Below are 53897 nucleotides of genomic sequence, written 5' to 3'. Positions count from 1 at the left end.
GACAGATGGCCGGTCGCTTCCCTCAGAGCGCTGTATTCACAGGGGTTCATGGGCGATCCCCCTGGTCGTAGGGAGCCCAGAATGCATCTTTCTGTTGTGGAACAGTGCAGCAGAAAGCAGCCGCAGCAATCGCCGGATATGCCATAATCGATCGACCGAAACAACAGGGCCGCGGCGAACTTCGCTGCGGTCTTTTTATTTGACCTCCTGCACGGCCTGCATGGATGCCCCTGAACCGTGCAAACCGTGCAGATATCCAGGGCTTACACGGTTTGCACGGTTCAACAGCGCTCAATCGCTGATCTCAGGGACTCAAATGGTGTTGCGAGAATCCAACTGCCATGAGCCCATCTCTGACAGCTGCGGATGATATCAAGCAGCAACTCAATCTCATCTGCGCCCAGCTGAATGTGATCCAGGCGAGGCTGGAGCTCAAGCCCACCCTCAGCAGCAGCCCCTGGCTGCCCCTGTCGGAAGCCGCCAGGGCCCTTCACTTCCCCAGCGCCCGTGCCTTGCGGGTCGCCATCGATCGCGGTCGGATCCCGCCTCAGTTCGTCAGCGCCACCACCGGCGAGACCGGCAGGCGCCGGACGCTTTACGTGGACGTGGAAGGCTTCGCCTCACATCTGCGCAACAAGTGACGCCATCGAGGCGCTGTCGAACCAGCGCTGATACAGCGACGTGTGGACCATCAGCGAGTGCCCGAGGCTCTTGGCTGCCAGCGACGGGCTGATCTGCGGGTTGTGAATCGCCCGCACCGCCCAGGCATGGCGCAGGTCATAGGGCTGAAAGGGTGCCCCGAACCGCCGCAGCGCCACACCCAGCTGTGCTCCCACCGTGCGGTGGTCCCGATCGAGGTTGATGCCGGGCAGGCGCCTGCGTTCAAGCGACCAGCGATCGATCCAGGCTTTCGGGAGTGGCAGCCCCTGGCGGGCTCCGGTTTTTCCTCCCTCAATCGCCACGAGGCCATTGGGCTGGACATGAGCCTTCATCAGTGCCTCATGGGGGCGAGTGCCATAGGTGGCGCACACACCGGCAACCCACTGCCAATCGGCGGGCAACGCATCAATCACCTCAAGAATCACCGCATCCGTGGGCAGCTCACGCGGGGCCGCATCCTTCTGTGGGGTGTACCCCTTGCCGAGATCCTTGAGCTTTTGGACGGCTTCCGGGCCCAGATCGATCGCACGGGCCACTGCCACGGTGGCGATCGAAGCCCGACGCCGGTTGCGGCTACCCACCTCCTTGCTCTCGACCAAAGCGGTCAGCACCTTCAGATCGATCTTCTCCAGAGACAGCAGTGGCTTGAGGGGCGAGGCGTAGTCGGTGGCCCAGGAGACCGGGGCACTCACCCCACGCCTGCGCTGCTGGATCCACCATTGCTCGGTGCGGCGGATCGCCTGAACGCCGCTGATCCCGTCTTCGGCCTCCCCACCCTTCTTCCCGCCTCCACTTTTCTGGGAGTCATCGAACCACCGCTCAAAGGGGAAGGGGTCCAGCCCCATACGGTGGAGCTCGATATCCCGGCCGAGCTCCTCGGCCAGCTTGCGGGCTTGCTCCAACCCCGCGGGGTAGGTAATCGGGGTGCTGATGCGCTGCTGCTTCCAGGAGCCGTCGGGCAGCGGCATCGTGCTTCTGAGCCGCAGGCGCTTGCCGGAGGGAGCGACCTCAATCGCCACCGCGCAGCCCAGGTCCCTGAGGGCCCGGTTGACACGGGTCAGATACGGGTCCTTGGAGGGCATGGCGACCGTGCCTAAAACCGTGCCTAGTTTGGCCCCTTTTGGGCTTTTTCGTGCCTAAATCGTGCCTAGCCCCAAAACCGCCTCGACCATCAGCGCCTTGCCAGAATCCAGTTTCGACAAGCTTTTTCAACGATGGGGGCAGGGGGACTTGAACCCCCACAGTGTCGCCACCTGCGGATTTTAAGTCCGCTGCTCATTGCTCAAAAGCATTGCCGGAGAACGCTTCTGGGAAGAAGGCTGTACGTGGTGTTGCCTCTGTTGTTTCCTGATGACAGCCGTTCTGAAGCGCCACCTAGGGAGCGGGCGCTGGTGGCTAGGCCCTCATTGTGCTCATGCTGCTGCCCAGCCCCCAGAGAGGGTCTCCGCCTGCTCGATCACCTGGGCCGTCTCGGGCGCCCGGTTCCGGTAACGCTGCAGGGCCTTCTCCCAGGGCCACGGCCGGCAGGCAGGCCGGGGTTCAGGCGGTCCAGGGCGGAGCGGACCCGCCCCTTCAGCAGTACGTCGCGGCCGAGCTGAGGGCAATCACCGGCTAGGGAGTGCCCTCTGCCACCAGCCCGCTCACGGCCCATGGCTGCTCACCAAGGTGATCCATGGGCTGAGGCCAGGAGTGACAACGCGAGCTGGCAGTGCCGTGCGGGAGGGGGCAACTCCTGTCGTGGTCAAGAGGAGGGGAGGGTTCTGTGGTCCGAACAGGGGCGTGGCTTACAGCCGTCGCTTCGCACACGTCACAGCACCTGCCAGTGGCCTGTCCGGGTCGATCCCACGCGCTGTAAGCGACCTGCGCTCTGCAGGGAAGCCAGTTGTTTTTCCACGGCGCGGGAGCTGAGACCCAGCCGTTCGGCCAGCAGGCGGGCAGAGAGGCGAGGCTCAGCGGATAGCAACTCCAGGATTCGCTCGGGAGTGGGGGCAGGCGCTCCGGTGATCTCCGAACCAATCTCCGAACTGATCTCCGAACCTGGCGGGGCGCTGCTGGCCTGCTGCTGGATCGCCTGATCCAGGGCCGAGCCAATCGCCTCGAGCATGAAGGACACGAAGGGAGTGAGGTCGCCTGACTGATCGGCGGCGCCGAGGCTGGCGTAGTAGTTCTCCTGGCGATCGCGCACCACCTCCTCGATCGGCAGCCAGGCAAGCAGCGGTTGCCAGCGGCTGAGGATCAGGGTCTGCCAGAGACGTCCGAGGCGGCCGTTGCCGTCGCTGAAGGGATGGATGAACTCCAGCTCGTAGTGCACCACGCTGCTGGTGAGCAGCGGATGCCAGTCGGTAACGGCTAGCCAGGCCAGCAGATCATCGACCAGGCCTGGTACGCGAGCGGCTGGGGGCGCCATGTGCACCAACTCGGAGCCTCGGTAGATGCCGACGCCGCCGGCGCGAAACCGACCGACCCGCTCGATCAACCCGGCCATCAACAGGCCGTGAGCCTCCAGCAGGTGGAGGCGGTTGGCAGGATCCCAGCGCGGCAGGGCCTCGTAGGCGGCGATGGCGTTGCGCACCTCCTGGATGTCGCGCGTCGGCCCGATCACGGGCTTGCCCGCGACGATGGCGCTCACCTGCTCCAGCGTGAGGCTGTTGCGCTCGATGGCGAGCGAGGCCTGGATCGTGTGGATGCGGTTCTCCCGGCGCAGGCGCGGCGATGGCGCCGCTTCCTCCCGCGCACTCCAGCGGCCGAGGGCATTGCAGATGGCCGCCACCTGGTGCAGTAGCGCCTGGCTGAGAGCCAGCGGCGGTGCGTAGGGAGGGTCCGTCATCGGTACGCCGGCACAAGCCTCACGCCACCGCAGCCGCCGCAGCCGCCCGCTCCTGGTGCTCCTTGAGGGTGATGCCCATGGGGTCCTTCAACTCAGTACCGATGCTGGTGGCCTTGGCCTTCCGACCACTGCCGGCAGACGCCGCTATAGCCATAGGCGCCTCTGCCCCAACATCATTGCGGAGTCGCTCCTGCCTCGACCACGCACTGCGAAGTGCCTGGCCTCCGGCTCAGCCCATACCTCCCCACACGGAGGATCGGCTTGGTTCAAGAAAAGACAACCCCACCGCGCAGATCGGCAGGAGATAGGCCAGGCTGCGCTTGACCACGGCAGCGGGGAACGCCCTCGTAGCGTCTGGCCTCGCCCTCGAGCGACATCCGAAATCTAGGAAGCCAGGCCTGAGCGACCTCCAACGCGCGCGCTTGAGAAGGCTTCGAGGCGCTCCCCCTACCCCACGCGAATGCAACGGGATCTATCGATCGGCAGGTTTCCAGATCACTGGCGAGTAGGTGTTGAAGGGGTACCACGGATCGACGCAGACACCGGCGCTACCGAACGGCCATGCCAAGCCAACAGCAGCTTCTGGAGGTGATCCGGATCCAGGGCGAGATCGCCAAGCAGGGTTTCAACCTGGCGGCGGTGATGCAGTTGGTGGTGGAGGAGATCCCTGCCCTGCTCGATGCTGATGGCGCCGTGATCGAACTGGCGGAAGGGGACGCCATGGTCTACCGCGCGGTCTCCGGCATGGCCGCCCATGAACTGGGCCTGCGCCTGTCCATCGAGCACAGCCTCTCGGGGCTGTGCGTGCGCACAGGTGAAACGCTGATCTGCACCGACACCCACGACGACCCACGGGTGGACCGGGCGGCGTGCGAGCTGCTGGGGCTGCGCTCGATGGTGGTGGTGCCCCTGATGCACCACGACGCCTGCGTCGGCGTGCTCAAGGCGATGGCCCGCCAGCCCGATGGCTTTGGTGGACCTGCCATCTATCTGCTGGGGTTGCTCTCGCAGGCGATTGCCGCCGCGATGTTCTTTGCCACCACCTACAGCCAGAACGATCTCTACCACCTGGCGACCCATGACCCGATGACCGACCTGGCCAATCGCGCCCTGTTCATGGAGCGGCTGCGCACGTTGATCGAGGCCCATCAGCAGCGCCGTCATTCGGTGGCGGTGCTCATGATCGATATGGATGGCCTCAAGGGCGTGAACGACACCCATGGCCACCGCGCCGGGGACTGCATCATCCAGGCCTGCGCCCAGCGCCTGGCCTCCGCCGTGGGTGAGCGCGGTCTCGTGGCGCGGCTCGGGGGCGATGAATTCGCTGCCGTACTCCCGCAGTTCTCCACCATCGCAGACCTTGAATGCATCACGGCTGTGATCCACGAGGCGATGGAGCCCCCGGTGGTGTTCGAGCAGCTCGCCCTGCCCCTGGCCGTGAGTATTGGTGGCGCCCTGCTACCCTACGACTCCACCGAACTCGACCAACTCCTGGCCCTGGCGGATGAGCGCATGTATGCCTGCAAGCGGGAGCGGCAGCGGTTTCGTACGCGGATGTGATCAGGTCTTCGCCCTTCGAGCCGACAGTGTGGACGAGCAGCCTTGAGCAGGCATCCAGCAGGTGTCATTCCTGGGAGCCCTGGCTTCAGCTCAGCCTTGCTCCACGTCCTCCTCGAGTAGCTCCATGAGCTCATCGATCCCGAGGGCTCGAGATTGAAGATCGCTGGTCAGGGTCGTCAAAGCCGCAGCAGCGTTGACCACGGAAGGCAGCAGCCTGGCGTCCAGGTCTTCGCCTCGGTCGAGCATCGTCTGAACCGAGCGGGTCGCCAGGGCGATCAGCCGATCCGCGACGTCGCCCAGCCGGGCTGCACGGCAGGTCAACTGATCGGCAAACGCCCGGATCTGCGCCCGGTGCTCGGCCTCCCGCTCCTCGGTCGACTGGGTGACCACTCGACCCAGGAGCTCACGGTCATGCGCCTCAGCCCGGTGTTTCCAGTTGAAGCGGGTGGCGTAGCGCCGCAGATTGGAGTCGCTGTGGCCGGTGATCCGGGCCATCTCGGCGATGGAGCGGGAGGGACCTGCCTCGAGGTAGACAGCGAAGAGCTCGTAGGCCCGGCTGGGCTCGTCGGGTTGCTGATCCCAGGGATTGGCGGGGTTCATGGTGATGATCCAGACCCCTCAGGATTCCGCTCACGAATCGCCGTCCATCGCCAGCTCGCCAACGGGCTCCCCCTCCGGGCAGCAGGGCCAGGCGGGGCCGCTGAGCCACCAGGCCAGCGGGGGATCGAACCCCTCCAAAAACCGCCGCCGATGGGCCGCTCGGCGCTCGGCGATGGTGGGGCGGGTGGCCTTGTATCCGGGGTCGATCTGGCGGCGGAACGTGGACACAGGGGAGCGATTCGCTGCCCTGGGGTTCCGGGGCCATGCCTCCCTGCGGAGCATGGGCAGCAGCCAGCGGAGCGATCTCCTCCGGGGGCCAGCCCCTTTGCCTCGGGGAGGGTCGCACTTCGTCGCGGCGTTATATAGAGACGCCATGCTGAACTGCGACCCTCGGCCGCGCCATCAGCGGCGATTCACCTGGGAACAGGTGCTTAGGGCATCAGCATCCACTCCATTCAACCGGCTGCGGGCCTGCCAGCAACGCAATCAGCACCTGCTCAACGGCGTCAGGCGCCTGCGGCTGAGCGACATCCCCACCTGTTTCGACTACATCCTCTGGGATCAGGCTGCTGAGCGGTTGACCACCGTGCCCGCCCCTGCCCTGTGAAGCCACGGAGCAGGCGCGTTTTTGTGACAGCCCGAGGCAGACCTCGATCCGCACCCACGATGCGTCCTCAGCGGTAGCAGAATGACCCCATAGACAATCCTCTCGGTTCCCACCGGGTGCCATGGGGCAAGAGCGTTCGGAACCAGCGTTACCAGCGACACGCAACCGCCGCCGGCTCTGGATCCTGGCGCTGGCCATGGCGGCCATCTTCCCGCTGGATCTGCTCCTGCCGCGCACCTTCCCGCTGCTGCCCTACTACTTCGTGGTGGTGGTGCTCTCGGCCAGTTTCGCCACGCCGCGCCAGATGGCACCCCTGATCGCGGAGGCCTACGTGCTGGCAATCGCCTCGGGCACCTTCAGGGGCTTCTTCCCCTCGATCGATTTCGTCATCCGGCTGCTGGGTCTCTCGGGCGTGGCCCTGATGGCGGTGAGGCTCTCGGCCCAGCGCTGCCAGACGTTGGCCAAGCTGCATCGCAGCGAGGAGACCCTGCGCCTCACCCTCGACAACGCGACCGTCGGCATCGCCCTGGCCAATGCCGACGGACGGCTGACCCGGGTGAATCCCGCGCTGTGCCAGATCTTCGGCCGGGATGCCGACACCCTGCAAAACCACAACTGGAAAGAGCTCACCCATCCAGACGACATCAAGCTGGAGCTCCCCCTGTTTGAGGAGCTGGTCACCAATCGGCGCAGCAGCTATCGACTCAGGAAGCGGTTTGTGCGGGGCGACGGCACGGCCGCCTGGATCGATCTGAGCGTGTCCTGCGTCCGCCGGAGCGAGGGAGACGTGGACTTCTTCATCGGCGAGGTGATCGACATCAACAAGCAGGTCGAAGCTGAGCAGGCCCAGGCTCGCTCCGAAGAACAGATGCGCCTCAGCATCGAGGCGGCCAGGGTGGGGGTGGCGATCTGCAGCCCTGGCACCGGCCAGTTCCTGATGCTGAGTCCACCGCTCTGCAGCCTGCTGGGCCAGGACGAGGCCGCCTTGAAGTCCAAAGGCCTGCTCAACGCCCTTCGGATTGTTGATCCCACCGCCGCAGCCGAACAGGAGCCTGAGGCGGCGGCGGCTCAGGAGACGGATCCCATGGCACAGGTGGCCGCTGTGGTGGCCGGGGAACGGAGCCTCTGCCAGATGCGCCTGCGCCTGACACGACCCGACCGCTCGGTGATCTGGGGAGATCTGCAGGTGAGCAACCTGCGGGACTCGGAGGGAAGGGTGCAGCAGGTGATGGTGGAGCTGATCGATATCTCCGAGATCGTGGCCAAGACCGACTACCTCCAGGCCGCTGCAGCGGCAGGGGTGGTGGGGATCTGGGACTGGGACGTTCCCAGAAACATCGTCCATTGGGACCCGGTGATGTTCCGGATCTATGGCCGCAACCCCAGCCATTTTTCCAACACCTACGAAGCCTGGGTCGATGCGATTCATCCGCAGGACAAGGCCGCCACAGAGACAGCGATTCGATCAGCCCTGCGGGCTGAATCTGTCTATGCAGCCCGCTTTCGGGTGGTGTGGCCCGATGGCTCCGTCCACCACCTCCAGGCGGTGTCCCACACCAGCTTCGACGGCAGGGGGCGGCCGCTGCGGATGCTGGGCGTGAACTACGAGGTGACGGAGCTGGTGCAGGCGCAGGAGAGGCTGAGTGCCGAGCGGCAGCGCCTCCGCACCACCCTCGATTCCCTGCTCGACCCCCATTTCATGCTCGGGCCGGTGCGCGACGCAGATGGCCAGATCACCGATTTCCGCATCCTGCGGGCCAACCCTGCCGCTGCGGCCTACAACCAGATGCCGTTGGACAGGTTCGCGGGCGCCACGATCATGGAATTCTGGCCCGGGCATGTCACGAGCGGACTCTTCGATCTCTTCCTCAAGGTGCTGGCCAGCGGCCAGCCTCTGCTGCTGGACGATTTTGTTCTGTACCACGACATCAAAGCCCAATCGCGCCATTTCGACATCCGTGCCGTGAAGGTGGATGGCGACCTCAGCATCACCTGGCGCGATGTGAGCGAGAAGGCCCATGCCATCGAGCAGTTGGCCGCCTCCGAGCAGCAGTTCCGCCTGCTGGCCGAGAACTCCACAGACGTGGTGGTGCATCTGGCCGCCGATGACACGGTGCGCTGGGTCTCGCCGTCGCTGCAGACGGTGCTGGGCTGGCAGCCCGCCGCCTGGATCGGCCACCCGATCGGGGAGCTCGTCGAGGCCTTTGGCGACCGCCCCTGCCGCCAGCAGGCCAACCAGGGCAAGCTGAGTCAGTGCCTGGTCAGGCGGGATCAGCTCCGCAGCCGGGATGGCAACCCCCACTGGATCGAAAGCCACTGGAGCCCCTTCCTCAACGCCGCCGGAGAACCTGACGGCCAAGTGTGCACCTTCCGGATGATCGATCTGGAGGTCTCCGCCGAGCGGGAGCTGGAACGCCGCGCCGCCACCGACAGTCTCACCGCCCTGCTCAACCGCGAGGAGGTGTTCAGCCAGATCCAGCGCCTCACCGCCCAGCAGCAGCGCCGGGGCCAGGAACTGGCGGTGCTGTTCTGCGATCTCGATCACTTCAAGACCGTGAACGACACCTACGGGCACAACGCCGGCGATGCCGTGCTGCAGGCGATGGCGGCACGGGTGCGCTCCTGCCTGCGCTCCTCGGATCTGGCGGCCCGCATCGGCGGCGACGAGCTGCTGGTGGTGCTGCCGGGGGTGCAGGGGATCGACGATGCGATCTCCATCGCCGAGAAACTGCGGCGGCTGGCCAGCGCACCGGTGCCGCTCATCGACGGCGAGGTGAGCATCACCATCAGCGTGGGCGTGGCCCTGGCCCGCGCCAATGAATCGCTCGATGCCCTGATCGCCCGCGCCGATACCGCCATGTACGACGCCAAGCAGAACGGCCGCGATCAGGTGGTGGCGATCACCGCCAAGGCCTGAGCCAGCGCGCCCCTCGGGATGGGTGCCACCTTGGCGCTGCACCGCGAATTCTTGCGATGGCCCCCTCCCCCTCCGACCCTGGAGCGCCGCAGAGAATCCGTCGCCGCGATCTATTGCTCGGCCCCCTCAGCCCAGGGTCCCCGCCGGATCAGGGCTCACCGCGCCGTCGCGGATCAGGGCCTCCGGGTCTGGGCCACGGGCAACAGGAGACCTGCCGGCAACGGCAGGGGCCGATTCCCCGGTGTATCCAGCGGGGAGTTCCCCAGGCAATCTCGCCACAACGCCCACAGCGGTACTGCTGGGACGTGACGTCATCGACGTAGGGCTTCAGCGGCCAGAGGTCGATCTGCGCTAGTTGCAGGCGGTGGCGATCGTCGGGAGTGAGCTGGCCCAGAGAGAGACGGATCGATTCATCGATCTCCAGCTTGGCGGTGCAGCGAGTGAGTAAGGACAAAACCAATACCTTGTAGTGCTGCCTTTGTGCCCGAACGGGGGTTATCCCATGGATCCTGCTGATCTCTCGATGCGTCTCCCACTCCAGACGGTCGGGGAGCTGGCAGGCCTCCATGGCATCGACTCAACGCTATTTGCGCCGACTGCACTACATCTCGGAGTCAGTCCGGAGTACGAGCGGGGTCTGCTGCAGTGGGAGCACGCGCAGGTGGCTCACACGACCCATGGGAAGACGGGAGCCAGGGCCGGCATCTCCAACCGCATTCGTGAGTCACGCCGCCTCGCCGAAGGGGGATGGTCGATTTATTCCGTGAAGGTCAATGGCCAGGGTTTCCCTGGTCCCGGAGCGGCATTCCTGTTGCATCGAGTCCACCCTTCCAGGAGGGGATCTGGCCTCCTGCGGGTCGACACCCGGGGATGGGATCCGGTGAACCGTGGTGTATGCCTTCCGCTCCTCAGCTACATGGGTGCCGTGACCCTCCTGGAACACCACGGCTTTGACATTACCGAGGCTGGCTTCCAGCCCTGGAAGGTCTGGGAGTTCATCCTGCGCCACCCCGAGGTTGAAATCTGGATCGAGGAAAGTGCCTTGAAAGCCATGGCGGCCTGCTCTATTGGCCAGATCGCCATCGGGCTGAACGGGATCAACGGGTGGGGGCAGCAGGGCCGCAGCGACAGGCTCCACCCCTTCCTGAAGCGGCTCGCGAAGGGTCGCCAGGGGGTCACTGTGCGCTTCGATCGGGCTGGCTCCAAGACCAGCCAGTCGCAGATCCAGGCGCAGAAGCTCGCGCGAGCCATGGAGCGCCACGGGGCCCAGGGGAGCGGATGGTGGACCTGGCTGCACGACATGCCCGGCAAGACCGACGATGTCATTGCAGCGGTCGCTCGGCGGGAGCTCTCGGCCGAGCAGAAGCAGTTGCTCTGGTGGAGGGTCTCCACGGCCTGCACCCGCAGCACCTATCGCCGGCTGCAGCGGAGCTGGCCTGGGGTGTCGATCAACCGGGAGTTCAGCGCAGATGACGTCCTCCAGGCGGCCCTCGCCCACAGGGTTCTGGTCCTGAAAGGCGCGACGGGGACCGCGAAGTCCAAAGCCATGGTGGCTGGTCTGGCCCTGCTGGAAGCCCATACGAACCAGAAGCACGTCGTCCTGGGGGCCTACCACCGCTCCTCGCTGGTCCACAAGGGCGCTGCCGAGTACGGCGTGGCGGACATCAGCGCCCTCCCTGGCACACCCGAGCGCGAGGGGCTCCACGAGGGGCCTGCGCTACGGGACGGCCTGTTCTGCTGCGGGGAAAGCGCCTACAAGGGGACTGGGGAGAAGTCGCTCTGGCACTGGTATCAGGAGCTCCGCGAACACCCCAGGCCGACCGTGCTGATACTCGACGAGATCAGCCAGGTGCTGGCGAACTGGGTAATGGGCGGTACCGACATGCTGCGGCCGATCCGGGGGAAGGCGCTCGATGCCCTCGAGGGGCTGGTGCAGCTCGAGTGCGTGCGGGTCTGGGCAGCGGATGCCCTGGTCGGCGATCTGGAGCTCGAGTGGTTGCAGCAGCTCACGGGCGTGGCCCCCTACCTGCTGAGCAGCATCTACACCCGCAGCCGGGAGCTCTTCCTGGGTCTGCCCAACCAGAGAAACGAGCGGACGCTCCTGCTCCAGCTCGGGGATGTGAGCGCAGCAGGGGATCGGTTCTGGCTGGGCCACGGCACCGTGGCCGGGCTCGATCGTCTGCTGGGAGCCCTGCCAGCAGCAGCCAAGGGCACGGAGCTGAAGATCACGGGCGAGGAGAAGTGCCGTGAAAACCCACGGGTGGAGCGCTTCCTGGCGGACGCCGAGGCCGAGGGCCCCCAGTACCTCCGGGTGGGCTTCAGCCCGGCGGTGTCGTGCGGGATCTCGATGGCCAAGACGCCGGTGGCGCTGAGCGCGGTCGTGCAGGACTACTGCTGGCAAGCCGAGGACGTGGTGCAGGCCCTGAACCGCTGCCGAAACAGCGCGCGCCGCATCCTGCTGGCCCCGAAGGTGGTCCCCGATGCCCTCGGCATCACCAAGGAAACCGATGCCAGGCGTGCCTCCAAGGCCTTCCAGGAGCACATGCTGGAAGGCTCCCACCTCGACTACACCGTCCTGCTGCAGGCGCGTCACCCTGCCAGCCGTGCTGCTGTGGCCAAGCTGGAGGCCCGGCGGAACTTCGAGGCGTTCCAGAACGACTGGTGCCTGCGCGGGCTGCTCGAGGAGGAGGGGTACATCCTCCGGGCTGTGGAGGAACTCGAGCAGGAGGGGGCTCAAACCGTGCTCCCTGAAGGGGGCCAACGCCGAGAGGTGCTGCGCACTCCGGAAGCGCTCCAGCAGTTCCGCCTCGAGGCCCTGCAGCGCCTGGTCGAAGGCACCTCCACCCTTGAGGACGTGCAGCACGAGGCCAGGAGGCGGATCCAGGGTGGAACCCACGTTGACCTCGCTGAGTGCGACGTGAGCGAGACCTGGAAGGTCGCGCAGGAGCTCCATCTCGATGCCCTGATCCGGGCTGGGATGGTCCATGGCTCCAGCCCGGAGATGGAGGCCGTCTGGGCTGTATTGACCAGCCTGGACAAGGCTGGTGCCCGGCGTGTCGCCCGCGCCATGGGAGGCCGTGCGGACCGAATACCAGGCCCGATGGATGCCCTGGATGTGCGCAGGGTGTGGCCGCTGGTCAAAGCACTGGGGTTCCAGGTCGTGAAGGCTGGCGAGACCAAGCGGGAGGGGAATCGGTGGCGCATCGAGCCCATGGACCTCCGGCCGCCGGGGGATGCCCCGTCCTCGATCTGACATGACGCTCTATACCCCTGTCATGCCAGATCAAGGACCGCAGTGGGGCTGGCGCTGCCCGCTCTCCAGAGGCATGGGAGCACACAAAACATCGGTAGCCTGTCAGCACCCAGCGGGGCACGGCAATTAGTCGCCAGGCCCTGGCACTACCCCACCCCAGACCTGACAACCCACTGATCACATGACCTCGACCACCTCCACCACTCTCACGCCCTGGGGCACGACTCAGGATGTGGCCAACTACCTCTCTGTATCTTGCCGGCAGTTATATCGACTGCGGCGCGCATGGATTCAACAGGGACGAATGAAGGAGGGGCGCCATTTCCAACGCTTCGGCCCTCGCACCGTACGCTACGACATGGCAGAGATGGCTAAACTTGCACATTCTCGAGGAAGAGTTATTCCCTCTCAGCCTTGGGCAGTCTGATGCCGCGAGGCCTTTTTCTTCTTCCTGTATTCGCGTAGCTCCCTGGTATACGTCTTCTCGAGCATGGCCATGCTGGTGAGCATGGCCGCAGCGATCTCGTAGGCGTCCTCGTCGATGCGGGGGTCCGTCAGGCAGGCGGCCCCCCATCGGTGGCGAAGGTCGGTCGCGGTGCAGCCCAGTCGCCGGGGGATCAGCCTGGAGATCTTTGAGGCCTCGATCCGGATCTGGTCCGCTTTCGTTTGATCCGGGACCGCGTCAATACTCGCGAGCTCGTCCCAGCGCGGTGGACGGAATCCCTGCAAGTCGATCTGCTCATCTCCGAACGGCATCGGCCACGAGGTAGCACGCTTCTTGTTCTTGGCAGCGAAAACGGCCAGGTCTCCGTCGTCGGCCAGGTTCGGCCAATCCGCGTAGTAGATCTCGGCGACGCGCCGGCCGTAGACGACTACGCTGTAGATCAACCTGGCCTCGTCGGGGTCCGTGACGGCCTTGAGCTCGCAGCAGATCTCCTCGTCCGAGGGAGTGTCGGTACGCGGCTGTGGCTCATACCGGTACCGGGGCACGAAGTCGTCAGGCACGACGCTGGGAAGTCCCAGTCGTTCACAGATCTTCTTCAGGATCCCGCAGGCCTGCTTGTACGGAGCTCCGCTGATCCCGCCGTAATGCTCGCGTAGGGCCTCGAGGCAGAGCCGGATGGAAAGCTCGCGGCCGAGGGTCTGGGCTCTGGCTTCGCAGATCGCGAGCCATCGGAGCTGCGTTTCCAGTTGTCTGGGACGGCACCGGCCGAGGTGGTCGCTCCTATGGATGAGGAACTGCTTGGCGTCCTTGACCTGCCTGGCCAGAATCCCGTGGGAAGGCTTCATGCGGCCTGTCCAGCCTCGAGGGGCATGGGTGTCGTCACCCTCCAAGGCACGGGAGACGAGGGCTTCTGCTGCTGCTCTCGCCTCTGGGAGGCGAATCTCGAAGTTCCCAGGCGTGATGGCCACCCCAGTGGCTCGTGAGGTGACCCGCTCCAGTTGGTCGAAGTGGCCGAAGACATCGACGGGTCTGCTTCCGTCCTCCAGCGGTCTGCTCCGGACCTTGAGCCTGATGGGGCGGGCCCGCAGAAAGGGGCCCTGGTGACCAAGGGCGTGGTTGAGCCGGGTCAGCTCATTCGTCCATGCCGTTTTCGCAGGCATCGTTGCGCCCTCCAGATCCGAAGACATTCTCTGGCAAACGACAGAGAAAAGCAATCCGCTGTGTCTGCCGACATGTTTGCCAAGGCGACATCTCTGGACACATTCCCGTCCTATCCGTGTCCCTCCTGGGCACGAGCTGATCCTTGGGATCGCTTGCAGCAGAGGGGAAGTGCTTGATGGGGGCAGGGGGACTTGAACCCCCACAGTGTCGCCACCTGCGGATTTTAAGTCCGCTGCGTCTACCGATTCCGCCATGCCCCCGGCGCAGCCATCCTAAATTCGTCGGAGTGGTGCTCCGATTGGTCATGCCCGGCTTCCTCACGGCAGACAACCTGCTCGGGCTTGGAGCGTTTGTTGCCCTCGCGGGTGCCTACCTGGTGGTGGTGCCCCTGGCCCTGTACTGGTGGATGGTGAAGCGCTGGTATGTCATGGGCAAGATTGAGCGCTTCGGCGTCTACGGCCTGGTGTTTCTCTTTTTCCCCGGCCTGATCCTGTTCTCTCCCTTCATCAACCTGCGCATGGCAGGCCAGGGAGACGCGGGCTCATGAGCCGCGCTCAGGCGATCCTGCTGGGTCTGCTGGTCTTCGGGCTTGGCGGGATTGGCTATGGCATTTTCACCGCCACTGGTTACGAGGGCTTCAGTGCCGGCATCGCCTCTTCGGTGCTGCTGGTGCTGGTGGTGGTGGGCTGGACAGCCACCTACCTGCTGCGGGTGGTGACTGGAAAAATGACCTATATGGAGCAGCGTCGCACCTACCGCGAGGCCTACGACGCTCACACGATCGAGCAGCTGCAGGCCAAATTCGATTCCCTCAGCCCCGAGGAGCAAGAGAAGCTCCTGGCTGAGGTGGGCCAGCTCCAGGCCGACGCCGACATGTGACCCCATAGGCTCGCTTCCGACGCCCCTTCGGATCGGCTGATGAGCCCCTCTGCCGCGACACCTTCCGCCTGCAGCGCTGCTACGGCCATCGACCAGCGGTTCGCCTCCCTCGCTGAGCAGGGACGCTGCGCCCTGATGCCGTTCCTGATGGCCGGCGATCCCGATCTGGCCACCACCGCTGCGACGCTGCTGGCGCTGCAGCAGAACGGCGCCGATCTGATCGAGCTGGGCATCCCCTACAGCGATCCCCTGGCCGATGGCCCGGTGATTCAGGCCGCCGCCAGCCGCGCCCTGCGGGCCGGAACCACGCCGGCATCAGTGCTGGAGCTGCTGGATGGTCTGCGCGGTGCGCTCAGCACGCCGGTGGTGTTGTTCACCTACAGCAATCCCCTGCTCAACCGGGGCATGGAGACCTTCTGCAAGGATGCCGCCTGCGCCGGTGCCGCCGGCCTGGTGGTTCCCGATCTGCCTCTGGAGGAAGCCGAAAAGCTCTCGCCGATCGCCGCCGCCGAAGGGCTCGACCTGGTGCTGCTGGTGGCCCCCACCACTCCAGCCGACAGGATGGCCCGCATCCATGCCGCCAGCCGAGGATTCACCTATCTGGTCAGTGTCACCGGCGTGACGGGGGTGCGGACCAGCCTGCAGAGCCGCGTCGGCGGCCTGGTGCAGCAGCTCAAGACCAGCGACGGCACCCCCGTGGCCGTGGGCTTCGGCATCTCCGGACCTGAGCAGGCCCGCCAGGTGCGTGACTGGGGCGCCAACGGAGCCATCGTGGGCAGCGCTCTGGTGAAGGTGATGGCCGAAGCCCATGCCGCCGGAGAGGATGTAGCGGCGGCGGCCGGGCGGTTCTGCTCGACTCTGCGGCTCGGTCTGGACGCCTGAGTCTTGCTGGGGAGGGGCTCAGGCGAGGCCCCGGGGGTTGGCCATGTCGACGGCTGCAACCCCGGCTGCACCGATTGGCTGAGGGGAAGGGACGTCCGGCTGGTCGTTGGCTTGAACCTGCAGGGCGGGACCGCAACCTGCCGGAAGCAAAGCCAACAACCCAGCAACCACCAGGAGGAATGGGGTTGCAACGGAACGGCGTTGAAGCCGCTGGGGGGTTTGTTGCATGGCCATCACCCATATGCCGTTCCCTCCATGATGGCTTTCATGCCGGCAAACGCACCAGGAGAGTCCACGAGTCCGGGTGCTCCGGCCGCTTCCCGCTGGTTCGGCGCCGTGGCCGGCGACTACGCCCGCTACCGGCTCACCTATCCAGAGCCCTTCTTCGCCCGCTTCGCGGAGCGTTGTCCCCAGCGTGATCGGGTCTGGGACTGCGGCTGCGGCAGCGGCCAGGCCTCCCTGGCCCTGGCCCGCCACTTCAGCGAGGTGATCGCCACCGATGCCAGTGCCGACCAACTGGCAGCGGCCGCAGTGCAGGAGCGGGTGCACTACCGCTGCGCTTCCGCGACAGCCAGTGGCCTGGAGCCCGCCAGCGTTTCAGGGGTGATGGTGGCCGCGGCGGTGCACTGGTTCGCCGGACCCGCCTTCGACGCCGAGCTGCGTCGCGTGGCACGACCGGGTGCCGCCATGGCCTGGATCGGCTACCTGCCCGTGCACATGCCCTCCGCGGCACTGCGCGCCTGGTTTGAGACGTTCTACAGCGACACCCTGGCGCCCTGGTGGCCTCCCGAGCGACGGCTGGTCGACAACGCTTACCGGGATCTGACCTTTCCCGCAGAGGAATGGCCCTTCCCCGACGATCTGGCGATTGAGCGTCACTGGGACCTGGCCACCTTCCTCGGCCATCTGGGCACCTGGTCTGCCGTACAGCGGGCTCGGGAGCAGGGGGTCGATCCCCTGGTGGAGGCGGAGATGGACCTGCGGGCGCTCTGGCCGCAGAACGGTGCGGCACCCATCGATCTCACCTGGCCATTCATGGGCCGCTGGGGCCGGATTGGATCAGTGCCTTGATGCCATGCCTGAGGCGCCGCAGTGCCTCCTCCAGCTCCGCCGCATCGAGCATGCCGTAGCTGAGCCGCAGCACACAGCCGTGCCTCTGCTCCACCAGCCCGAAGCTCGCGCCATCCACGCTGGCCAGTCGCTGCTCCAGCACCAGCCGCCGCATCAGATCCCGCGAACCCAGGGTGCCGCCAGGCGCATCGATGCACAGCAGGGCATAAAAGGCCCCATCCGGCTGGGCCAGCAGGGCACAGGGCAGGCTTTCAGAAGCCTCATTCAGGGCGTTCACCAGCTGGCGGCGACGCTCCCCCAGGGCCGCGATGCGTGGTGCACACCAGGCTGGGCCAGCCTCCAGGGCCGCCAGGGCAGCCCGCTGATTGAGCAGGGGCGGACAGATCATCACCGTGTCCTGCACCTTGGCCACAGCGGCCATCAGCTGCTGGGGCAACGCCGCATAACCGATCCGCCAACCCGCCATGCCATAGGCCTTGGAGAGGGAATGCAGCGAAATGGTGTGGGCACCACTGCCCGCCAGGGAGCCCGGGCTCCAGTGGGGTTCGGCGCCATGCACGAACAGTTCGTAGGCCTCGTCGTTGATGTGGAACAGGCCGTGGCGCTCGCACAGGGCATTGATCGCCGCCAGCACCGATGCGGGAATCACCAGGCCGCTGGGATTGTTGGGGGAGATCGTCACAATCGCGCGGCTGCGCGGTGTGATCGCCCTGGCCAGAATCTCCGGGTCCGGAATCCAGCCGGCCTCCACCGGCACCGGCACGCCGCCAGCCAGCTGGATCGCCATGGCGTGGTTGAAGTAATAGGGAACCGGCAGCAACACCTCACTGCCGGGATCACAGATCACCTGTGCCACAGCGTTGAAGGCCATGTTGCTGCCGGCCGTGACCAGCAGGGCGCTGCCCTCCAGATCCAGCTGGTTCTGGTGCCGCAGCTTCGTGCCGATCGCCGCCAACAGCTCCGGCTCGCCGGCCATGGCACCGTAGCGATGCAGGGCGGCGCTGCAGCCGCCTGGCTGGCTGGCAGCGGCGTCGAGAGCCTGCCGAACGGCGACATCCACTCCGGGCGGCGGAGCCCAGTGCACCATCCCCTGGGCCAGGGAGAGGGTGCCGGGGGTCTGGCGGGTCAGGGCCGCCACCTCAGGAATCACAGGGCTGGCCACCGCCTCCAGCCGGGCGGCGGCTGGTGGCACGGCTGACGCGCGCTCAGACCACCCTGCCGAGCTGCTTCCTGCTGTGACGGATTGCTGTCCCATGGGCCTTACTGTCGGACCACACCGACCGATTGGTGATGGCGAAGTTTGTGCTCTGGGGCACCTACTGCGACAACGCTCTCGAAAAACGCACGCCCTACCGCCAGGAGCACCTGGCGGGTCTGCAGCGCCTCAAAGAGGCTGGAACCCTGGTCACCCTTGGACCCACCGAAGCCAGCACCCACGTGTTCGGAATCTTCGAGGCCGGATCTCTGCAGGAGGTTGAAGACCTGGTCAAGTCCGACGTCTACTGGCGCAACGGCATCTGGACAGCCGTTGCGGTCTATCCCTGGATCCAGGCGTTCTGAGGTGCCAGGCCCTGGATCAGGTGTCCCGAGGCTGTCTGGGCCAGTCAGCCTGGGCCTGCTGCCACACATAGGCCGCCACCACGGACACACCCTCATCCCCAAGCACGTCGGCATAGCCGCCCATCTGACCCACGCCTGCTCTGGCGATGGCGGCAACGGCGTCGGCATCAGCGATGCCATTGCGTTGCAGGGCCGCCAGTTTGAGGGTCTTACCGCGACGAATGATGTTGCCTCCCTGCAGGTGACAACCGGCGCAATGATTCTCGAACAGCTGTGCACCGCTTGACTGGGAAGCACTGACCTGGGCAGTGCTGACCTGTTCAGACCTGGGCTCGGCTTCAGCCAGAGCCAGCGCGGCTCCGGGCTGGACGATCAGCAGCGAAGCGACCAGCCCAAGCACCAGCAGCCATGGGATGACCAGGCCACCCCATGAACACTTGCGCTGCACTGTCACTCGTCCTCATCCTCAAGCATCTCTTCCATGGCACCGACGGGCAGCAGACGGATCTGTTTACGACCCAGCTTGATCTCGAACTCCTCACCGGGCTCCAGCTCGAGCAGGGCGGTGTAGGCCTTGCCGATCAGCAGGTTGCCATTGCCCTGAACCGTGGCGATGTAGCTGAGCTTGCGTCCACCTTTGCCAACCTTGCCGCCACCACCGAACGCCACGCCCTTGGCTTCGAGCAGGGCCTCGTAGAAGGCGGTGAAATTCAGTCGATCGCCTCCATCCTTCTTGGACGACACATAGCCGCATTCCCGGACGATCTCCGACTTGCTGGCATCACCGAGTTCCTTGACCTTGGCCAGTAGTTCCGTTCCGATGAGCATGGAATGTCTTCGCTAGCAATTGACCGACCCCCGTAACGTACACCAGCATTAGCTGTTGTCGTGACACCAACCCATGCCACCACAAGTTTCATGACCCTCATCCGTCCGCTGGTTGCCGAGGATCTGAACCAGCTGATTGACCTCTATCACGACGCCGTAATCTCCCAGACTCAGGGTCTCTACAGCAGCACACAGATCGAGGCCTGGGCCACCAACGCTGCTCGCGGCGATGCGGTGCGTTCCGCCCTCTGCAACGGCTACGGCCTCGCCAGTTGCGTAGCAGACGATTCCCAGCGGATCGAAGCTTTCGCTGTACTCGATCCGATCGATCGACTCTCTCTGCTCTATTGCCGCGGCCGTTCATCCCGCCAGGGGCGCGCCACGGCCCTGGTGCTCCAGCTGGAAGCCCATGCCCGCCGTCAGCATTGCGCGCAGTTGCGCACCGAGGCCAGCCAGCTGTCACGGCCCCTGCTGACGCGACTCGGCTGGGAGGTGCAGGAGGAGGAGGAGGTGCTCTTCGGCGGAGCGACGTTTCTGCGCTGGCGGATGATCAAGTCGCTCCGTTGATCCGTGCTCCTGCCATGGCCGAAGCCCAGCTGCAGCAGTTCCTCGAGAAGGTTCGAGCGCTCCAGGCCTTCGTGGCCCTCAGCGAAGCGGATCCGGCGCTGCGCCAGGCCCTGCGCGACTGCAACCACCACCATCAGGTGGTGAGTCTGGCGCAAAGCCGTGGTTTTGAGATCGGTCGCCGCTGGGGAGAGCAGGAGAACCCTGCCGCCGGTGATGACAACCTGCTGGCTGGTTCCTGTCCAGCCGCTGGAACCGAAGAGACCCGCCTGCTGCTTGAGGCGCCGGGCCTGCGTCTGGAGCGGATCCATTCCTGCGACTTCGCCAATCCCGACCACTTCTGGTACGACCAGGAGGAGCACGAATGGGTGCTCTTGCTACGCGGCAGCGCCACACTGCGCTTTGCTGATGAACCCGAGGCGCGGCAAATGACAGCCGGAGACAGCCTCTGGATCAGAGCTCATCGAGCCCATCGTCTGGAGCGGACGGATCCGGCTCCCGGTTCCGTATGGCTGGCCCTGTTCTCGAAGGCGGCTTGCGCAGACTGAGGCTGCGCACCAGCCAGAAGGCAGCGGCCAGAGAGAGCACCGCGATTCCCAGACCCACAAGCAGCTGTGGCTTGTTCTCCGCACCGGGTGGCAGCACAATCACCTTCCGGGCAACGGCGGTGATCGCGGTGAGAAGCACCAGCTCAATCTGCACCACGTGGCGCCGCAGATAGGAGGTGATGTTCTGCAGCACCTCCAGGGCGATCAGGAGATTGAGCAGATCACCCAGCACTGCGGTGAGGTCGTCCCCCATCCAGCGGCTGTTGGAGGTGAACAGCGAACCGATCACGACCGCGACCAGTTGGAAGGTGGCGGCGGCAATCACCACGCAGAGCACAAGGGCAAGCAGCTTGGCCAGCTGCTGCTCCCCTCGATCAATCAGATGCAGGAAGCCACCATCATCGGTGACACGCCGAAACCAGGGCCTCGTTTTCATCTGCACGGCTGCATGCGCATCGCTGTCGACTCTGGGTCAGTCAGTTCGGGAAAGGATCCATTTGGGGCCTTGCCGGCGTGTCGCTGGGGGAATTCTCCAGCTTGGTGTCACAGGTGATCGAACCATCCTCGGCGGTGACGCAGTTCTCAGGTTTCACCTTGGTGGAGGGGCCGACCGAGCTGCCAGGGCCCAGCAGAAACCTCTGGCTCTGGGCTCTGCCAGGGTCGGCACAGAGCAGAGCCAGGCTGGTGGAAGCCGTGATCAAGGCCAGCCCGGCGAGGAGGGAGCTGCTGGTGCGGCGCGAGGTCGTCATGTCAGAGGTGGCAAGTGGATCGTCGGACTGGACGGGAGAAATGGGCTGGTTGGCCACACTTTGCCTGTTGGCTGTCAGGGCTGACGATCGCCGCGGATCTCCTGCAACAACAGATCCAGTTCACCCAGCTGATCGTCGAGGGCCGAATGACCCACCGCTGCCTGAGGATCCACCCCCTGATCCTCCTGCTGCCAGAGCTCCTCGATGCCGCAGAGCCGCTCCGCCAGGCCCGTCAATCCATCGGTGTGGTGGATCTGTTCAAGCGCGTCCACCAGCACCGGCATCCGAATCGAAGCGGCCCGCAGTGCCCGCCTCAGATCGGCCTGGTTGCGGCCGGCATGGCGAAGCCAGTCTTTGAGGAAAGACTGGAGATCTTCGCGCTGATCGGTACTCAGGGACGGCATCAGCGGCCGGGGGGGAACCAGCGATCCAGTCTGCGCTGCGCCCGGCGCTTGATGTCGGGGGTGAGATGGCGTGTGCAGAGCCCCAGAAGGGCCGTGATCGCGACCAGATCGTCGCTGAAGCCAGCCGCCGGGATGAAATCGGGGATCAGGTCGATCGGCACCAGCAGATAGGTGAGAGCCGCCAGCACGGTGAACCGCACCTGGGCGGGAGTGGAGGCATCAAGCAGCAGCTCAAGGCACTCCAGGGCCGGCCGTGCCACCAGCCGCCCGGCGCGGCGCAGCAGTCGCAGCAGCACCGCCTCATCGACCACCCGGCTTTCGAGCACCTCAGCTTCCACCTCCAGTCCTGGGGGATCGGGATCGAAACCTTCAGCGGCGAAGGAGGAAGGCCGTGCCGAAGATGCCGCGGAGCTGGAAGTCATGGCGCCGGTCGCGCAGGACTTTCATTCTGCTTCCACCAGACCGCTCTCGATGCCGGCTTTCCGCAGCTTGCGCAGGGCCCGCTGAACCACCTGTCGGCAATATTCGCGGCTGCAGGCCAGTTGACGGGCCACCTCCGCCAGGGTCCGCCATTCATTGCTGCCATCCAGCCCGAACCGCAACAGCACCACGGTGCGCTCTTTGGGTGTGAGGCTGGCCCGCTCCAGCAGTGCCCACACCGAGGCACTGCGTTCGGCCAGCTCTGCCCGCTCCATCGGCGGCATTTCGTTGCTGGGCAGAACGTCCACCAGTTCGGAGGGATCCGCCTTCGACTTCACCACCCCCTGCAGGCTCACGGTGACACTGCGCAACTCGCAGCCCAGCAGATCCTCGACGTCACCCAAGGGCAACTGCATCATCCGGGCCAGATCACTGGCGGCGGGGGGCAGACCATTGGCCTGGAGATAGCGGGCCTTGGCGGCCCGCAGCCTGGTCAGCTTCTCGTTCACATTGACGGGGATCCGAATCGTGCGGCTCTGGGTGGACAGGGCACGGTTCAGTCCCTGACGAATCCACCAGTAGGCATAAGTACTGAAGCGATGTCCGCGGGTGGGATCGAATTTCTCGACGGCGCGGGTGAGCCCCAGGGTGCCTTCCTGAATCAGATCGAGCAGATCCAGCCCCTTGCCCTGGTAGCGCTTGGCCAGATTCACGACCAACCGCAGGTTCGCGGTGATCATCTGGTCCTTGGCGCGCTCACCAAGGCGCATGGTGCGCCGCTCGAGATCGCTGTACTCGCAGGCGGGGCCACTGCCGCCAGCGTCGTGGCAGCGCTCTTGTAGCCCCACCATGGCCTGCACCTTTCGCCCGAGGGTGAGCTCCTGCTCGGGAGTGAGAAGTTGATGCCGACCGATTTCACCGAGATAGGCGCTGAGCGATGTCGCCATTACAACCACTACCGAGACTGAATTGAACCTAGGCTGATTTGATCAGGGGACACGAGCCAGATGAATGACAACCAACGTTTCGACTCTCTTCGTAACCTTTGACTGATTACATATTCTCTTCCAGTTCCTACACTATTCATCTGATTACAATTGCAGCCCCTGGGGCGTATTGCCTGGATCGGCGGATGCGGTGGGCCCCAGCCGAGAGGTTGGTTCTGAGATGCTCGTTGTTATCAGAAGAGGATTGCCCTAAACAACGGTCTGTCCCGGGCAGCGGCCAGGGCAGCGGTCTGTCCAGAGCAACGGTGGCCGTCCGCTGAGGCCGGAGTGCCTTGGCTACCGTCGCTGCCAACGCTCCACCCCATCGATGCCAGGCTTCGCTGCCCTGCCCACCCCGGTGCTCTCCAGCGCCGGCGTGGCCTACGTGCACTACCTCAGCTTCATGATCTGCTTCGGGGCCCTGGTGCTGGAGCGGCGGCTGATCCGCCCCAACCCCAGCAAGCAGGACGCCACGCTGATGGTGATCACTGACGTGGTCTACGGCCTGGCAGCCCTGGCCCTGCTGGGGAGCGGCATCCTGCGCGTGCTCCACTTCGGCCAGGGCAGCGCCTTCTACACCGAGAATCCCCTGTTCTGGTGGAAGGTGGGCCTTTACCTGTCGGTGGGGGGCCTGTCGCTCTATCCCACGATCACCTACATCCTCTGGGCCATTCCGTTGCGCAAGGGTGAAGCTCCGCAGGTGAGCGAGGCCCTGGCCAAGCGTCTGGGCTGGATCCTCAACATCGAGCTGGCCGGATTCGCCGCCATCCCCCTGTTGGCCACGTTGATGGCTCGCGGCGTTGGACTGCCTGGAGGAGCCGGGTGAGGACTGGACGCACCGGGCGGATCCTGATCGCCAGTGCGGCTTCAGGGTCAGCCTTTGCAGTCTTGCTGTTTGGCGCGATGGCGCCACCTCCGGCCGCAAGGTCAATTTCCCCGGTTCCCAGGGCTCCGCTGGCACCCCCCACAGTCTCGGATCAACCCAATTGCCCACTGCCCGAGGCGGTCCTTGCGGCAGTTCCACCAGAGACGCCGATCACCCAAGACTCGATCGCCAGGACACCGACTACCAGGCCATCGAGCGGCACGGCACCGTCAGCAGCCAGTCCCGAGGGTTTCGAGGATTACCGCCACCGGCTCCAACCTGGCCCCTGGGGCTGGATTCACCGCTCTCCCTGGTGCGTCTGGATCGAACCGATCGGGGACGAGGCCTCCCTCTGGGATCGCCGCTGGAGCGAGGCGGTGGAGGCGGCCCTGACCCGCTGGCAGGAGCTGCTGGTGATCGAGCGGGTGGAGGATCCCGCCGCCGCCCAGATTCAGGTGCTGCGGCGCCGACCGCCGCTGCGGCTTCTGGAGGGAGAGCAGCGGGCCAGCCATGGGCGCGCTGAGCTGCTGGGGGCGCGCTGGGTACGGCAAAACGGTGCCTGGCAGCTGGAGCCCCGCCTGCAGGTGCTGCTCTCTCCGAACCAACGGCAGCTGGGCATCGAAGCCACCGCCCTGCATGAACTGGGCCATGCTTTCGGGTTGTGGGGCCACAGCGACCAGCCTGCTGATGTGATGGCAGCGGTGCCAGGGGCAAACCCAGTGCTGGAGATCGGTCCCCGCGACCGCGCCACCCTCAGCTGGCTGCAGCAGCAGCCCAGTGTTTTCGCCCCCGACTCAGGCGGCCCGGCCCTGCAGCCTCCGACCGGCAGCCAGGGCGAGCAGGAAGCCCAATAGCTGCACGATCACCACGCAGGGGCCGGAGGGAAGGTTGAGGAACGCTGAGGCCAGCACGCCCACCACGGCGCCGCCGCTGCCGAGGGCGGCGGCCAGCAGCACATAGCCACCGAAGTGGCGGCTGACCAGCCGCGCGGCGCAGGCCGGAATCACCACGAAGGCACTGATCAGCAGCACCCCCACCGCCTTGATCGACACCGCCACCACCACCGCCAGCACGACCACGAAGAGCAGGCGCTGCCGCTGAGCCTCCACCCCGCGGGAGAGGGCCAGGGACTCATCGAGGCTGAGCAGGATCTGGCTGCTGCGGGTCGCCAACAGGTAAGTGCCGACCCCCAGCAGCAACAGAGTGACCAGCAGCAGATCAAGCCCGTCCACCCCCAGGATGTCGCCGAAGAGCAGCTGCTGGAGCCCGCCCTGGTACCCGGGCAGCAGGCTCAGGGCCACCACCGCGATCGCCAGGGAGGAGGAGTAGATGATGTTGAGCAGGGCGTCGGTGGGCAGCTGGCTGCGCTCCACCAGGTGATTGACCAGCAGGGCGAACAGCACCGCGAAGGGAATCAGCACCAGGGTGGGATTCAGTCCCAGGGCCACGCCCAGGCTGATGCCGAGCAGGGCCGAGTGGCCCAGGGCATCACTGAAGAAGGAGAGCTGGCGCAGCACCGCGAAACTGCCCAGCACGCCTCCGAGGGCGCCGGTGAGGGCACCCGCCAGCAGTGCCCGCTGCAGAAAGGGCAGGGCGAGCAGCTCCGGAAACGAGACCGCGTCACCCACCGGCGCCATGGTGGTGGTGATAGGGCAGATAGTCGCGGCCATAGAGCCGCTCCAGCTGGGCCTGACTCAGGGCATGATCGGGGCTGCCGGAGCAGCGCAGGCTGCGGTTGAGGCAGAGCACCCCATCACAGGTGCGGCGCACCATGTCGAGGTCGTGGGAGACCTGCAGGATCGTCCAGCCCTCGCTGCGCCGCAGGCTGAACAGGAGCTGCTGGAAGGCCTCCGAGGCCTGGGGATCGAGGCCCGCCTGGGCTTCATCGAGCACCAGCAGCCGGCGGGGGCGAACCACGCAGAAGGCCAGCAGCACCCGTTTGAGCTGCCCGCCGGAGAGGTCACTGATCCGCTGCTCAGCGAAGCCTTCGCAGCCCGTCTTGGCCAGGGCGGAGCGGATGGCATCACGGCGTCGCCCCTCGCCTCTCCAGGGCAGGCGCAGTCTGGTGCCATCCCAGCCGAGACCCACGAATTCCGTCACGGTGAGCGGGATGGGTCCGGTCAGGGCCAGCCGCTGCGGCAGATAGGCGATCTGCTCGCGCACGCTGACGGGAAGGCGGCCCCGGCCATCCAGGCGTTCGCCCAGCAGCCGGACCTGGCCGCCCTGATGGGGAAGCAGACCGAGGATGGCCTGCACCAGGGTGCTCTTGCCGGCGCCATTGGGGCCCACCAGCGCGGTATCGGATTCAGCGGCGAGCGAGAAGCTGACGTTCTCCACCGCGGTGGTACCCCGCCGCCGCACCGTGAGGCCGCTGACTTCGAGAATCATTTCCGCCATCGCTTCAACCTAGCGATCCACGGGAGCGCCCACCCCGGCGGACCGGGCCGCCGACCCTCCCAGCGCGGCGGCCACCGCGGCACCGTTCGCCTCCATGGTGCGCAGATAGCGGGCGGCGGACGGTTCGCTGCTCTCCTCACCCCGCTCCAACGGATCGAAGCGCAGGATCGGCAGACCCAGATCACGGGAGAGGGCCACCAGGGCCCGGTTGTTCTGCTGGGGCTCGGCCAGCAGGCCCCGCAGACCCTCCCGGCGAGCGATGCGACCGGCCTGCTCGAGGGCGGCGATGGAGGGACTCTCCCCGGGCAGGCTGACAAGCACGGCCCGCTGGAGTCCGTAGCGCACCGCGAAGTAAGGCAGCAGATCATGGAAGGTCACCACGGTGCGGCCCCGATAGGGAGTCAGCTGGCGATCCAGCGTCTGGTGGAGAGCGGTGAGTTGTCGCGAGAAGGCCTCCGCTCGCTCGTCGTAACCCTTGCGGCAGCTGGGGTCGGCGGCGATCAGCCCATCGCGGATGGTGCCCACCTGCTGACGGGCCCGCAGGGGGTCGAGCCACACATGGGGATTCACATCCCCATGGCTGTCTGAATGGTCGTGGTCACCGCCATGCCCATGGCCATCGTCGTGGTCCGCCGGCAGGGGAGTGACACCGCGGCTGGCCTCGATCACCCGCAGATCAGAACGGCCGGCACCGTCGATCAGGGGCAGCAGGAAGTCATCCAGGCCGAGGCCGTTGCGCACCAGCACCCTGGCCCGGGCGAGACGGGCCATCTCGGCCGGTCGCACCTGCAGGTCATGGGGATCGGTGGTGGAGGGGAAGAGGGGCTCCACCGTGGCGCAGTCGCCGGCCACGGCCCGGGTCAGCAACGTGATCGGCAGCACCGTGGTGACAACCACCGGCCGAGGTGGCATCGCCCCGGATTCGGCCCTCCCGGTTTCAGCGGTCGGCGGGGATGCGGGCCCACCGACGGGGGCAGTGCATCCGGCCAGAAGCAGCAGTGCCACCCCCGGCAGGACGCCCAGGCACGCGGGAAGCAGGGAGGCCATGGCAACGCCAGAAGCATGAGAATCATTCTCCCAGGTGATTGGGCCGATCCTGCCGGGGGGATGGTTGGCTGGTGGCCTGTCCGTGACGCCCCCGGCGATGACCCAGCAGCCGATCGTGATCCTCGGTGGCTTCCTGATCACCGCCGAGGCCTACGAACCCCTGCGGCTCTGGCTCCAGGACCAGACCTCCCAGCCGGTGCTGCTGGTGCCCGCCAGCCGGTTCGACTGGCTGCTCACCTCCTTCCCCTTCGGCTGGGTGCGGCTGCTCGATCGGGTCGCCGTCCTGGTGGCCGAACAGGCCGCCCGTTCCTCCACGGGCCGCGTCACCCTGATCGGCCACAGCTCCGGTGGGGTGATGCTGCGCCTCTTCCTGGCGGATCAACCCTTTGAAGGTCGCACCTACAACGGCAAAGCCCGAGCCGACACCCTGGTGATGCTCGGCAGTCCCCACACCGCGCGGCGGGCCACGCCGCTGCGCCAACGGGTCGACCGGGAGCTGCCCGGTTGCCCCTTCGCCGATCAGGTGCGCTACGTCTCGGTGGCGGGGGACCTCCCACCCGCTGCCTTCAGCCCCACCGCCCGCCGCCTCGCTCCGTCCTCCTACCGCAACATCTGCGGCGATGCCGACGCCCCTGGCGATGGTCTTGTGCCCGTGACTTCGGCCCTGCTGGCTGGATCCGAGGCGATCACCCTGGCCGGGGTGGCCCATGGTGGCGCCTTCGGACCGCGGTGGTACGGCACACCGGAAGTGGCGGCGCAGTGGTGGCCAGCAGTGGTGGCAGGGCTGGGCGAGGGTGCAGGCCCAGGCAATGGCTGCCCTGACTAGCCGCGGCGGGGGGCACCACGGCGGGCGGCCAACACCTCCTGCACCTGCCGCCAACTCACCCCGTGGTGGGCCAGCGCCACCTGCAGGTGAAAGAGCAGATCCGCCGCCTCGCCGGCGATCGCAGGGCCGTCGTCGTCCTTGCAAGCCATCACGAACTCAGCGCTCTCCTCACCGATCTTCTTGAGGATGCGGTTATCGCCCCCCTCCAGCAGCTTGTTGGTGTAGCTGCCCGGTTCCGGCTGGTCGCGGCGGCCCTCGATCACCCGCATCAGTTCGGTGCAGGCGTCGGCAGGGGGAGGCGGGGCCTCCGCTCCACCGGCGGTGGCCAGCGGGCCCTGGTCGTAGAAGCAGCTGCGCGCTCCGGTGTGGCAGGCCACGTCACCGATCTGCTCGATGGTCAGCAGCAGCACGTCGGCATCGCAGTCGTAGCGGAGGCCCCGCAGCCGCTGGAAGTGACCGCTGGTGGCGCCCTTGTGCCAGAGCTCCTGCCGGGAGCGGCTCCAGTAATGCACCTCGCCGCTGGAGAGGGTGCGCTCGATCGCCTCCCGGTTCATCCAGGCCACCATCAGCACGGCCCCATCGAGCCAGTCCTGGGCGATCGCCGGGATCAGGCCAGCGTCGTTGAAGCGCAGCGGGGGCAACGAATGAAGGCTTCCCTCCAGGGGTTCGGTCATGGTCATCGGGACCCGCAGGTCAGTCGGAAGCGGAACCACAGCCAGTTTCGCCTTCCGACGCCCACGGATTCCGCCCACTCCCGCCGATAGCTCCCGCAGAGCCCTGCAGCGCCCCGACCGGCCGCAGGACACAGCAGACTTGCCGCCGGTCCGCCGAGCCCCTTGAGTCACACCTGTTCCAAGACCTTCAGCGGCTATCCCTGCTGCCATCGCCAGTGGCGCCACAGCGGCCACTGCCGTTTCGTGCACGGCTACAGCCGCTCCTTCACCGTCTGGTTTCGGGCTCACCAGCTGGACCAGCACGGCTTCGTGGTGGACTTCTCAGCCCTCAGCGGCCTGGAGCAGCGCCTCGCCGACCAGTTCGACCACACCTTCCTGGTGAATGCCGACGACCCGCTCCTGCCGGACTGGCAACGCCTGCACGCCCGCGGCGCCCTCGATCTGCGGGTGATGGACAACGTGGGCATGGAGGCCAGCGCCGAGCTGGTGTGGGGCTGGGCCAACACCCTGCTGCGGGAGCAGGAGGGGGGGCGTGCCTGCTGCTGGAAGGTGGAGGCCCGTGAAAACGAGAAGAACGCCGCCTGCTACGAGGCCACCCCCACCTGGTTCCGGACGGAGGTGGCCGGATGAACGCGGCCCGGCTGGCCACGGCCTGGGCCCTGTTCCAGGGGCTGCTGATCGAGGCCATGCCCTTCCTGTTGCTGGGGGTGCTGATCTCGTCGGTGGCCCGCTGGCTGGCCCCCGGCGGCCGCTGGCTGCGACAGCTCCCCCACCATCCCCTGGGCGGTCCCCTTACCGGGGCTGCCCTCGGTTTCGCCCTACCGGCCTGTGAGTGCGGCAATGTGCCGGTGGCCCGCCGCCTGCTGGCCGGTGGGGCGCCCCTGGGCACAGCCCTGGGCTTCCTGTTTGCCGCGCCGGTGCTGAACCCGATCGTGCTGGCCGGCACCTGGGCCGCTTTCCCCAACAAGCCCTGGCTGCTGCTGGCCCGGCCCCTGGGAGCCGTGCTGGTGGCCCTGGCTCTGGCGAGCCTGTTGGCGCTGCTGCCGGAATCCCGCCTGCTGCAGCCGGATCTGCTGGCCGAACGGCGTCTGCATCAGCCCCTGGCCAGCGTGAACCTGCTGGAGCGCAGCACGGGGGTGCTGGGGGGCAATGCCGCCATGGTGCCGGCGGCCGTCAACCCGCCGCGGCCACCCTGGTCTGAGGTGCTGCGCCACGCCAGCCAGGAGTTCCTCGATCTGGCGGTGCTGCTGGTGCTGGGCTGCGTCATGGCGGCCCTGGTCCAGACCCTGGTGCCGCGGGAGTGGCTGCTGGCGGTGGGCGGCGCCCCCACCCTGTCGATCGTGGCGTTGATGCTGCTCAGCCTGATCGTTTCGGTCTGCTCGAGCGTGGATGCCTTCCTCGCCCTGAGCTTCGCGGCCCAGGTCACCCCCGGGGCACTGCTGGCCTTCCTTCTGCTCGGGCCGGTGATCGACCTCAAGCTGGTCGGTCTGCTGGGGCTGCTGTTGCGTCCCGTAGGACTGGCCCTCACCGCCGCCGGTGCGAGCCTGACGGTGCTGCTGATTGGGCAATGGGTGAACCTGTGGCGCGGCTGACCCCACCCCATCGCCCCGGCTGGGGGGATCTGCCCCGGCGGGCCGCCCTCTGGCGGGGCCTGGGACTGGGCCTGTGGGGGCTGGTGCTGCTGCAGAGTGCCGCCAGCGACCGGCTCGCCCTGCTGCTGCGCGAGGTGTTCCATCCGCTGGTCTGGCTGGCCGGGGCTTTGCTGCTGCTGCTGGGAGTCCTGCAGATGGCCCAGGCCTGGCGCCAGGGAAGCAAGGCCGGGGCCCCTGGAGCGGATCGGCTGCGCCGTAACCAACTACCGGGGCTACTGGGCACTGCGGTGCTCGCCCTGCTGGTGCTGGCCGTGCCGCCGAACCCCTCCTTTGCGGATCTGGCGGGCCAGCGCCCCCGCGACACCACCAGCGAGGAGGGCCTCAGCTTCGTGTTGCCCCCGGCCCAGCGCAGCCTCACCGACTGGGTCCGGCTGCTGCGCAGCCAGCCCGATCCCCGCCTGTTCGTCGGTGATCCGGTGCGCATCAGCGGCTTCGTGCTGCCGATGGAGGGGGAACCTCCGCAGCTGGCCCGCCTGCTGGTGCGCTGTTGCCTGGCCGATGCCACCCCCGTGGGAATGCCGGTCCGCTGGCCGACATCCTCGCCCCTGCCTCGGGCCGACCAGTGGCTTGCCCTCGAGGGGCGAATGGACCTGGAAAGCAAGCCCAGCGGCGAGCGTCTGGTGGTGGTGCCCACCCAGATTCGAGAGATCCCACGGCCGGCCCGGCCCCTGGAGCCATGAGGCAGCTGCTGCTCGCCCTCGGGGTCCCGGCAGTCCTGGCGTTGGCGCAGCAGCAATGGCTGTTGCGCCAGCCTCCAAGGCTGGAGGCCCTCGAACCGGCGCCTGCCAGCTCCGGCCCTGCGGCCCTGCGCAGCCGCTTCAGCCGGCCGATGGACAGCGCCAGCATCGCCAGGTCCAGTCGGCTGCAGCCGCCCCTGGAGCACCGCTGGCTGGGGGAGGGCGATGGTCTGATGCTGAGTCTTTCAGCGGGGCAACGTCTGAGCGAGCCCCTGCGCCTGGAGCTGGAGGGGCGCGATCGGCGCGGGCTGGCCCTGCGGCCTGACGCCTGGTGGTGGGATCCGCGGCCGCGGGTGCTGGCCGTGGTGCCGGTGCCGGGGGGCGAACAGCTGCAGCTGCGGGAGCGGGACGGTCGCTGGCATCCCCTCTCGCCGGTGTGGCACCGGATCCTGCAGGTCCAGCCCACCGGCGGCGGCCGCTCGCTGGCTCTGGTGAGTCGTTCGCCGGAGGGGGAGCACCGGGTCTGGCGCCTGCCCCTGCGGCAACGCAACCTCGCCCCATTGGCCCAGGGACTGGGCCCCGTCCAGGCGGGCCGCCTGGAACCTCTGCTGCCCGAAAGCCTCACGTTTGCCCACCTCAGCGGCAACCAGCGCGGCGATCTGCTGGTCCAGTCCACCATGGGCATGCCGGGAGAATCGGTGCTGCGCCTTTGGTCAGCTGGGGGCGACTCACGCCTGCTCGATCTGGAGGCCTCCGGGGGGGTGCAGCTGCTGCCGGAGGGGGGAGCGGCGGTGGTGCCCCTGCCTGAGGGACTGGCCCTGGTGGATCTGCCCCCCCGGGTTGCCCGGCGCCAGGTCCTGCCGGGCAGCCGGGATCTGAGCAGCTTCTGCCCCCAGGCCGGCCGGGCCCTGCTGGTGCGCCACTGGCCCGATTTCCGCCGATCGCTGGAGCTGGTGGAACCCGGCCAGGCACCGCGACAGCTCTGGGTGGGTTCGCAAGCCCTGATGGCCAGTGCCTGTGATCGGGGCGGCCAGCGGGTCTGGGTGCTGCTGCTGGACGCCACCGGGGCCCAACGCCTCACCTTGCTCTCCCTCGATCGGCAGGGCCGGCTGCTGCGCCGCCGCACCCTGACGGGCTGGGAACTGGAGCCCGGTACGGGGTTGCAGTACGACCCCAGCACCGACCGCCTGCTGGCGACGCTCCGGCCCGTCGCCGCGGCGGGCAGCACGACGGGTCCGAAGCAGACCGTGACGGCGGCGCGCGCCGTGCTGATCGACGCCACTCGCCTGGAACTCGATCCCCTCGATCAGCCCGTGCTGCAGGCGCAATGGCTACCGGCGGGGTAGAACAAACCCCCCGACGCCTGTCGCTTCGCGTTCCATGGGTCCGCCCCCCACCACTGATCGGCTTCCGCCTCGCCAGCAGGGTCTGCTGGAGGAACTTGGCCGGGCCGATGCGGAACTGTCCGGCCAGGAGCTCCACGCCCGTCTGCGGGGAGGTCCCCAGGCCATGGGGCTGGCCACGGTCTACCGGCATCTGCGCCAGCTGCAGCAGCGGGGGCTGGTGCGTTGCCGCCATCTGCCCACGGGCGAAGCGTTGTTCGCCCCCACCGAGCGGGATGAACACCACCTCACCTGCGTCGACTGCGGCACCTCCCTGGTGCTGCACCACTGCCCCGTCCATGGCCTGGCCCTGCCGGACGGGGACCTGGCCGGCTTCCAGCCCCTGTTCCACACCCTCGAATTCTTCGGGCTGTGCCGCGACTGCCGTCAGCGGCAGGAGACCGAAGCGGATCAGAAGCTGAAGGAGGTCTTGACCAGGCCGCCGAACTGATGAAAGGTGCGGCCGTCCGGGGTGTTCTGCCCGAGCGGGCGGCTGAGGTAGAAAAGCGCCGGCGTCACTGAAATGTTGTCGGTGACCTGCACTTTGTACCACCACTCCCAGACAAAATTGCCGTCGCGGGGGGTGTCGCCACCCTCGAGGCTGGTGGCAAAGATGGGCTGTCCCACGGCCATGCCGGCAGCATTGCCGCTGGCGAAGGCATCGAGCCACTGCAGGCCCACGCTCCACGACTGGCTGGTGCGCACACTGCCCACCGGGGCATCGTCGTAGCGGCTGCGGTTGATGCCCCAGCCGGCGCTGATCGAGGGAATCCAGCCGCTGGCCTGCGGTTGCCAGTAGCCGCTCAGCCCGAAGGCATCGGTGCTGCCCGGCAACAGGTAGCTGTCGAGGGTGAAGGGGGTGCCGTAGACCACGAGGTCGTTGCCGTTCTGGATGCGGGACCAGATCGCGGCCACGCCCCAGGTCTCCTGGCCGTAGCCGATCTGCACCGTGCCGGTGCCCCCGGCCCCATTGGTGGCGATGCCGCCCTGGGCCGGATTGCCCTCCTGTCCATTGGCCGCCACGTAGCTGGCGCTGAGGCTCAGCCCACCGTCGCCCTGCCACCAGAGGCCGGCACCGGCGCCGAGGTTCTTGTTGTAGGCCGCCGGCGCCCCATTCAGGGTGAGCACGTCCAGGACGGTGGAGTCGGGATAGACACTGGGCCAGAGAGCCAGCATGTCCTCCTGGCCCACACGGCCGCCGATGGTGGCGGTGAAGCCGGCCCCGAGCGGCACCTGATAGAAGAGCCGATCGATCCCCACGACATTGGGTCCGGCCTCCTCCTGGAAGGCGGTCTCCAGCAGGGAGAGGTTGGTCGGACCGGCACCGCCGAAGCTGTTGCTGTCACCATCGAAGTTGCCGGCGCGCAGGGTGGTGCGCAGCAGGTCCTTGCCGGTGAAGGAGGTGTCGAAATTCAGCTGGATGTCGTAGTTGAACGTGGTGGCACCGAAGCGGCGACGGCTGTCCTCCACCAGCGCGGCGGCGCTGCCGCCAAAGGCATTGCCCCCCAGCACGAAGGTGGCCAGGCCCGAGAGCTTGGTGGTGGTGGAGAACTGGGTCGCCTCCAGCTCGCCCACCTTGGCTTCAAGGCCGTCGACGCGGCCGCGGAGGACGGCGAGCTCCTTCTCGAACTCCTTGATCAGGCGCTTGAGCTCGTCGGTCACCTCCGTGATCCGATCGAGGCAGGCGTTCAGCAGGGCCGCCGCTTCGTAGCGGGTCATGGCCTGGCCGCCCCTGTAGGTGCCGTTGGGATAGCCGGCAACGCAGCCGTAGCGCTCGATCAGGTTGCTGAGGGCCTGGTAGGCCCAGTCCGTGGGGCGAACGTCGGAGAACTGGTTGATGCTGGTGACCTGCTCCTGGCCCTCCAGGCCGGCGGCAGCGGCGTAACGGTTCATCCCCTCGAGATTCAGCTCCGTTGCCTCAGCGGCAAGGGGGCTGAGCAGCAGCGTTGCCGCCAGAGGGGCGAGGCAGGCACGGCGGCGAGCGGCGGCGGGGCTGACCATCGGATGCGTCACAAAGGCTGAAGGGGTTTGGGACATCGGTGGGATCAGGGGCGACAAAGCGGCGAGCGCCCTGCGCCAAGAGCGAGAATCATTCTCACCGTTGCAGCAGTTTGCTGGATCAACCGGATGCCTCAGTCGACGCTCCGCCCTGTTGGAGGAGTGTCCAAAGGGAGTCGCTCAGAGCGGCCTCTCTCAGAGGGCGGCCGTCCGTTGCCGCACCTCCTGAGCCGTGAGCACGGGGCGACTGGGCGGCACCGGATCGGGCCAGGCCGGCTTCAGGGCCGCGAAGGTGGACGCCAGCTTCCGCTCCAGGGCAGGGTCACTGGCTGCCAGTTGCGGCGCGATGCCGCTGAAGAGCTGCTCGGCGTAGAGAACAAATCCCCTGGAGTCCTGGTATTCCACCGTTTCAGCGATCCGGCCATCGGTGATGGCCGCCTCGTACTCGCTGGCGGCGGTGTTGAGCAACTCCCGAATCACCGTCGCCACAAAGGCCGGATCGCGGCGCTCCCAATCCGGCAGCACGGCGAGGGCCTGATCGATCGAGCGGCGGGCCTCTTCCACGGCTTGCGCGGTGGCCGGTGCCGTGGGAGCTGTACGGATCAGGTCTTGCAGCACCGTGAGCTTGCCTCGGAAGGGCACCGCACCCCGGCGGCTGAGTTCCGGCTCCAGGTCGCCGTAGAGCTCATCGGCGGGATGGGCCAGGTGGGGTTCAGCATCCGCAGCCCGGCCCCGCTGCATCAGCTCGCCGGCCACCAGCAGGTGCCCCTGCATCAGGCCCAGCACCGTGGCGTAGGTGAGCGGTGAGCCCGGATCCATGCGTTCGCCATGGCCAGTGTTGCCGTGCCCGGCTTCGCCCTCGCCTCCCTCGCCCCCCTCTCCACCTTCGTGGTGGCCTGCGCCAGGGGCAGGGGACGTGGCAGTGGCGCCGCCGCTCTCGGGCCCCGCCGCGCCGTCCTGATAGGGCAGACCGCAGCCCACAGCCAGACCCGCCGAAGCACCGAGGGCGAGAAACAGTTCAATGGCACGGCGCCCCTGACCCATGGAATCGGCAACAGCTGGATGGGGCGATCCTCCGCCGGCCTCGGCAAAGGGCAAAGCCTTCTGTCACGCTGAAGTGTGACGAACGTGACCTGGCCGCGTAATCAACCGTTGATCGGGCGCGGCACAACGTTGAAATGCCCCATGCAGCCGCGCTCGGCGATCTGATCCTGGTGGGGATGAAACATGTATAGGCCAGGGTAGCGATAGCTGAACTCCAGAATATGGCGCTCCGCCATACCCATGGTGATCACATCACTCAGCTCATCCGGAGTGGAGGAAAGACCGGAGCGATACACCTTGAAGAGATTGGCATGGAGGTGGAAGGTGAGCGGCCCATCCCACTCGACCATGTTAAGAACATAAAGTCGAATCAGAGCATCCTGATAGAGATCGATCGGATGATCCCGGTAGTAATTCGGGATGCCATTAAAGGCATACAGATCATTGCGCCCCTGGCCCTTCAGGTCATAGCCCCCCATCACCAGCACCAGTTCGTCGGCGGGCGGTCGTGGCGTGACAGGATCCACGATCAACAGGCCATACAACCCTTTACTCACGTGACGGGTCACCGGGGCCACATGGCAGTGGTAGGGATGGATGCCGTGAGGTTCGGCATCAAATTCATAGACGGTGTTGCGCCCGTGGCGCACGGGTCGGATCCCATCCATCGCGGCCGGATGGATGCCATGAAAATGAAGGCTGTGGGAGGTGCTGTCCTGGTTGCGGAACACGATCCGCAAGCGATCGCCGGCATTGGCCCGCAGGGTCGGACCGGGCACCCGTCCATTCAGGGCCCAGGCCTTGAAGGTCACGGCCGGGTTGAGCGGCAGCAGGGTGGTGTCGGCCGTGAGATCAAATTCCCGCACAAGGCGGCCGTCTTCCCGGCGGACGGTACCGGTGTGGAACTCCCGCAGGACCGCCATCGGATCGAAGGGAAGCGGCCTATCCCCTTCGCCGGCAGGGGACAGCGGTGGATGGCGTTGACCGGCGGGAGGCTGTCGCCCAACCCCGCCGGACCGCGGCAACAGCAGACCCCCCAGGCCCAGCCCCAGGGCTCCGGCCGCGAGGGGAAGGATCTGGCGCCGACTCCATCGCGTCGGTTGACTGGAGGAGGGCTGATTGGCAGGCAGCTGACCTGAAGAGAGCTGGCCGGAATCGGGTGGGCCTTGCATGCAGGCGGACAAAGAGGTCAGGTGACGGGGGCCTGGGAGCTGATCCTCTGCAGTGCCCACGTGAACGCAAGGCGATCAAGCTAAGCCGCCGTTACCGGGGTTCCGATGGAAGGTCCGGCAGGTCCGCCGACAGGCTTCTCACCTCTTGCCGCACCGCAGGGTCGTGGCCCAAGCCTCTCCGGCTCGATTCGCTGCAGCGGCGGATGACGTGGAGGCCTGGATCACGAAACATGTTTCCAGCGCCACAAGTCTATGGCCAGCGAGATGATTTGATGCATAATGAGCAAATTGTTGGAACACTTCGGGGGGGGGTCAGCAATAGGACCCTTTAGCATTGATATTCAATCCGTATCCAGCGGCTCCGCGGTTGATCAAGCCAGCCTTGATCCGCCGGGTCGATCCCGCCCGGAGCCCATGGAGCGTGCGTCTGACAGCGAATCAACGATCACCGGAGTGATTCTGCGCCCGGAGGATTCCTCTGCCGGCCTCGAACCCTTTCTGCTGCTTCCCGGCGATGGTCTGCTGCTGATCAGGGGCCTTGACCCCCAAAGCCCTGGCATCGATAAGGCCTGCCTCACGATCCTCTACGCCGATCGCGAGGCCCATGCCTGTCTGGGAGAGGGTCTGAGCGCAGCGATCGGTGGCGCCCTCCTGCCGTTCTGGCCAGCCCTGGCCGAAGCGATCCAGCTGCACAGCCTGGTGATGACCCAGGAGGGTCCTCGTGATCTCTGGCTCCCCTGGCAGGAAACATCTCTGCTGGTGAGACTGTTTCGCACCGACGATGGCGTGGGGGTCGGACTGCTCGCCTTTGAGGAAGGCTTCGCTGGCCCCAGCCTGCTCCAGCCACAGCGTGGCTCCGAGGCCATCGCGCGCCAACGTGTGGAACTGTTTGAGCGGTTGCTGCACGCGATCGGCGACGTGGTGCTGGTGACCACAGCTGAGCCCTTCGCAGCTCCTGGCCCCGTGATTCTTTATGCCAATGCCGCGCTGCTTTCCCAGACCGGATACTCCTACCAGGAAGTTCTGGGACGCAGTCCGCGGATGTTCCAGGGAGCCGGGACCAGTGCCCTGGTGCGGGCCGGCATGCGCACGGCCCTGGAAAACTGGCGGAGTTTCAACGCCGAAGTGCTCAATTACCGCAAGGACGGCAGCACCTACTGGGTGGACATAGCGATCTCCCCACTGCAGGACCCCAGCGGCTGGTTCACCCACTGGATTTCGGTTCAGCGGGACGTGACCTCACGCCATCACAACCTGCAGCATCTCAAGAACCAGGCCTACCAGGATCCGCTCACTGGCCTGCCCAATCGACGCTCCCTCGGCGACTACCTGCAGACCGCCCTTGATCGCCTGCACCGCCACGCCGGTCAGGCAGTGGTGATGTTCTGCGATCTCAACCGCTTCAAGGAAGTGAACGACACCTACGGCCACACTGTGGGTGACCGCCTGCTCGTGGCCATCACCAAGCGTCTTCAGGCCGCACTGCGCCCCGACGACGTGTTGGTGCGCTTTGCTGGAGACGAGTTCGTCGTTGTCCTGGAGCAATGCGGCAGTCGGCAGCAGGCGCTCGCCATGGCCCATCGGCTGAAGAAGCAGGTGGGCAGCACGCTGCACGTTGACACCGCAGTGCTGCAACCACGCATCAGCATCGGCATCGCCATGACCTCCGACCCTCTCACAGCTGCTGCTGACCTTCTGCATCAGGCGGATCTGGCCATGTATCGCGCCAAGCGACAGAAAGGGGACTCCGTGGAGATCTACGACCCAGTCCTGGATGATTGAAACCCTGAGAGCCGATCAACGTTGAGAAGTCAGTGGCGAAAACAATGGCGAAAATCCTGTCCAGACTGAAGCGGCAGAGGCCCCGAGCCGAAAGTTCCCAGCTGCATTGATGACGTTCCCAATCGACTACGCCCTGCGACTGCGCAGCCTCTGGATCTGCTGGTTGCTGGCCATGCTCTTCCATGTCGAGCTGGGGCTGATGCCTCTGTTTCATGGCCAATCGCCGGAGATCGAGAGCCATGTGGATGCTGCCCAGCTGCCTCTGCTGTTCGGGGCGATGCTGGGATACTTCCTGTTGCCACTTCTAGCCGTGCTTCTGATCGCCTATGCGGCCAGTGATCCCCAGGGATCTCGGCGGTGGCGACCCTGGCGGCGCCTTCATTTCTGGTTCAGCATCGTCTACACCATCACCAACATTCCCCACCTGATCGCCGACATCGTCGTCCCGGATTCGCGCCTGGATCAAGTGGTGCTGATGGTCGTGTTGGTGCTGCTGGGGCTGGCGATCAACCTGGAGGGGTGGCGCTGGTGGCGGCAGGCCCTACCGTCCTGATTCCAGCCGCAGCCACCAACCTCCGCGCCCGCTTACCCTGAAGACAGGCTGTCCTCCCCCACCGCGCATGTCTCCCGCCCCAGGCCGTGTCGCCGCCAGCGAAGCCACAGCGCCCCTGCTGGATCCGGCGACCGTGGCAACGACGGAGCCGCTGCCCTCAGGCCTGCCAGTCACGATCCTGACCGGCTTCCTCGGCGCCGGCAAAACCACCTTGTTGAATCACATCCTCTCCAATCAGCAGGGGGTGAAGACGGCCGTTCTGGTGAACGAGTTCGGTGAAATCGGCATCGATAATGATCTCGTCGTCACCACCGGTGAAGACATGGTCGAGCTCAGCAACGGTTGCATCTGCTGCTCGATTAACGGTGAACTGCTCGAGGCCGTGTACCGCATCCTCGATCGTCCTGACCCCGTCGATTACCTGGTGGTTGAAACCACAGGTCTGGCCGATCCTCTGCCGGTGGCGATGACCTTCCTCGGCAGCGATCTGCGCGAGCAGACCCGCCTCGATTCGATCATCACCCTGGTGGATGCGGAGAACTTCGGCGAAGAGATTCTGGCCGGAGAAGTGGGTCGCGCCCAGATCGTCTACAGCGACATGCTGCTGCTGAACAAATGCGATCTGGTGGAGGAAGAGCGGCTCGCCGAGCTGGAACGGCAACTACGCACGATCAAGACCGATGCCCGGATTCTCAGATCGGTGAAGGGGGAAGTGCCACTGCCTCTGCTGCTCAGCGTGGGCCTGTTCGAAAGCGACAAAGTGGCGACCAGCCAGCAGGCGGAGCAGGAGCGGGCCGCCGCTGCGGCGGATCACGACGCCTGTGATCACGAACACGGCCATTGCGTGCACGATCACACCGAGCACGATCACAACCATCACAGTCATGCCGATCACGGCCACGGCGGGCATCACCATGATCACGGCGCCCACCCCGATCATCTGGCGATCGAAGGGTTCACCTCCCTGTCCTTCGCTGCCGATGGTCCATTTGCCCTGCGCAAGTTCCAGAATTTTCTCGACAACCAGCTGCCTGGCAGTGTGTTTCGTGCCAAAGGGATCCTCTGGTTCAACGAAAGTGAGCGGCGCCACGTGTTCCACCTGGCCGGCAAGCGCTTTTCCATCGATGACAGCGACTGGCCCAGTGATGAGCGCAAGAATCAGATCGTGCTGATTGGCCGCGATCTCGACCACACCCGCCTGCGTCAGCAACTCCAGGCCTGCGTGGCCAAACATGCCGGCAAGGGCTTCGCCTGAGATCGGCAGCCAGAGCGGCAGCGGCGGGGCTGACTCCCTGGCGCTCTCAGCACCACTGTCTCCATTGCTGCGATGCCCTGTGACAGCAGGCGAGATACTGGTTTCAGTCCTTTCTCTCGACGTGCTGTCCCTTGGCTGCCATCACCAGCCCTGATTTCTGCCGACACTGACCCTGCACTGACACATCTGCCGGCCCGATCCATGCAGGCCATGGATGCATGGATGGGACCAGCCTCCCTGAACACCGCTCGCCCCTCCCCAACCGCGCTGGCGCGGACAGAGTCATCCATGCTTCTGCCCCCCTCAATCCGCCGATCCCTGCTGCCGGCCGCGGCGGCAGGCCTTGGCCTCAGCCTTCTCTCGGCCCTGCCCGCTTCCGCCCACGGCGTCGCCGATGCAGGCTTCGGCAGTGGCTTCACCCATCCCCTGCTCGGCTTGGACCATCTCCTGCTGTTGCTGGGAGTTGGGGCCGCAGCCTCCTGCATCGGCTCCGGTCTGCTGGTGTTCGCCCTGGTCGGCGCGGCAATCGGTGCTGTGATCGGCACTGGCGGCGCCCAGGTCCCACTGGCCGAAACCCTGGCGGCTCTTGCCGTTTCCGGTGTGGGTGCCCTGATCCTGCAGGTTCAGCGTCGGTCCCGGCCACCCGCCCTGGCGCTGGTCGGAGGTCCAGTGGCCCTGGCCGTGGCCATCCATGCCCTGCTGCATGGCCAGGAGGCCAGCGGCGCCCTGACCTGGTGGCTGGGGGTGGGACTGGCCTCCAGCGCTGTGGTCGCTGGCTCCTTCCTGGCGGTCCGCCGTCTCCCGGAAGGCTGGACGGCGCGACTGGCCCTGCTGCTCACCCTGGCGGGCGGCGTGCTGGCCCTGGCGCCCCTGAGCTGAGATCCGAGGGAAGGAAAACCGCCATGTCGGCTACACCCACCCTGTTCAGCGTGGCTACGCTGAGCCGAACACGCACCGGATGCCATGGCTGAACTGCTTGTCTTCACCGGAGTGCTCGCACTGTTCGGTCTCGCCTTCTGGCTCACGGCAGACTCCGACGACGACAGTGGTGGTGGCGGTCTGATGCAGCCGGTGCTGGTTCCCATCCCGGTGCGCCGTCAACGCTGAATCCCGGCACGAACCACCCGTTTCTGCAGATCCCTCCGGCCCGGCGTGACCAATGTCACGTCGGGCCGCTTCATTTGTGTCGTGGTCTCTGCAGAACTGCTGCGTAGGGTCCGCCAACAACGTTCGGATCTTCAGCGCAGGTCCCTTTTTCCATGTCTCGCAGCAATCAACCCCGCCGTCCGGTTTCCGTCCCTGTGATCGCTGGGCTTGTGGCCCTGCTGGCCGTGGCGGCGGGGGCCGCCGTGGTCGTCCGTCGGATGGGCCGCACTCCGGTGCAGGAACTCGGGGTCTACTCCGGCCGTCACTACAACACCGACAAGGAGCTCTACCGCCGCTTCACCGAGCAGACCGGCATCCGGGTGCGCCTGCTGGAAGGCAAGGACGATGCCCTGATCGAACGGGTTCGCACCGAAGGAGCCAACAGTCCGGCCGATGTGCTGGTGCTTGTGGATGCTGCCCGCCTTGACAAGGCCGCGGGCATGGATCTGTTCCAGCCGGTGAGCTCCAAGCAGCTGGATCGCGATGTGCCCGCCAACCTCCGCGATCCGCAGGGCCGCTGGTTCGCACTCACCCGTCGGGTACGCATGGTCGTGGTGAATCCAGCCATGGTGGATCCAGCCACAATTCGCACCTATGCCGATCTGGCCAAGCCCGCCCTCCAAGGCAAGCTCTGCCTGCGCAACAACCGCAGCGTCTACAACCAATCCCTGGTGGCTGATCAGCTGATTCAACGGGGTGAACCGGCCACGGTCAGCTGGATCAAGGGCATGGTGGCCAATGTCAGCCAACCCTTCTACACCTCCGACACCCCCCTGGCCCGGGCGGTGGCCAAAGGAGAGTGTGGCGTGGCCTTGGTGAACAGCTACTACGTGGGTCGCATGCTCGCCGGTCTCAGCGGCGAAGCGGATCAGTCCCTGGCCAAGCAGCTCAAGGTCGTGTTCCCCGACCCGGCTCATGTGAACGTCAGCGGGGCCGGCGTGACCCGGAACTCAACCCAGGCGGAGGCCGCCACCCGTCTGATCGAGTTCCTGGCGTCCCCCAGCGGCGGTGAGGGCTATGCCGAGGCCAATTTTGAATATCCGCTCAAGGGTTACGGCAGCAGTGCAATCCTCAAGGACTTCGGACCATTCCGAGATGATGGGGTCTCGGTGCAGCAGATGGGCGAGAAGAACCGAAAGGCCGTGGAGTTGATGCAGGCCAACGGCTGGTCATGATGGCTGGCGACTGAAAATTGCGTGGATTCTTTCTTGCCTGCCGTTGCTTCAGGCTCGGTGGCCCCCGAGACCGAGCTAGGTCCAGGTCCGCCATCGCCCGTCGATCACCTTGAGAGCAGACCACCGCGGCGATTGCTCCTCGGGCTGGCGGTCTGGCTGATCTGCCTCCTCGCCCTCGCCCCACTGATCGGCCTTGTCCAGTTCGCCTTCTCCGGCGCTGCCGCGCAGCCTCTGGATCTGGGGCCCGGCGGCCTGTTGCAGCTGGGTAACACCCTGACCCTGCTGCTGCTGGTCGGTGTGATCGGCGCCGTTCTCGGCACCACCACCGGATGGCTCACGGCCAGTTGCAGCTTCCCAGGACGGCGCTGGCTTGCCATTGCCCAACTGTTGCCCCTGGCTACTCCGGCCTACCTGCTGGCCGCCACCCTGGTGGATCTGGGCAGCCGCAACGGTCTGCGCGTGCATGGCCTGGCCTGGTCTGTGCTGGTGCTCACCTTGAGCACCTACAGCTACGTCTTCCTGCTCGGCAGCGAGAGTTTTGCCGTGAGTGGACGCCGCCAGATCGAGGCGGCCCGCAGCCTTGGCGTGGGCCCCTGGGGCAGCTTTCGCCGGGTGGCCCTGCCAATGGCCCTGCCATCGATCGGGGCAGGCATCGCCCTGAGCGGCATGGAGGTCGTCAATGAGCTGGGAGCCGTGGAACTGCTCGGCGTTCCCACCCTCTCTGTGGGAATCCTGCAACGCTGGCAGAACGATGGTGATCCGCAGGGCGCCGTGGGGCTGGCCCTTGCCGCTCTGGTGATCGTGAGTGTGCTGGTCGGAGCCGAGCGGCAGCTCCGCCACCGCAGCCGTCGCTGGGGGATGGGCTCGCCGGGAGACCGGCTGCAGCCCTGGCCCCTGAGCGGCTGGCGGGCCGCTCTGGCCCAGGTGATCACCCTGTCGCCCCCCCTGCTGGCACTGGGATTTCCCCTGCTCTGGGCCGTGTCGAGCTGGGATCAGATGCACGGCGAATCGATCCAAGACCTGATCGCCCTGACCCTGCGCAGCTTCGCTCTGGCCCTGCTGGCGGCGCTGCTCACGGTCGCAGCTGGCCTGGTGCTGGCCATCTCCAAACGCTGGATTCCCCAGGTGCTGCTGCGCCGGATCACCTTTCTGGCCGGCATGGGCTACGCCGTGCCGGGGGCCGTGCTGGCCCTGGCCCTGATGCTGCTGGGCGGGCCCTGGGCCTTGAGTCCCCTGTTGCTGCTGGTCTGGGGCTATGCCGATCGCTTTCTGGCGGTGGCCAAGGGTGGACTGGATGCGGGGCTTGAGCGCATTCCCCCCAGTGTCGATGAGGCTGCCACCGGCCTGGGATGCAGTTGGCTCAAGGTGCTGCAGCGGGTCCACCTGCCGCTGCTGCGTGGTCCGCTGCTGGTGGGAGCTCTGCTGGTGTTTGTCGACACCGTGAAGGAACTGCCTCTCACCTTCGCGTTACGCCCCTTCGATTTCGACACCCTCTCGGTGCGGGTGTATCAGTACGCCAGCGATGAACGGGTGGGGGCAGCCCTGGTACCGGCCCTGCTGATCCTGCTGCTCGGGCTGGCGGCAGCCATGGCCCTGGTGCCCACCCTGGAACGGCAGCGGGGTCCGCACTAATCGCGGCCGCAGCGGCACTGACCGCCTTTCCATTTGGAGCATTTCGACTTCTTGCAGCCTTTCTTCTTGGCGACACGCAGAGTCTTGACACGCGCAACCGGCTCCTGAGCCTGCAGGCGTGGGTCGTCACTGGAGCCGAGAGGCTGGGACATGGCAGGAAATGGTGGAAAGGAGAACGGGGAAAGGGCGGCAACCAGAACGTCTTGCAGGTCAGCTGGGTCAGGACAGCTTGGTCATGACAAGCGGGTCATGACAGGCGGGTCATGACAACCGTCTTCTGACAACTGTGCTCTGACAGCCGTGACTCGACGACTGGATGTCTGATCGCCATCGTAGGAACGTTTCCGGAGCAATTCGCCGCCGGCCAGGCCTGGTCACCTCGCTACGTAACCAATGGCACAGGGTGGGGCATGGCCGGTCTTTGCCTGATCTGGGTACGCTGAGCTCCACTGCCAGCCAATGCATGGGACCAGCTGAGACCAGCCTCACCAACGCCGCTGAGGCGACCCTGCCAGCCATCGGCATCGGAGCCTTCCGCAGACCCGTGGCCCAGGCCATGGAACCCTCCTTGCTGGAAGCTCTGCAGGAGCATCTGATGCTGGAACTGCAGGCCAGCCTCTCCTACTGGGCCCTGGCGATCTGGTTCGGGGAGAGGGATCTGCGCGGCTTTTCCAACTACTTCAAGCTGGAATCCGAGAGTGAGCGCCAGCACGCGGCGCAGTTCGCCGATTATCTCGTCGCCCGCGGCCAGGCGGTCCCCCTGCGCGACATCCCAGCCCCCCGACAGGGATGGATCGGCCTCGAGGAGATCCTCACGGCCGTCTTCCAGATGGAAGCCGATCTCACCACATCGCTGCAACAGATCTATGCGATGGCTGAACGATCCGGCGATACGCGTACCACTGTCTTTCTCGACCCCCTGATTCAGGGCCAGATCACCTCCGAAAATGAGGTGGCCCATCTGCTGGGTCGGGTGCGGCTCAGCCAGAACCAACCGGCTGCCGTTCTACTGATCGATGGAGAACTGGCAGCGGGCCAGCACAGCCCAGCGCAGCTAGCCTGATCGGAGACCGCCTGAACAGATGGCGCCGAACCGGATCCAAGCTGGGGTCCGGTCTCAGGTACAGAGTGGACGACTGCAAAGTTCCAGCAGCAGAGCCAGGCTGATCGACTGCCTCAGGCCCTGGCGACGGAGCACCAGGCCAGTGGTGCGCAGATCCTGCAGCCGCTGCAGCAGCAGCGTTCGCTCCCGCTCCAGACGGAGGATCAGCCGCTGCTCCTGCGTGGAGCCTAGCGCTGCGATCACCTGACGGCAGCGCTGGCGCACGCCATCGGCTTCGCGGCAGAGGCTTGTGATCAGGCTGTCGCTGGTCCGGTCGCTTGCGGCTGTCCCCAGCTTGGTTGGGTTAGCTGATCTGGGTGACGTCATGATCAGGCAGCCGCCAGAGGTGCCGATTCCACCAGTTCTGGTGCCAGGCGCAGCACCGAGGCGCCACTGGGCACCTCAATCAACCTGGCCTGGCGGATGCGGGAGATCAGGCGCGTCGTGGTGACGCGGGTAGTGCCGATCAGTTCGCCAATGCGCTCGTGGGTGAGGCGGAAGGGCAGATCACACCAGTTGCCACAGCGCCGTCCGAGGCGCCGAACCAGCAGTGACAACAGAGCGTGCAGCCGCTGCTCGGCACTACTGAGATGGCGAATGCGCAGGAGTTGCAGGGTCCACTCATTCACCGGATCGAAACCGCTGCCGGCGGCCTCGGTGTCGGTGCGGAATACCAGGGGGGTGAGGGCTTCCACGCAGACCCCTTCGCTGCAGAGACGATCCGTGCAGAGCTGGTCGCCGGGCTGGAGGAAGGCGAGGGTCATGCCTTCGGTTTCCTCGCAGGGGCAGTAGACGCGGGCAATCCCTTCGAGCACCTCGATGCAGCTGCCTTCAGCGCGCAGACCGGGATCCAGCAGCACGGTCTGACCGATGGGGACCCTCACGCTGGAGGCCGGAGCGTCGGGCAGGAAACGAAAGCTCATGGATGGGCGTGGCCACAGGGGGCTCAGAACCGCCTGCGGGCTTAATGCGAATGACTCGCAACCTAAACAACAACGCCCCCTTTTGCAAGCGATTCTCAATAACAACTGCTAGTTGCAAGGGCGTCGGGTCATCGGGTCCGTGCGTGAGATGCGCTCAACCGTGCCATCGGTTGCCCGACGCCGTCACATCCGTACCGCCTGAGCCGCACGGTCCTTCCAACCTGAAGACGACCGACGCACCGCACCGATGTTTCGTCTTCGTGGCGACCGGGCCAGCCTGCTGGCCGCCCTCACGGCCGAGTGGGCCGATCAGCAGTTGCAGCTTCCCGGGACCTCTCCTCTCTCAGAGGCGTGGCTCTCCACCCCAGGTTCCCCGAACGGTGCAACCAGCAGGGCCGCCTTCAGGTCGACTCGGCGGCGCAGCTCGGACAGAGGGCGCGCACGTTGAGCACGCACTCCAACATCCGAAAACCCTGCACCTTGGCTGCCGCTTCGCCGGCCGCCAGCACGGCACCGTTCTCGAACTCCTCGGTGCGGCCACAGCGGATGCAGACCAGATGGTGATGGTCCCGATGGGTGTCGCCGGTCAGCTCGAAGCGGCGTCCCCCTTCCGGCAGCTCCAGCTCCTGAAGCAGCCCCATGGAACTGAGCAGCCGCAGGGTTCGGTAGACGGTGGCCAGGGAGACACGCTCCCTGGCCCGGAGCAGGCTCTGGTGGACGTCTTCGGCGCTGAGGTGGGTCCCTTCGCCGATCCGCTCGAACAGGGAGAGCACCCGCTGACGCTGGGGGGTGAGGCGCTGGCCTCGGTCATGCAGGCTGCTGCGCAGGCCCGCCGCGCTGGGATCGAGGCCGGAGGGGCTGCCAAGGCCGGTGGCGGGACGGGTGGACACCGAGGCTCGACAGATCTTCTCAACAATAGGTCCTGTTGAGAACAGTGGGTCCTCTTGAAACCTCGCGAGTCGATCAGGAGCGGCTGACGCGGCCGTAGCGCGTCACCAGGCCGAGGGCGCTGAGGCCATGGGCCGCGATGCTGAGCAGCACGGTGGACGCGGCTATCGAGGCGATCGTGCTGCCGTGGACGAGCGGACTGTCGAGCACCAGCAGGCCGAAGACGATGCTGGCCAGGCCGCGCGGACCGAACCAACCCACGAACAGGGTGGTCCAAAGTCCGATTCGCAGTCCAAAGGTCGCCAAAGCCACCGGCACCATCCACACCAGCGTCAGGCTGAACAGGCCATCTAGCAGGGTAGTGGCGGAAAGCTGAGGGAAGCTCAGGGCCACGACGGCCGAACCGAAGGCCACCCAGGTCAGGAGGGAGAGCACATCGGCGGTGGCTTCGGCGGCCACCAGTTCCTCCTGCTTGCGCTCCTGCGGCGTCAGGCCCCCGAAGGTGAGGCCACCACAGAAGCAGGCGATGAAACCGCTGCCTCCCAGCTGCTGGGCCAGGGCGAAACAACAGACCGGCAGGGCGATCGCCAGCACCGGCTGCCAGTCGCTGGTGATCCAGCGACGCCTGAGGCAGAGATCGCGGCACCGAGCGGCGAGAAAGGCCAGGCCGCAGCCCAGCACCAGCCCCAGTCCCACCTGCTCCAGAAACAGCCAACCCAACAGCAGCACCCCATCGCCGGCGCCACTGCCCTTCTGCGCCATGGCCAGAAGGGAAAGCAGCAACGGCACGCAGATCCCGTCGTTGAGACCGCTCTCGGCACTGAGGTCTTCCCGCACGGCAACGGGCACCGCCGGATTGGTCACCACCGGTTGGCCGAGGGCGGCATCGGTGGGGGCGAGAACGACCGACAGGATCGCCGCCTCAACCGGACTGAGCGCAGGCAGCAGCAGCTGAGCCACGCCCATGCCCAGCAGAATGGTCAGGGGCAGGCCAAGCGCCAGCAGACGGATCGGCAGGCGCCGGCTGTCGCGCAGCACCGGCAGATTGGCGGTCGCGGCATCGGTGAACAGGATCAACGCCAGCGTGAGTTCGGCGATGGTCCGCAGGTTCTCCGAGGTCACATTGATGCCCAGCCAGCCAAGGCCAGCCGGCCCCAGGATCAGACCGGTGAGCAGAAACACCACCGCTCCGGAGAGGGGGGTCTGTTTCAGCCGCCCAGCCACCAGGCCGTAGGCGAACACCAGGACGGCAAGGATCGCCCAGTCGAGATACGACGTGATCATCGCTACCGGATCAATCCAGGCAACCCGTGGGAGCCCCAGGAGCGACAGTCGCAGACCTGCGATGGTGGTTCAGTTGCATCCCTGCACAGAGATGCGATAACTGAAGCCGAGAGCGCCTGGATCATTACTGGCGCCTACCTTGAAATTCATCTGGCTGGCCTGCTTGCCAGGAACCGCTTGGAAGGGGCCGAACATGCGACCGGTACCGATTGGCGGGCTCATGGATTCATTGATTACCTGCAGGGAGGTGCCATCGCTGAACTTCATGAATCCTTCCACCGGATACTGTGCTTTCGGATCGGAGGAATTAGCCGTGAAGAAGAACTTGTAGCTGCTGAAGGGCTGATCCACGATGAAATCGGTGTTCCAGTTCGGCCGGGTGAACGGCATCACCTTGCCGCGGCCCACAGACTTGGACACGATCGGCGATGATCCGTCTCCACCGATCGGCTGCAGAAAGGTGCAGCGTTCCTGGGCCTCAGCACCGCCCATCAGACTCAGACCACCCAGGGCCAGGCCAACGGAGGACAACAACAGGGAACGGAGAACGCGTGCCATGGGCCTGGAGTAAAGGATCAAGAGCCAACGGCGAAATCGCCGTTGGTCAAGATTACCGGGGCCGGTGTCGCTGGCCCCGGATCTCTTGGCTCCCCGCCTGCCCTCCGATGACCAGCCAGCTGGATGACCATCTGACAAGACGGACAGCATCAGGACATCAGCTCAGACCAAGAAGCAGCTCAGGCCACGAAGCAGCTCAGACCGAACCGAAGGCCACCTGACAGGCCGCATTGATCAGCTCAGCCTCTTCGGCGCTGTTGGGGTTGCGTCCGTCCAGGGTGCCGCGATTGCAATCGGCAGTGAGCTGATAGGTCGCGTCATCGGCCGTGACCGCAAAGGTCACCGCAGAACTGCCGCTCGGCTGGACTGATCCATAGAGCAGCTGGTAATCGGTGTTGGGTACAACAATGTACGTGACATTGTTGCTCACTGCATTGTCCACAGCATTGTTAATGATTGACGCCGTGGCCAGGGCGCCGATCCCCCAGAGGGCCGCATTGGCACCCCACCAACCCCAGGACGACGTCCGGGAGACGCTATACCAACCTGTGTTCCAGGGTCTGGCATAGCCCCAGCCGGGACGAGCCCAGCCGGCGTGGATGTTCACATCGCGCACATTCACCCTGCGGTTCCAGTTGACATCGCGATGAACGTTGCGGTTGACGTTGCGGTTGACGTTGCGGTTCACATCCCGATTGACGTTCCGATTGAGATCCCGGCTCACATTGCGGTTCAGGTCCCGGTCCCGGTTGCCGCTCCGGTTGAGATCTCGGTTAACGCTGCGAGTATCGATGCTGCGGCTGCCAGTGCCGCGATTCCCAGTGCTGCTGCGGTTACCAATGTTGCTGGGGCGATTGAGGCTGGGGGAGCTCGGCGAGCTGGCCCGTTGACTCCAGCCACCGGAAGGCCTGCTGGAGCCTCGGTTGAGAGTGGTGCCGGAACCGCTGAAGCCCGTGCGGCGGGTTCCACCACCGCCGCCGCGAGATCCACTGCCGCCGCGAGAGCCACCACCGCCGCCGCGAGAACCACCGCCACCGCGGGAACCCCCGCCGCCGCCGCGGGCGATCAGCGCATCAGGGGACATTGTGGGCGATGCCGCCGTGGATGCGTGATCCAGGGGTTGGATAGCCAGCGCTGGGGCCAGGGGAGCGGCCATCCAGCCAGCCAGAAGCAGGGACAGGCCTGCAAGACGTGTCATTTCTTGTCCACCTCATGCTTGACCACATCGCAGCCATCGTCGTAGCAGGACACATTCACCCGGCCGGCCTGGTTGAAGTGCACAATCACCAGATCACGGCCATCCATGGAGTCTGGATTGTCCTCCCGAACACTGTTGAGATAGTTCGGATTCACCACGCACAGATCCCGGTTGTTGAAGCAGATCGTGTTGGTGGAGAAGCGTGCACCGGCATTCACCAGGGTCATCCAGCCACCACCAGGCTTCTGCAAGGCCATGGTCACCGGTTGATCGGTGACGCGGATGGTTGCCACGGTCTTGCCGATCGTGTGTCGATAGAGGGTGGCGTCGCCTTCGTCGATCGCCTCAACCGTGCAGGGCTGGGGAGCGCCGCCCTTGACGGAGCACATCGTATCGAGTTTGTAGAGAACTTCGGCGCGAACAGGCGTCGGGGACAGCAACAGAGCGGCCATGCCGGAGGCGATCAGGCCACCGGCCACGAGCCAGGAGTGTCGAGTGGGCATGAATGGAGCGAGCCTCAGCAAATTGCGGGGAATCGCTTTCATCGTGGCAACGGGGGACAGATCGTCCACAACAAACGGCCGAACCTGCCGGATTTGTGATCCCATCGATGCAGCAGAGCTGACTATCCCCCTGGCCAGCTCAGCGGGAGGTCCCGGTCATGCCGGCCAGAGGCTCTGGCCGGTCGGCCCGGGCGGTCGCGGCCCCGAGCAGATCGGCGGCCGTGGTCACCGCGCGGTAACTCAGGGCCACCGCCAGCAGCGGCGCCTCCGGCAGCAAGCCACCGAGGCGCAACAACAGCACCGCCTCAAACACCCCCAGACCACCCGGGGCGCCGGGCACCACCAGGCCCACCGTCCAGGCGAGGGCAAAGCCAGCCAGCCAGCCACTCCACTCCAGGGCGTTCTGCTGATCGAAGGCCAGCACGCAGCAGGCAAATCCGCCGAAGCGCATCAGCACAAACAAGAGCATGGCCCCAAAGGGGAGCCAGGGCACATGGGACGGCGGAGCTACGCCCAGGTCGGCTGATTCAGAGGCGTTCTGGAGAGAGGGATCGGCAAGGGCCAGTTGACGGGCCCGTTGCTGTTCGAGCCGCAGCAGCAGGGGCTTCAGCCAGCGGGGAACCAGCAGGAGCAGGGGTAGCAGCCAGGGCAGGCCACTCCACCAGCGACCCTGGAGCAGGGCTTCCGGCGCCACCAGGGCCAGGGCCGCGATGGCCCCCAGCAGGGGGTCCAGCAGCACTGCCAGCAGCGCCTGGCCAAGACTTGCCGGAGTCGCCAGCAACGGCGTGTCCCCACGGCGCAGGACCTGCACGCGACCGGCCAGATGCCAGATCCCTCCTGGCAGGTACTTGCGCAGGTTGGTACTCAGATACACGACCGTCGTTGCGGCCCAGCGGGGCCGCAGCCCCAGCCAGCGCAGGATCACATTCCAGGCCAGGCCATTCACCACCAGGCTGAGCAGGCTCACGCCCACCCCGAGGGTCAGCCACCACCAGCCCTGGCGATCGAGGCCGTAGCGCAGCAGCTGGCGGCCATGCCCCTGCAAGGCCGCCAACAGAAAGCCGAAGCTGAGCAGCGTCACCCAGAGCCGGGTTCCGCCGGGCAAAGGCGGCAGGGCCGGCAGCCTCCGGCTCCAGGCCTTCACCAGGGCAGCCAGAGACGCGAACCACTGCCGCGATCTGGGCAACAGGTTCGCAAGGGCGGGGGGCAACGACACGAGGAAGGGAGAAGGGGGAGCAAAGAAGCGGGCGCCATCGCGCCTGGTGCTCAACGTTGCGCTTCGGGTCCACTCTGGTCCAGACAGCAATCCACAACGGCGCGCACAACGGCCAGGGGAAGCCCGTGCTGCCGAGCCAGCCCTGCCAGGTCGTCGTATTCAGCCTTGCACCGCGCCAGGCCATCGGGCCGCAGGTGACGCTTGAACCGCACCGGACCGAGGGACGTGGAGAGCTCCTCGATGCCTCGGGGAAGCACCCAGCGCTGCTGCATCTGTTCCCGCAGGCCCAGGCTGGTGCTGTGCCGCCACCACACCTGCCGCAGGGCGGCCCGCTGTGGCTCGCTGACCAGCGCGGTGATCAGGCTGCCCAGCCGCCCCTTCTTCATGCCGATCGGCTGGCTGAACACCTCAAGGGCACCGGCCTGCCGCAGCTCCTCGGCCAGGAACGCCAGATCTTCGGCGGTGGCATCGTCAATCTGGGCCTGCTGCTGAACGATCGTCTCCAGGCGGGGCTGAGCTCCAGGCGCCTCAGGCTCCGGAGACGAATCGCCGGTGGGCGGTTCCACCGCACGGGCCAGACAGAGGCGCAAGAGGTTGGGGCGATCCAGGCTGCGGCTGCCCAGCCCCACGCCGATCCGCAGGGGCACGTGGCTCGGCGCCTGCCCGAAGCCATCGCTCCAGCAGGCCGCCAGAGCCAGCCCCGTGGGGGTGGTGAGTTCACCGGCCGGGAAACCCTCACTCGAGCCGAGCGGACAGCCACAGCGGCGTGCGATCTCCAGGACGGCCGGCGCTGGCAGCGGCAGCACACCATGGGCCGTCTGGACCGTGCCATGGCCCGCCGGCGGCACCGTGCACCGCAGCGACGTCACACCGAAATGGAGCAGCCCGGCGCAGACACCCACCACATCCACCAGGGCATCGAGGGCGCCCACCTCGTGGAAATGCACCTGCTCGGGGACATGGCCGTGCACGGTGGCCTCCGCGTCCGCCAGCAGGGTGAACACCGCCAGCACCCGCTGCCGCAGGGCCGGATCGAGAGGGCTGCTGCTGAGCTGCTGGCGCAGGCTGCCCCAGTGGCGATGAGGGGGGTGGGACTCGAGGGTCTCCACCTCCAGATGCAGACCCCGCAGACCGCCGCTGCGCCGCTCCTCAATCCGCAACCGATAGCGATCCGCCAGGCCGAGCTGCGCCAGGGGTGCATGGATGGCGGCCTCCGGCAGACCCAGGTCCAGCAGCGCAGCCAGCAACATGTTGCCCGCCAGGCCGGTGGGGCAATCCAGCAGTGCCAGGGCCATCAGGTCGGGGCGTTAGCGGTGCGACCCAGGCGCGGCGCAGCTTCCAGCAGGCGCTCAGCCGTGGCCTCCAGAGAGTCGCGCTGCTGACGCAGCGCCAGATCCACCTCCCGGCGGGCCCGCCTCAGCTCCCGCTGGGCCGTGTCCACATCGAAGCCGGAGATGCCCCAGAGGCGTCCGAGCAGGGCGCGGTCATCAGCGCCGCCACGCTCCTCGCCGTAAAGAAGAGCCTCAGCGGCCATGCCAGCCTGCAGCACCCGACTCCAGCGCCGCAGCTCCTCCGCCGGCAATTTGGCGTGCTCAGGAGGAGCGAACTCGGTACAGCCGGCGCTCTGCAGCCCTGCCTGCAGGCAGGCCAGACTACCCACCAGGACACGTTTGACCGGCATGGCCTCGGCTTCCGCCACCAGCAGGTGGCCGGCTTCATGGACGGCGATGCGCCGCAGGCGCGCCTGACCACCAGGCAGGGCCTCAGCCAGCAGGTGGCCGCCCCGGCCGCCATAGCGGGCGGCATCGAGGCTGAGGCTGCCCAGCCCCAAGGCCGCCAGAAGGGTGATCCACCAGGGTGAGACACTCAGAGCCGGCCCGACCAGGGCCAGCACACTCATCAGCAGCACCGCCAGTCCGGCCATGAGCGGCTGGGTCATGGTCGTCAGCGGCTGGGACGGCTGATGGCGGCACGGTGCAGGCCACCGGAGCTGCTCTCTCCAGGCGTTGGTACGACCGGGAGCATTG

60 protein-coding genes and 1 tRNA gene (1 of these 61 running past the window's edge) are annotated in these 53897 nt (G+C 66.3%); 28 read left to right on the top strand and 33 right to left on the bottom strand.

Annotation, left to right across the window (positions count from 1 at the left end; all coding sequences use genetic code 11):
• Window positions 1–50: the 5' portion of a DUF3987 domain-containing protein gene (locus VB716_RS08475; protein ID WP_323270225.1), read on the bottom strand. It extends 2737 nt beyond the left edge of the window; only the first 50 of its 2787 coding nucleotides appear in the window; the start codon lies at window positions 48–50; its stop codon lies beyond the left edge, outside the window.
• Window positions 51–341: 291 nt separating this feature from the next.
• Here VB716_RS08475 and VB716_RS08470 point away from each other — a divergent pair, with 291 nt between their 5' ends.
• On the top strand, window positions 342–641 hold the full coding sequence (locus VB716_RS08470) for a hypothetical protein (protein WP_197156256.1): 300 nt from the start codon (window positions 342–344) through the stop codon (window positions 639–641).
• Here the strand turns inward: VB716_RS08470 and VB716_RS08465 are convergent.
• The 3 genes from VB716_RS08465 to VB716_RS08455 form a co-directional block, all read right to left on the bottom strand.
• Entirely contained in the window at window positions 621–1742 is a 1122-nt protein-coding gene (locus tag VB716_RS08465; RefSeq protein WP_323270224.1) for an integrase, read from the bottom strand. The two genes, VB716_RS08470 and VB716_RS08465, sit on opposite strands and share 21 nt — an antisense overlap.
• Window positions 1743–2467: 725 nt before the next feature.
• Complete coding sequence (locus tag VB716_RS08460; RefSeq protein WP_323270223.1) at window positions 2468–3487, bottom strand: Fic family protein; 1020 nt, start codon at window positions 3485–3487, stop codon at window positions 2468–2470.
• Window positions 3488–3506: 19 nt separating this feature from the next.
• Window positions 3507–3641 (bottom strand): hypothetical protein, encoded by a 135-nt coding sequence (locus VB716_RS08455; protein ID WP_323270222.1) that lies wholly within the window; start codon window positions 3639–3641, stop codon window positions 3507–3509.
• 407 nt (window positions 3642–4048) lie between these two features.
• Here VB716_RS08455 and VB716_RS08450 point away from each other — a divergent pair, with 407 nt between their 5' ends.
• Window positions 4049–5047: a sensor domain-containing diguanylate cyclase gene (locus VB716_RS08450; RefSeq protein ID WP_323270221.1), complete on the top strand. Its 999-nt coding sequence runs from the start codon at window positions 4049–4051 to the stop codon at window positions 5045–5047.
• A 90-nt stretch (window positions 5048–5137) separates the two neighbouring features.
• On the opposite strand, the gene VB716_RS08445 is transcribed toward VB716_RS08450, so the two are convergent.
• Window positions 5138–5647: a hypothetical protein gene (locus VB716_RS08445; RefSeq protein WP_323270220.1), complete on the bottom strand. Its 510-nt coding sequence runs from the start codon at window positions 5645–5647 to the stop codon at window positions 5138–5140.
• Window positions 5648–5677: 30 nt separating this feature from the next.
• The gene (locus VB716_RS08440) at window positions 5678–5875 is read right to left on the bottom strand and encodes a hypothetical protein (RefSeq protein ID WP_323270219.1); all 198 of its coding nucleotides are present in this window, start codon (window positions 5873–5875) and stop codon (window positions 5678–5680) included.
• A 145-nt stretch (window positions 5876–6020) separates the two neighbouring features.
• On the opposite strand from VB716_RS08440, the gene VB716_RS08435 reads away from it, so the two are divergent.
• The 3 genes from VB716_RS08435 (at window position 6021) to VB716_RS08425 (ending at window position 12424) form a co-directional block, all read left to right on the top strand.
• Complete coding sequence (locus VB716_RS08435; RefSeq protein ID WP_323270218.1) at window positions 6021–6254, top strand: hypothetical protein; 234 nt, start codon at window positions 6021–6023, stop codon at window positions 6252–6254.
• 121 nt (window positions 6255–6375) lie between these two features.
• Entirely contained in the window at window positions 6376–9171 is a 2796-nt protein-coding gene (locus tag VB716_RS08430) for a diguanylate cyclase (protein ID WP_323270217.1), read from the top strand.
• Between the two features lie 916 nt (window positions 9172–10087).
• Window positions 10088–12424: a DUF3854 domain-containing protein gene (locus VB716_RS08425; RefSeq protein ID WP_323270216.1), complete on the top strand. Its 2337-nt coding sequence runs from the start codon at window positions 10088–10090 to the stop codon at window positions 12422–12424.
• A 408-nt stretch (window positions 12425–12832) separates the two neighbouring features.
• Here VB716_RS08425 and VB716_RS08420 read toward each other — a convergent pair whose 3' ends face one another.
• Both VB716_RS08420 and VB716_RS08415 read right to left on the bottom strand, forming a co-directional pair.
• Window positions 12833–14056, bottom strand: coding sequence for a hypothetical protein (locus tag VB716_RS08420; protein WP_323270215.1), 1224 nt, complete (start codon window positions 14054–14056; stop codon window positions 12833–12835).
• A 150-nt stretch (window positions 14057–14206) separates the two neighbouring features.
• Window positions 14207–14290, bottom strand: a tRNA-Leu gene (locus VB716_RS08415).
• A 44-nt stretch (window positions 14291–14334) separates the two neighbouring features.
• Here VB716_RS08415 and VB716_RS08410 point away from each other — a divergent pair.
• The 4 genes from VB716_RS08410 to VB716_RS08395 all read left to right on the top strand — a co-directional run bounded on the left by VB716_RS08410 (window position 14335) and on the right by VB716_RS08395 (window position 16862).
• Window positions 14335–14577 carry an NAD(P)H-quinone oxidoreductase subunit L gene (locus VB716_RS08410; protein WP_197156258.1) on the top strand — a complete coding sequence of 81 codons (243 nt, stop codon included), beginning with the start codon at window positions 14335–14337 and terminating at the stop codon, window positions 14575–14577.
• Window positions 14574–14909: a DUF3007 family protein gene (locus VB716_RS08405; protein WP_197156259.1), complete on the top strand. Its 336-nt coding sequence runs from the start codon at window positions 14574–14576 to the stop codon at window positions 14907–14909. The genes VB716_RS08410 and VB716_RS08405 overlap by 4 nt, the downstream gene beginning before the upstream one ends.
• 39 nt (window positions 14910–14948) lie before the next feature.
• On the top strand, window positions 14949–15791 hold the full coding sequence (gene trpA, locus VB716_RS08400) for a tryptophan synthase subunit alpha (protein ID WP_322758628.1): 843 nt from the start codon (window positions 14949–14951) through the stop codon (window positions 15789–15791).
• A 267-nt stretch (window positions 15792–16058) separates the two neighbouring features.
• Window positions 16059–16862 carry a class I SAM-dependent methyltransferase gene (locus VB716_RS08395; RefSeq protein ID WP_322758627.1) on the top strand — a complete coding sequence of 268 codons (804 nt, stop codon included), beginning with the start codon at window positions 16059–16061 and terminating at the stop codon, window positions 16860–16862.
• Here VB716_RS08395 and VB716_RS08390 read toward each other — a convergent pair.
• Window positions 16825–18054 carry an aminotransferase class I/II-fold pyridoxal phosphate-dependent enzyme gene (locus tag VB716_RS08390; protein WP_322758626.1) on the bottom strand — a complete coding sequence of 410 codons (1230 nt, stop codon included), beginning with the start codon at window positions 18052–18054 and terminating at the stop codon, window positions 16825–16827. The two genes, VB716_RS08395 and VB716_RS08390, sit on opposite strands and share 38 nt — an antisense overlap.
• A gap of 98 nt (window positions 18055–18152) precedes the next feature.
• On the opposite strand from VB716_RS08390, the gene VB716_RS08385 reads away from it, so the two are divergent.
• Window positions 18153–18422 (top strand): YciI family protein, encoded by a 270-nt coding sequence (locus tag VB716_RS08385; RefSeq protein ID WP_197156267.1) that lies wholly within the window; start codon window positions 18153–18155, stop codon window positions 18420–18422.
• A gap of 16 nt (window positions 18423–18438) precedes the next feature.
• Here the strand turns inward: VB716_RS08385 and VB716_RS08380 are convergent, their stop codons facing one another.
• On the bottom strand, window positions 18439–18822 hold the full coding sequence (locus VB716_RS08380) for a c-type cytochrome (protein WP_323270214.1): 384 nt from the start codon (window positions 18820–18822) through the stop codon (window positions 18439–18441).
• A 50-nt stretch (window positions 18823–18872) separates the two neighbouring features.
• Window positions 18873–19250, bottom strand: a complete 378-nt coding sequence (locus VB716_RS08375; RefSeq protein WP_322758625.1) for an AbrB-like transcriptional regulator — start codon at window positions 19248–19250, stop codon at window positions 18873–18875.
• A 90-nt stretch (window positions 19251–19340) separates the two neighbouring features.
• Here VB716_RS08375 and VB716_RS08370 point away from each other — a divergent pair, with 90 nt between their 5' ends.
• Both VB716_RS08370 and VB716_RS08365 read left to right on the top strand, forming a co-directional pair.
• Window positions 19341–19817, top strand: a complete 477-nt coding sequence (locus tag VB716_RS08370) for a GNAT family N-acetyltransferase (protein WP_197170424.1) — start codon at window positions 19341–19343, stop codon at window positions 19815–19817.
• Window positions 19818–19831: 14 nt separating this feature from the next.
• Window positions 19832–20362 (top strand): Nif11 domain/cupin domain-containing protein, encoded by a 531-nt coding sequence (locus VB716_RS08365; RefSeq protein ID WP_322758624.1) that lies wholly within the window; start codon window positions 19832–19834, stop codon window positions 20360–20362.
• Here the strand turns inward: VB716_RS08365 and VB716_RS08360 are convergent.
• The 5 genes from VB716_RS08360 to VB716_RS08340 form a co-directional block, all read right to left on the bottom strand.
• Window positions 20268–20798: a phosphate-starvation-inducible PsiE family protein gene (locus tag VB716_RS08360; protein WP_322758623.1), complete on the bottom strand. Its 531-nt coding sequence runs from the start codon at window positions 20796–20798 to the stop codon at window positions 20268–20270. The two genes, VB716_RS08365 and VB716_RS08360, sit on opposite strands and share 95 nt — an antisense overlap.
• Window positions 20799–20838: 40 nt before the next feature.
• Complete coding sequence (locus VB716_RS08355) at window positions 20839–21111, bottom strand: hypothetical protein (protein ID WP_231597951.1); 273 nt, start codon at window positions 21109–21111, stop codon at window positions 20839–20841.
• Window positions 21112–21185: 74 nt separating this feature from the next.
• Window positions 21186–21515, bottom strand: a complete 330-nt coding sequence (locus VB716_RS08350) for a hypothetical protein (RefSeq protein ID WP_197170427.1) — start codon at window positions 21513–21515, stop codon at window positions 21186–21188.
• Window positions 21515–21937 carry a YkvA family protein gene (locus VB716_RS08345; protein WP_197170428.1) on the bottom strand — a complete coding sequence of 141 codons (423 nt, stop codon included), beginning with the start codon at window positions 21935–21937 and terminating at the stop codon, window positions 21515–21517. Before VB716_RS08345 ends, VB716_RS08350 begins: the two co-directional genes overlap by 1 nt.
• A gap of 21 nt (window positions 21938–21958) precedes the next feature.
• Window positions 21959–22882 carry a sigma-70 family RNA polymerase sigma factor gene (locus VB716_RS08340; protein WP_197170429.1) on the bottom strand — a complete coding sequence of 308 codons (924 nt, stop codon included), beginning with the start codon at window positions 22880–22882 and terminating at the stop codon, window positions 21959–21961.
• A gap of 367 nt (window positions 22883–23249) precedes the next feature.
• On the opposite strand from VB716_RS08340, the gene VB716_RS08335 reads away from it, so the two are divergent.
• Together VB716_RS08335 and VB716_RS08330 are read left to right on the top strand one after the other, a co-directional pair.
• Window positions 23250–23747 (top strand): DUF2214 family protein, encoded by a 498-nt coding sequence (locus VB716_RS08335; protein ID WP_323270213.1) that lies wholly within the window; start codon window positions 23250–23252, stop codon window positions 23745–23747.
• Between the two features lie 77 nt (window positions 23748–23824).
• Window positions 23825–24640 carry a matrixin family metalloprotease gene (locus tag VB716_RS08330; RefSeq protein WP_323270212.1) on the top strand — a complete coding sequence of 272 codons (816 nt, stop codon included), beginning with the start codon at window positions 23825–23827 and terminating at the stop codon, window positions 24638–24640.
• Here the strand turns inward: VB716_RS08330 and VB716_RS08325 are convergent.
• From VB716_RS08325 to VB716_RS08315, 3 genes are read right to left on the bottom strand one after another with little or no spacing between them, the layout of a single operon-like run.
• Complete coding sequence (locus tag VB716_RS08325) at window positions 24581–25414, bottom strand: metal ABC transporter permease (RefSeq protein WP_416223892.1); 834 nt, start codon at window positions 25412–25414, stop codon at window positions 24581–24583. The two genes, VB716_RS08330 and VB716_RS08325, sit on opposite strands and share 60 nt — an antisense overlap.
• Window positions 25407–26183, bottom strand: a complete 777-nt coding sequence (locus tag VB716_RS08320) for a metal ABC transporter ATP-binding protein (protein ID WP_197156285.1) — start codon at window positions 26181–26183, stop codon at window positions 25407–25409. The genes VB716_RS08325 and VB716_RS08320 overlap by 8 nt, the downstream gene beginning before the upstream one ends.
• 9 nt (window positions 26184–26192) lie before the next feature.
• The gene (locus VB716_RS08315; RefSeq protein ID WP_323270211.1) at window positions 26193–27080 is read right to left on the bottom strand and encodes a metal ABC transporter solute-binding protein, Zn/Mn family; all 888 of its coding nucleotides are present in this window, start codon (window positions 27078–27080) and stop codon (window positions 26193–26195) included.
• Window positions 27081–27327: 247 nt separating this feature from the next.
• Between VB716_RS08315 and VB716_RS08310 the strand changes: the two genes are divergently transcribed.
• On the top strand, window positions 27328–28056 hold the full coding sequence (locus tag VB716_RS08310; protein ID WP_197172547.1) for a lipase family alpha/beta hydrolase: 729 nt from the start codon (window positions 27328–27330) through the stop codon (window positions 28054–28056).
• Here the strand turns inward: VB716_RS08310 and hisIE are convergent.
• Window positions 28053–28730, bottom strand: coding sequence for a bifunctional phosphoribosyl-AMP cyclohydrolase/phosphoribosyl-ATP diphosphatase HisIE (hisIE, locus tag VB716_RS08305; RefSeq protein WP_197156289.1), 678 nt, complete (start codon window positions 28728–28730; stop codon window positions 28053–28055). The genes VB716_RS08310 and hisIE overlap by 4 nt on opposite strands.
• Window positions 28731–28892: 162 nt before the next feature.
• On the opposite strand from hisIE, the gene VB716_RS08300 reads away from it, so the two are divergent.
• Genes VB716_RS08300 through VB716_RS08280 form a run of 5 tightly spaced genes read left to right on the top strand, consistent with a single transcriptional unit; the run spans window position 28893 to window position 32892 of the window.
• A complete protein-coding gene (locus VB716_RS08300) occupies window positions 28893–29360 on the top strand; it encodes a 6-carboxytetrahydropterin synthase (RefSeq protein ID WP_323270210.1) in 468 nt (155 codons plus the stop codon).
• The gene (locus tag VB716_RS08295; RefSeq protein ID WP_323270209.1) at window positions 29357–30322 is read left to right on the top strand and encodes a permease; all 966 of its coding nucleotides are present in this window, start codon (window positions 29357–29359) and stop codon (window positions 30320–30322) included. Before VB716_RS08300 ends, VB716_RS08295 begins: the two co-directional genes overlap by 4 nt.
• Window positions 30298–31062: a TIGR03943 family putative permease subunit gene (locus tag VB716_RS08290; protein ID WP_323270208.1), complete on the top strand. Its 765-nt coding sequence runs from the start codon at window positions 30298–30300 to the stop codon at window positions 31060–31062. The genes VB716_RS08295 and VB716_RS08290 overlap by 25 nt, the downstream gene beginning before the upstream one ends.
• The gene (locus VB716_RS08285) at window positions 31059–32405 is read left to right on the top strand and encodes a hypothetical protein (RefSeq protein WP_323270207.1); all 1347 of its coding nucleotides are present in this window, start codon (window positions 31059–31061) and stop codon (window positions 32403–32405) included. Before VB716_RS08290 ends, VB716_RS08285 begins: the two co-directional genes overlap by 4 nt.
• Window positions 32406–32439: 34 nt before the next feature.
• A complete protein-coding gene (locus VB716_RS08280) occupies window positions 32440–32892 on the top strand; it encodes a transcriptional repressor (protein ID WP_323270206.1) in 453 nt (150 codons plus the stop codon).
• On the opposite strand, the gene VB716_RS08275 is transcribed toward VB716_RS08280, so the two are convergent.
• The 3 genes from VB716_RS08275 to VB716_RS08265 all read right to left on the bottom strand — a co-directional run bounded on the left by VB716_RS08275 (window position 32853) and on the right by VB716_RS08265 (window position 36655).
• Window positions 32853–34442, bottom strand: a complete 1590-nt coding sequence (locus tag VB716_RS08275; RefSeq protein WP_416238095.1) for an iron uptake porin — start codon at window positions 34440–34442, stop codon at window positions 32853–32855. The two genes, VB716_RS08280 and VB716_RS08275, sit on opposite strands and share 40 nt — an antisense overlap.
• 192 nt (window positions 34443–34634) lie before the next feature.
• Entirely contained in the window at window positions 34635–35483 is an 849-nt protein-coding gene (locus VB716_RS08270; protein WP_197170438.1) for a hypothetical protein, read from the bottom strand.
• A 101-nt stretch (window positions 35484–35584) separates the two neighbouring features.
• Entirely contained in the window at window positions 35585–36655 is a 1071-nt protein-coding gene (locus tag VB716_RS08265; protein ID WP_197170439.1) for a multicopper oxidase domain-containing protein, read from the bottom strand.
• Between the two features lie 414 nt (window positions 36656–37069).
• Between VB716_RS08265 and VB716_RS08260 the strand changes: the two genes are divergently transcribed.
• From VB716_RS08260 to VB716_RS08225, 8 genes are all read left to right on the top strand, one after another.
• A complete protein-coding gene (locus VB716_RS08260; protein WP_322758611.1) occupies window positions 37070–38437 on the top strand; it encodes a diguanylate cyclase domain-containing protein in 1368 nt (455 codons plus the stop codon).
• A 109-nt stretch (window positions 38438–38546) separates the two neighbouring features.
• The gene (locus VB716_RS08255; protein ID WP_197170441.1) at window positions 38547–38990 is read left to right on the top strand and encodes a hypothetical protein; all 444 of its coding nucleotides are present in this window, start codon (window positions 38547–38549) and stop codon (window positions 38988–38990) included.
• Between the two features lie 67 nt (window positions 38991–39057).
• Window positions 39058–40245 (top strand): GTP-binding protein, encoded by a 1188-nt coding sequence (locus tag VB716_RS08250; RefSeq protein WP_323270205.1) that lies wholly within the window; start codon window positions 39058–39060, stop codon window positions 40243–40245.
• Between the two features lie 288 nt (window positions 40246–40533).
• Window positions 40534–41124: a HupE/UreJ family protein gene (locus VB716_RS08245; protein WP_197156305.1), complete on the top strand. Its 591-nt coding sequence runs from the start codon at window positions 40534–40536 to the stop codon at window positions 41122–41124.
• Window positions 41125–41208: 84 nt separating this feature from the next.
• Entirely contained in the window at window positions 41209–41352 is a 144-nt protein-coding gene (locus VB716_RS08240; RefSeq protein WP_197156307.1) for a hypothetical protein, read from the top strand.
• 152 nt (window positions 41353–41504) lie between these two features.
• Window positions 41505–42566: an extracellular solute-binding protein gene (locus tag VB716_RS08235; protein ID WP_197156309.1), complete on the top strand. Its 1062-nt coding sequence runs from the start codon at window positions 41505–41507 to the stop codon at window positions 42564–42566.
• A 132-nt stretch (window positions 42567–42698) separates the two neighbouring features.
• Window positions 42699–44198, top strand: a complete 1500-nt coding sequence (locus tag VB716_RS08230) for an ABC transporter permease (RefSeq protein WP_231597954.1) — start codon at window positions 42699–42701, stop codon at window positions 44196–44198.
• A 463-nt stretch (window positions 44199–44661) separates the two neighbouring features.
• Window positions 44662–45261 (top strand): ferritin, encoded by a 600-nt coding sequence (locus VB716_RS08225; RefSeq protein WP_416238094.1) that lies wholly within the window; start codon window positions 44662–44664, stop codon window positions 45259–45261.
• Window positions 45262–45315: 54 nt separating this feature from the next.
• On the opposite strand, the gene VB716_RS08220 is transcribed toward VB716_RS08225, so the two are convergent.
• The 10 genes from VB716_RS08220 to VB716_RS08175 form a co-directional block, all read right to left on the bottom strand.
• Entirely contained in the window at window positions 45316–45627 is a 312-nt protein-coding gene (locus VB716_RS08220) for a hypothetical protein (protein WP_197156315.1), read from the bottom strand.
• A 2-nt stretch (window positions 45628–45629) separates the two neighbouring features.
• A complete protein-coding gene (locus VB716_RS08215) occupies window positions 45630–46223 on the bottom strand; it encodes a Crp/Fnr family transcriptional regulator (RefSeq protein ID WP_197170443.1) in 594 nt (197 codons plus the stop codon).
• A gap of 401 nt (window positions 46224–46624) precedes the next feature.
• Complete coding sequence (locus VB716_RS08210) at window positions 46625–47113, bottom strand: Fur family transcriptional regulator (protein WP_197170444.1); 489 nt, start codon at window positions 47111–47113, stop codon at window positions 46625–46627.
• A gap of 73 nt (window positions 47114–47186) precedes the next feature.
• Window positions 47187–48395, bottom strand: coding sequence for a cation:proton antiporter (locus tag VB716_RS08205; protein WP_323270204.1), 1209 nt, complete (start codon window positions 48393–48395; stop codon window positions 47187–47189).
• Window positions 48396–48464: 69 nt separating this feature from the next.
• The gene (locus VB716_RS08200) at window positions 48465–48953 is read right to left on the bottom strand and encodes a hypothetical protein (RefSeq protein ID WP_197156318.1); all 489 of its coding nucleotides are present in this window, start codon (window positions 48951–48953) and stop codon (window positions 48465–48467) included.
• A gap of 196 nt (window positions 48954–49149) precedes the next feature.
• Window positions 49150–50037, bottom strand: a complete 888-nt coding sequence (locus VB716_RS08195; RefSeq protein ID WP_197170447.1) for a hypothetical protein — start codon at window positions 50035–50037, stop codon at window positions 49150–49152.
• A gap of 110 nt (window positions 50038–50147) precedes the next feature.
• A complete protein-coding gene (locus tag VB716_RS08190) occupies window positions 50148–50654 on the bottom strand; it encodes a hypothetical protein (protein WP_197156320.1) in 507 nt (168 codons plus the stop codon).
• Between the two features lie 139 nt (window positions 50655–50793).
• The gene (locus VB716_RS08185) at window positions 50794–51870 is read right to left on the bottom strand and encodes a lysylphosphatidylglycerol synthase domain-containing protein (RefSeq protein WP_323270203.1); all 1077 of its coding nucleotides are present in this window, start codon (window positions 51868–51870) and stop codon (window positions 50794–50796) included.
• A 50-nt stretch (window positions 51871–51920) separates the two neighbouring features.
• A complete protein-coding gene (gene larC / locus VB716_RS08180) occupies window positions 51921–53165 on the bottom strand; it encodes a nickel pincer cofactor biosynthesis protein LarC (protein ID WP_323270202.1) in 1245 nt (414 codons plus the stop codon).
• Window positions 53165–53809 carry a hypothetical protein gene (locus VB716_RS08175; protein ID WP_197156323.1) on the bottom strand — a complete coding sequence of 215 codons (645 nt, stop codon included), beginning with the start codon at window positions 53807–53809 and terminating at the stop codon, window positions 53165–53167. Before VB716_RS08175 ends, larC begins: the two co-directional genes overlap by 1 nt.
• Between the last annotated feature and the right edge of the window lie 88 nt (window positions 53810–53897).

This window comes from Synechococcus sp. CCY9201 (genome assembly GCF_034931105.1).
In the GTDB taxonomy this organism is placed as follows: domain Bacteria; phylum Cyanobacteriota; class Cyanobacteriia; order PCC-6307; family Cyanobiaceae; genus CBW1002.
Note: the sequence above shows the minus strand (reverse complement) of the source record. Positions and strands in the feature narration are given on the sequence as shown.

What these genes read in the sequence shown, in the direction of transcription:
- VB716_RS08265 (WP_197170439.1), bottom strand. Translation starts at nt 36,655, where the DNA reads ATGCAAGGCCCACCCGATTCCGGCCAGCTCTCTTCAGGTCAGCTGCCT.
- hisIE (WP_197156289.1), bottom strand. Translation starts at nt 28,730, where the DNA reads ATGACCGAACCCCTGGAGGGAAGCCTTCATTCGTTGCCCCCGCTGCGC.
- VB716_RS08385 (WP_197156267.1), top strand. Translation starts at nt 18,153, where the DNA reads ATGGCGAAGTTTGTGCTCTGGGGCACCTACTGCGACAACGCTCTCGAA.
- VB716_RS08225 (WP_416238094.1), top strand. Translation starts at nt 44,662, where the DNA reads ATGGGACCAGCTGAGACCAGCCTCACCAACGCCGCTGAGGCGACCCTG.
- VB716_RS08200 (WP_197156318.1), bottom strand. Translation starts at nt 48,953, where the DNA reads ATGGCACGCGTTCTCCGTTCCCTGTTGTTGTCCTCCGTTGGCCTGGCC.
- VB716_RS08435 (WP_323270218.1), top strand. Translation starts at nt 6,021, where the DNA reads ATGCTGAACTGCGACCCTCGGCCGCGCCATCAGCGGCGATTCACCTGG.
- VB716_RS08190 (WP_197156320.1), bottom strand. Translation starts at nt 50,654, where the DNA reads ATGCCCACTCGACACTCCTGGCTCGTGGCCGGTGGCCTGATCGCCTCC.
- VB716_RS08395 (WP_322758627.1), top strand. Translation starts at nt 16,059, where the DNA reads ATGCCGGCAAACGCACCAGGAGAGTCCACGAGTCCGGGTGCTCCGGCC.
- VB716_RS08470 (WP_197156256.1), top strand. Translation starts at nt 342, where the DNA reads ATGAGCCCATCTCTGACAGCTGCGGATGATATCAAGCAGCAACTCAAT.
- trpA (WP_322758628.1), top strand. Translation starts at nt 14,949, where the DNA reads ATGAGCCCCTCTGCCGCGACACCTTCCGCCTGCAGCGCTGCTACGGCC.
- VB716_RS08425 (WP_323270216.1), top strand. Translation starts at nt 10,088, where the DNA reads ATGGGTGCCGTGACCCTCCTGGAACACCACGGCTTTGACATTACCGAG.
- VB716_RS08335 (WP_323270213.1), top strand. Translation starts at nt 23,250, where the DNA reads ATGCCAGGCTTCGCTGCCCTGCCCACCCCGGTGCTCTCCAGCGCCGGC.
- VB716_RS08290 (WP_323270208.1), top strand. Translation starts at nt 30,298, where the DNA reads ATGGGTGAACCTGTGGCGCGGCTGACCCCACCCCATCGCCCCGGCTGG.
- VB716_RS08255 (WP_197170441.1), top strand. Translation starts at nt 38,547, where the DNA reads ATGACGTTCCCAATCGACTACGCCCTGCGACTGCGCAGCCTCTGGATC.
- VB716_RS08240 (WP_197156307.1), top strand. Translation starts at nt 41,209, where the DNA reads ATGGCTGAACTGCTTGTCTTCACCGGAGTGCTCGCACTGTTCGGTCTC.
- VB716_RS08275 (WP_416238095.1), bottom strand. Translation starts at nt 34,442, where the DNA reads ATGGTCAGCCCCGCCGCCGCTCGCCGCCGTGCCTGCCTCGCCCCTCTG.
- VB716_RS08175 (WP_197156323.1), bottom strand. Translation starts at nt 53,809, where the DNA reads ATGACCCAGCCGCTCATGGCCGGACTGGCGGTGCTGCTGATGAGTGTG.
- VB716_RS08330 (WP_323270212.1), top strand. Translation starts at nt 23,825, where the DNA reads ATGGCGCCACCTCCGGCCGCAAGGTCAATTTCCCCGGTTCCCAGGGCT.
- VB716_RS08405 (WP_197156259.1), top strand. Translation starts at nt 14,574, where the DNA reads ATGAGCCGCGCTCAGGCGATCCTGCTGGGTCTGCTGGTCTTCGGGCTT.
- VB716_RS08420 (WP_323270215.1), bottom strand. Translation starts at nt 14,056, where the DNA reads ATGTCTTCGGATCTGGAGGGCGCAACGATGCCTGCGAAAACGGCATGG.
- larC (WP_323270202.1), bottom strand. Translation starts at nt 53,165, where the DNA reads ATGGCCCTGGCACTGCTGGATTGCCCCACCGGCCTGGCGGGCAACATG.
- VB716_RS08430 (WP_323270217.1), top strand. Translation starts at nt 6,376, where the DNA reads ATGGGGCAAGAGCGTTCGGAACCAGCGTTACCAGCGACACGCAACCGC.
- VB716_RS08360 (WP_322758623.1), bottom strand. Translation starts at nt 20,798, where the DNA reads ATGAAAACGAGGCCCTGGTTTCGGCGTGTCACCGATGATGGTGGCTTC.
- VB716_RS08345 (WP_197170428.1), bottom strand. Translation starts at nt 21,937, where the DNA reads ATGACTTCCAGCTCCGCGGCATCTTCGGCACGGCCTTCCTCCTTCGCC.
- VB716_RS08460 (WP_323270223.1), bottom strand. Translation starts at nt 3,487, where the DNA reads ATGACGGACCCTCCCTACGCACCGCCGCTGGCTCTCAGCCAGGCGCTA.
- VB716_RS08350 (WP_197170427.1), bottom strand. Translation starts at nt 21,515, where the DNA reads ATGCCGTCCCTGAGTACCGATCAGCGCGAAGATCTCCAGTCTTTCCTC.
- VB716_RS08280 (WP_323270206.1), top strand. Translation starts at nt 32,440, where the DNA reads ATGGGTCCGCCCCCCACCACTGATCGGCTTCCGCCTCGCCAGCAGGGT.
- VB716_RS08260 (WP_322758611.1), top strand. Translation starts at nt 37,070, where the DNA reads ATGGAGCGTGCGTCTGACAGCGAATCAACGATCACCGGAGTGATTCTG.
- VB716_RS08270 (WP_197170438.1), bottom strand. Translation starts at nt 35,483, where the DNA reads ATGGGTCAGGGGCGCCGTGCCATTGAACTGTTTCTCGCCCTCGGTGCT.
- VB716_RS08445 (WP_323270220.1), bottom strand. Translation starts at nt 5,647, where the DNA reads ATGAACCCCGCCAATCCCTGGGATCAGCAACCCGACGAGCCCAGCCGG.
- VB716_RS08340 (WP_197170429.1), bottom strand. Translation starts at nt 22,882, where the DNA reads ATGGCGACATCGCTCAGCGCCTATCTCGGTGAAATCGGTCGGCATCAA.
- VB716_RS08410 (WP_197156258.1), top strand. Translation starts at nt 14,335, where the DNA reads ATGCCCGGCTTCCTCACGGCAGACAACCTGCTCGGGCTTGGAGCGTTT.
- VB716_RS08320 (WP_197156285.1), bottom strand. Translation starts at nt 26,183, where the DNA reads ATGGCGGAAATGATTCTCGAAGTCAGCGGCCTCACGGTGCGGCGGCGG.
- VB716_RS08285 (WP_323270207.1), top strand. Translation starts at nt 31,059, where the DNA reads ATGAGGCAGCTGCTGCTCGCCCTCGGGGTCCCGGCAGTCCTGGCGTTG.
- VB716_RS08370 (WP_197170424.1), top strand. Translation starts at nt 19,341, where the DNA reads ATGACCCTCATCCGTCCGCTGGTTGCCGAGGATCTGAACCAGCTGATT.
- VB716_RS08355 (WP_231597951.1), bottom strand. Translation starts at nt 21,111, where the DNA reads ATGACGACCTCGCGCCGCACCAGCAGCTCCCTCCTCGCCGGGCTGGCC.
- VB716_RS08450 (WP_323270221.1), top strand. Translation starts at nt 4,049, where the DNA reads ATGCCAAGCCAACAGCAGCTTCTGGAGGTGATCCGGATCCAGGGCGAG.
- VB716_RS08235 (WP_197156309.1), top strand. Translation starts at nt 41,505, where the DNA reads ATGTCTCGCAGCAATCAACCCCGCCGTCCGGTTTCCGTCCCTGTGATC.
- VB716_RS08365 (WP_322758624.1), top strand. Translation starts at nt 19,832, where the DNA reads ATGGCCGAAGCCCAGCTGCAGCAGTTCCTCGAGAAGGTTCGAGCGCTC.
- VB716_RS08375 (WP_322758625.1), bottom strand. Translation starts at nt 19,250, where the DNA reads ATGCTCATCGGAACGGAACTACTGGCCAAGGTCAAGGAACTCGGTGAT.
- VB716_RS08250 (WP_323270205.1), top strand. Translation starts at nt 39,058, where the DNA reads ATGTCTCCCGCCCCAGGCCGTGTCGCCGCCAGCGAAGCCACAGCGCCC.
- VB716_RS08455 (WP_323270222.1), bottom strand. Translation starts at nt 3,641, where the DNA reads ATGGCTATAGCGGCGTCTGCCGGCAGTGGTCGGAAGGCCAAGGCCACC.
- VB716_RS08195 (WP_197170447.1), bottom strand. Translation starts at nt 50,037, where the DNA reads ATGTCCCCTGATGCGCTGATCGCCCGCGGCGGCGGCGGGGGTTCCCGC.
- VB716_RS08220 (WP_197156315.1), bottom strand. Translation starts at nt 45,627, where the DNA reads ATGACGTCACCCAGATCAGCTAACCCAACCAAGCTGGGGACAGCCGCA.
- VB716_RS08310 (WP_197172547.1), top strand. Translation starts at nt 27,328, where the DNA reads ATGACCCAGCAGCCGATCGTGATCCTCGGTGGCTTCCTGATCACCGCC.
- VB716_RS08215 (WP_197170443.1), bottom strand. Translation starts at nt 46,223, where the DNA reads ATGAGCTTTCGTTTCCTGCCCGACGCTCCGGCCTCCAGCGTGAGGGTC.
- VB716_RS08245 (WP_197156305.1), top strand. Translation starts at nt 40,534, where the DNA reads ATGCTTCTGCCCCCCTCAATCCGCCGATCCCTGCTGCCGGCCGCGGCG.
- VB716_RS08465 (WP_323270224.1), bottom strand. Translation starts at nt 1,742, where the DNA reads ATGCCCTCCAAGGACCCGTATCTGACCCGTGTCAACCGGGCCCTCAGG.
- VB716_RS08295 (WP_323270209.1), top strand. Translation starts at nt 29,357, where the DNA reads ATGAACGCGGCCCGGCTGGCCACGGCCTGGGCCCTGTTCCAGGGGCTG.
- VB716_RS08205 (WP_323270204.1), bottom strand. Translation starts at nt 48,395, where the DNA reads ATGATCACGTCGTATCTCGACTGGGCGATCCTTGCCGTCCTGGTGTTC.